Source organism: Kitasatospora sp. NPDC004723 (genome assembly GCF_040609255.1).
GTDB lineage: Bacteria > Actinomycetota > Actinomycetes > Streptomycetales > Streptomycetaceae > Kitasatospora.
This window is the reverse complement of sequence record NZ_JBEXJT010000028.1, coordinates 47,699-102,779: the sequence shown is the minus strand read 5'-3', so window position 1 is coordinate 102,779 and position 55,081 is coordinate 47,699. Positions and strand designations below refer to the sequence as shown.

The following is a 55,081-nucleotide window of genomic DNA, read 5'->3' as shown; positions in this document are numbered from 1 at the left end:
GGAGCGGGTCCGCCAGGACCCGGCCGCGGGGCGCCGGCCTGTGGCCGAAGCCGAGATGCAGCACGCCGCACGTTCCCGCCGCCGCCGGCCCACGCGCGGCCGATCTCTTCGCGGCCGGTGACGACCTGGGCGACGTAGCGGTGGTGCGGCAGGTGTTCCCCGCTCAGTGCCTTGAGCTTGGGCATGGTGCGCTCCCTTCGACGGCCGGGCTTCTCCCGGCCTGCCGGACCAGCTTCGAGCGGGTGGCCTGTGGACAGAGTCGGCCGCTCTACAGGTGCGGGCCTGGCTCAGGCAGACGGACGACCACCCCCACTACCGCGAGCTGAAGGTGCTGCTCGACGGCCACGCCGACCAACTCGCCGCAGCCATCGACGCGAAAATGCCACGCAGCTGACTGCCCACCAGCTATACGTTCCGACTCATGGCTGACGAGATCTTCACACACCCGCGGCTTGCGGCAATCTACGACCCGCTCGATCCAGATCGCAGCGACCTTCACGCCTACCTGGAACTCGCTCGACTACTCGATGCCAGGCGCGTGCTGGACATCGGCTGCGGCACCGGCGTTTTCGCACTCCTGTTGGCTGATCGCGGAATCGAGGTCGTCGGCGTCGATCCCGCCCGAGCCTCAATCGAAGTAGCCAAGACCAAGCCGGGCAGCGAGCGGGTCCGCTGGATCTGCGGTGACGCAACGGCCCTGCCTCCGCTGCAGGTCGACCTCGTCACCATGACCGCGAACGTCGCTCAGGCGATCGTCACTCCTCACACGTGGCAGCGAACGCTCAAGGGGGCTTACGAAGCCCTGCGACCCGGCGGGCATCTGGTGTTCGAAACCCGAGACCCGGCCAAGCGCGCCTGGGAGGCGTGGAACCGCACGGCCTCGCAGAGGGTCTCGGAGATCCCGGGTGTCGGCGCGGTCGAGAACTGGGTTGAACTGGTAGAGGTGAGCGGACCGCTGGTGACGTTCCGGTGGAACTACGTCTTTGCCACGGACGGGCAGCAGTTCACCTCCGAGTCGACCCTGATGTTCCGGGAGCGCCAGGACATCGAGGCGGACCTGAGCGCGCAGGGATTCGCGCTGCAGGAGGTCCGGGACGCACCCGACCGCCCAGGCAAAGAGTTCGTCTTCGTCGTTCAACGGCCCTGATGAGCCTGGACACGTTAGTTGGAACCAGTGAGGCCCGGTGAGCTGGTGGTTTCTGGTCGATGGGACAAGCTTGTTGGCACCAAATGGTCACGCTTCTTGCAACCAACCGTGAGTTGTCAGTCTTCTTGGCACCAGTTCCGAAGATCCAAGCTCCTCGGCGGTGTTGGGAGCTTTCCTTCATGCCATGAGAAGCGTGAGCGTGGGCAGCAGGGCCGTACGGGCTCCTGACGGAACGGCAGGTAGGCCGATCTGGTCGCACCTCGCCAGGTGGGATGAACTCCTCGTCCCGGTGTCGGTCGACGCGGGCCAGGCCAGTCTGCGGCTGGACGCTGACTGGCCCCTCCGTTGGTCGGTCGAGTGGAGGACCGGCGAGGAGCGGGTCTCCCGGACGGTGCGGGAACTCGGCCAGGTGCCGATGGTGAACAGCGATCCGATCCGCTGTTTCTCCTGGCGGCGAGGACAGCGCCATCGTCCGGGACTCCAGTTCATGGTCAGCACCGGCCGGCTTCATGGTGCGGAGAGCCTGGAGGAGGCCCGACTGCTGCTGGCACTGGACTTCGCCGGGGACCTGATCGACGTGGTCTCACAGCCGCTGAGGCTGCGGTTCGACAGCACGCGGGAGCGCAGGAGCCACACGCCGGACTTCCTCGCCGTGACCCGCTCGGGCACGTGCCTGATCGACGTACGTCCCGAAGGCTTGATCAAGGACAGTGACCGGGAGTCCTTCGCGGCGGCGAGGGAAGTCGCGTTGGCATGCGGCTGGCACTACGTGGTGGCAGCTCGGTGGCGAGAGCATGTCCCGGCGGCTCTCGACGCGTTCTCTTCCCAGCGGCGGCAGCTGTCTGACCCGCTTGGCGTGCGTCCTGCCCTGCTCGCCTCGGCCCGGCGGGGACTGCCGTTCGGGCAGCTGGCCGCCTCGACAGCGTGCGAGCCGGTGGCCCGGGCCCAGCTGCTGCATCTGCTCTGGCACCGGCAGCTCGGGGTGGACCTGGCCGAACCGCTGGCGGACCGCTCGGTCGTGGTCCCGGCTTCGGAGGCGGCCGAATGAGGTCTGCTGCGACGGTGCTGGACCTTTCACCCGGCGCTGGCCTGGTACTGGACGGGGCCGAATGGACCGTTGAGCGTCGAGAGCCGCACCTCGGACGCGTCCATCTGGTGGCACTCGACGGTGCCCGCCAGCAGGTGAGCCTACGGTTCCTGGCCAACCACCCGGGCTGCGAGCCGTCCTCGCGGACAGCGGCGTCCGGTGCGGATCGGGGACGCCAGCCCAAGACCCTGGAGGACCTGGGCAAGGGCAGGCGGGAGATCGCGGAGATCCGGATGGCCCACCTGCTGGAGGTGGCGACCGGATTCCGCAGCGGTGATCGGATGCGGCCGGGACCGGGGGAACCCAGGCCCGAGTACGACCCGGACAGCACGACCCTCACGAGCCGCCGACGGGCAAAGGTCGCCGAGCTGCAGGCCCTGGACCGGCAGCACGCAAAACGGCTGGGCCTGGATGCCGTCAGCTACCACACCCTGATCCGCTGGGAGACCGCACGGCGGCAGTTCGGCCTGGTCGGCTGCGCGGACGACCGCTGGCTCCGGCAGGGCGGCGGCCACCCCAGCGTGACGGAGGAGATCCGGGAGGCGATCCTCGCGGTCCGCGAGGAGACCCTGCGGGCGGCGAAGGTCTCCATGCGCACGAAGGAGCGCATGATCCACCAGTACGTCCGCGAGACGTTCGGCGCCGAGACACCGGTCCCGGGCTACCGGACCCTCTGCCGGGTCTGGAGGGAGTGGTTCGGCCCGGGTGGCGCACGGCAGCGCTATGCCCGCTCCGCTGAACTGCCCATGAAGAACGGCCATGTTGTGATCCACCGGCCCGGACAGGTGGTTGCGCTGGACACCACGGTCTTGCCGGTCATGGTCCGCGAAGGCGTCTTCGGTGACCCGGTGAAGCCGCATCTGACAATCGCCCTGGACACCTACACGCATTCGCTGGTCGCGTTCCGGCTCACGCTGGTGTCCGACACCGCGGTCGACGTCGCGATGCTGCTGCGGGACGTGATGATGCCGCTGCCGATGCGCGCCGACTGGGGCGAGGACCTGGAGTGGCCCTACCCGGGGCTGCCGGCGGCGGTCGTCTCGGAGTTCGCAGGGCACAAGGTCGCCGGCCTGCCGTTCTTCGCCCCCGAGACGGTGACGACCGACCACGGATCCGTCTACCGGAACCACCACCTGGTCGACGTCCAGCGGGCCCTGGGCTGCAACATCCTTCCCTCGCGGGTACTTCGGCCCACCGACAAGGCCGCCTGCGAGCGGGCGTTCGGCATCATCCGGCAGCTCCTGTTCGAGCTGCTGACCGGCTACACCGGGGTCGACACGGCCGACCGGGGCGCCGATCCGGCCGGCGACGCGGTGCTGACGCTGGACGAGATGGAACACTTGATCGCCACCTGGGTCGTCTCCATCTGGCAACGGCGCAAGCTCGGAGAGCATGCGCCGAGCTGGGATCCGGACGGCTCCCACAGCCCGAACTCCCTGTTCGCCGCGTCGTTCGCGCAGGCCGGATTCGCAATGGAGATCCCGTCGCCGGAGCTGTTCTACGAGCTGTTGCCGGCGCATTTCGTGGGGATCGACGCCAGGCGCGGGGTGAAGATCCGCGGACTTTGGTACGACGACGACAAGGTCCTGCACGACTACCGCGGCCAGCTGTCGGCACGCGGCGGGAAGCACAGGGGCAAATGGCTCATCCGGCGTGACCCGCGGGACCGCCGCAGCGTCTACTTCCAGGACCCGATCACCCATGCCTGGCACCCCTTGCCCTGGACCGGGCTGCCGCCTGTTGGGCAGATGCCGGCCTTCGGAGACGCCCGGGTTCGTGACCTGCTCAAGAAAGCCGACGCCTGCGGCCTGAAGCCGAAGTCGGATACCGAACTTCTGCCCGTTCTATTGGAGTTGATCGGCTCGAAGATTCCGGTCAGCCAGTGGCCGACCCAGCTGAAGAAGTCCCAGCGGACCGAGCACGCACGCGAGGTCACCCAGGCGAAGGCGGCCGCCGCCGACCGGCCCGGACATGCCGGCCCCGGAAACCGACGCCCCGCAGGAGCCGCCGCTGACAGCGGAGGCGACGGCGACCGTGTTGCAGTGGCCCCAGCGGTCCCGGCAGACCCACGACAGTCTCGATGCCGAGCGGCGCCGCCGACGCGAAGCTGCCGTCCCGGTCACGCCCAAGCCGCCGCCACCTCTGGGGTCGAGCTTCCGCGAGCGCAACGTGTTCCTTCTGCCCGAGGACGATGACGAGGAGCGCGGTGATGGACCGGCCAGCTGACAGCGACAGCCCGATCGTTCCGTTCCTGCGCGTCGGACCGCCGCCCGATCGCACCAGGTGGGAGGGCTGGCAGCAGTGGCGGGAGATCCGGGACGCGTTCATCCCGGCACCGCGGCTGTCGCCGAAGGAGTACAGCGACATGAGCCCGCGCCGGCGGGCCCTGCACGACCTGCACCGGACCGCGACGCACGTGAACATGCGGCTCCAGGAGACGCCGATGAGCCGGAGGGTCTCCGACCTGATGCGCGGGCGTCTGCAGAACAACGCGGTGAAGTTCATGCCCGGCACCCGGGACGGTCTGATGATCAACGGCGGCGGCTTCCAGGGCAAGACGGAGACGGCGTGTTCCGCGGCCGCCGCCTTCGAGGATCTGTGGCGCACTGTCCACCACCAACTCCTGCCCGACCAAGCGCCGTTGCAGGGAACACGCGATGTGTTCGTCGCGGTCGCCTACTGCCGGCTGCCGGTGAAAGCGACACCGAAGGCATTGTGCAAGACCATCCTGGACGTCTACGGCGACCCGCATCCCGGCACGCTGGACGATCTGATCCGCTCCGTCCGCGACGCGGTCCGGGACCACAACACCACGGCCCTGCTGATCGACGATGTGACGCGCCTTCGACTCCATCGCGGTGATGACCAGGACACACTGGACCTGATCCGCGAGCTGATGGACCTGAATGTCACGTTGGTGCTGATCGGCGTCGACATCCCCCACTCCGGACTGCTGCGGGGCGCCTACATCGACCCGCGCACCAAGCAGTGGGTCTTCCCGGACATCAAGCGGGGCAAGAGCCACAACGACGCGGCCTCGACGCAGACCGAGCGGCGCTTCGACATGGTCGACCTCGACCCGTTCGACTACTCCACCCCCGCCGGGATCACCGCCTTCGTCGAGCACCTCGCGGGGATCGAGGACCAGCTGCGGCTGTTCCGCTCCTTCGAGGGCAGGCTGACCACGGGCGGCATGCCCGAGTACCTGTTCCGCCGCACCCACGGCATCGTCGGACTGCTTCGACGGCTGATCGAGGATGGCTGCACGGAAGCGATCACCAGTGGCGAGGAGCGGCTGACGCCCGAACTGCTGGCCCGCACCGCCATTCGCCTGGGCAATCTCACCGAACTCGATCCGGAGGCCGGCGAGGTCCCGGAGATCCCGCCGAACGTCAAGCCTCCCCGACAGCAGGGGAAGAATGCCGGAAGAAGGCCGCGCAACACGGTCTTCGACGACCACGGCGACAGGCCGGCCGCCGATGGCTGAGCCCACCACCCACACCCGACCGCTGACGCGAAGCCTCGACCCACTACCCGGCGAGTCCCTCGGCGGCTACCTGCTAAGACTCTCCCACCGGCTCCGCCTCTCACCCATCCAGCTGGCCCGCCGGATCGGCACCGCCGCACCCTCGGCCACACGACTCGGACGCCGGCTCCTGCTCGACCTCGATGTCGACGGCTTCGCCCGCGTGACACGCCTGAGCAGTGACGAAGCCCTCTCGCTGACACTCGTTCCCTGGCAAGACCGTTACCCGCCCATCGCGCGGGCGCTTCGCCGCCCGGTCTCCGGATCCCGGGATGACTGGCTGTTCAATGATCTTCCTCGCTACTGCCCTCAGTGTCTGGCCGGCGACGGCAGCCCCATCCAGCAAGACCACGGAGGCTCATGGAAGAAGTTCTGGCACCTGCCGATCGTCTTCGTCTGCCCCGACCACCGCGTCTTCCTTCAGCACCGGTGCCCGCAACCCCACGAGCTCACGCGCTCGATCACGGACCTGATCACCCAGACCGCGGACACCACATTGCAGCCCGCCCAGTGCCGTCTCCCAGCCGTGGGCCAGTCCCGGTCACAAGGGCGGGCCGTCCTCTCCTGCGGGGTCCGGCTCGACCAGCTCGAACACAGCGGCGGGATCCGCCCCGATCCACCCATGCTGAACACCCAGCTGCGGATCCTGGACCAACTTGGCCCCGACTGCCCACCCGGGGACGCCGTCTCCTACTTCAGTGACCTGCGCGTTCTCGTCGCCCTACTCTGCGCGTCCTGACCGCTCGGGCAGGAGCTGATCCCGCCCGGCGCACGCGACGCGGTCGCCGCGCACATCCGCGCACTTGGCGCAGGCCAACGCCAGGCCCACGACCAGCCTCCACGGGACTCGACCGCAACGGCCGGAATCCTGACTGCAGCCGCCGGCCTCCGCGAAGCCCCCGATCTTCGTGACCTGCTGAACCAGCACACACAGGCAGTCAGGAACGGCCCGCCCAGCCGGATTCCCTGGACCTATGTCTTCGAGCGCCACAGCTCCACCTGCTCGGCACTCGTGCGGCAAGCCGCTGCCCCCGCTGTCCGTTCATACCGGCGCACCGGACCACGCGGAACCCGGATCCCTGACCGCACCGGCGGCTACCGTCCCGAACACATTCCCGCCTTCCTGGAAGAACGCTGGTATCAGGAGCATCTCGCACCGCTCCAGATCAACACGGAAGCGAAATCCGTACGCCGTCTCGCAGCCGTCCTCCTTGTCCAACAGGCATCTGGCAGGGCAAAGGGTGACGCCGCAGACTTCCTCGGCATCAACCCCACCGGAGGCCAGTTCGCAGCCACGAGCACGCTCCTGCGGCGGCTCCGAGACGGGCAGGATGCCTTCAACGCCGCTCTGCACAACCTGGCCGAGGAACTCGACCGCGCGACAGACCCCACCAACTACCAACGCCGACGCGAGCTATTGCGAGACTGGTCACTGCCGTCCGGGACCTGGCACGAGATCATCACCAGGCTTCCACCCGTCCCGGGCCCCGTCCGCCCCAACCTGGGCAACCGAGTACGCCAGGAAGCATCCGCGTTCGTCTGGGCCTATGTCACCTGCGGCGAGCCGCTCTTCGCGCCACGGCACATCGAAGCCGCACAGCCCCCGGACACTCGCCAAGCCTGGCGACAGCGCCGGGCGAACACCTGGTTCCAGCTCTCCCGCTCCGACGCTCTGAACCACTACACGGCCCTACGAGGACTCCTATGCCAGCACGGCGACGCCCTCATCGAGAAGATCGAATCGGGCACCAGCACGTCCATTCGCTAGGTTCTGTCCGCTCCGCCAGCGGCGCCCAGCCGCACCCGGTGACGCTGGAGGTCGACCTCGGTGACCTTCACCGTGATCAGCTCGCCTTCATCGACAAGCTGATCCGGGGTCTCGACCGGCTCGTCAGTCAGCTCTGCGAGGTGAAGGAACCCCACAACATCGGGAGCAAGCTGCACGAACACGCCAAAAGGAACGATCTTGATGACCGGCCCGGTGAGGACCCGGCCGACCTGATCCGCAAACCGAATGAGTGGATCCTCCTGCAGAGCCTTCAACGAGAGCGTCACCTGCCCGGAACGCGTCTCGGCAATGATCACCTCAGCGGTGATCCGCTGGCCGGCTTCGACTGCCTCGGAGGGGTGGTTGATCCAGCCCCACGTCAGGTCCGGCACCCGGATGAAGCCGGTGCACAGGCCGTCCGGTTCGCCATCGACGTGAACGAAGACCCCGAAATTGTGAACCTCGGAGACCGTCCCAGCGACGACCTGCCCTCGTTCAAACGCGAGGAGAAAGGACCGCAAGGCCGGAATCTCGCACGCCCTGGCGGAAAGGTGAAGTTGACCTTCGTGCCAGCGCCCGATCTCTTCGGCATTGATCTCCTGGCCAACCTCAAACAGCTCTGACGGATGCTCCATCCGACGCATCGACGCCTCATGTCGAGGAATCCGACCGATCTCGGCTTTCTCCCCTTCGGCATCTACGAGCTGCACCAGGACGTCCGCTCCGTCGAACCCGGTGACCTTCACTGCTCTCACAGTCCCCGGCCGGAGCTGGTTGATCAAGGACTGCATGCGAGGGTCAGCGGCTAGCTCGGACATGGAGGTGAGCCTAGTCGGCGCCGGCCACACTGGTTCCAACTCTCGTGACCAGGTTCCAACTAGCGTGTCACGGCTCAAGCGGGAAGCCCGTGCCGGTGCGCACAGCTCGCCAGAACGGTGACTCACTCGCCAACCGAAGCGCTCAGTCACATTTCGGCGACATCGGGCGGTTGGATGGAGCTCTACAGCTCCAGGTCCATCCAGGCGATGTCGTTCAGGCCGACGTCCAGGCACCGGGCGCGCCCGCCCTGGCGGAAGCAGTGCTCCCCCAGGGCGTCGGCCGGGATCTGCTCCCGTTCGGCCTGGTCGGCTCCGGCGTCCCGGGCGGCGTAGAGGGCCTGGGCGGCCTCGCCGGGCATCCTCTGCGTGATCGAACACCGGCGGGGGTCGTCGGTGGAGCCGGCCGCCGCGCTGAAGCCGAAGGTGCCGGCGATGTGGAGGGTGAAGCCGTTCTTCTCGGCGTCGCGGCGCACCCGCTTCTTCACCCGCGGCTGCCAGGCTGCGCGCACGGCCTGCTCGACCTTGCGGGCGTTCGCCTTGGCCATCGGGATGTCGCCCAGCAGCTCGAAAAGGGGACGTCCTTGAGGGTGTGCACCCGGCGCTGTGCGGTACGGACCGAGACGCCGGCCGCGCGGGTGAGCCGGGCGGTGTCCTCCTTGGCGACCTTCTCCCACAGGAAGCGCACGCGGGTGTTCAGGTGCACCGGGATGGGGCGGGTGCGCCCGGCGCGCTCCGGGCCCTCGTCGATCTCCCGCACGGGGCATCGGTCCTTCCTGCCGCCCCGGGTTCGGGGGCGGCATCGTGGTGGTGAGGGTGCCGTCCGGCTTGGTGAGGATGGGCCCGGGCGACGGGCCTCGCCCCGCTCCCGGCCCAGGGCCACGGCGGCCGCCACCACCTGGACGTCCGGCAGGTCGAGCACCAGCACCGCCACCACCATCTCGAGGTCCCCGGCGAACCGCTCCGCCGTGCACGCCCGGGGTGAACAGCCCGGTGCCCAAGACCTCCACTCGAACCGGGCCTGTTCCCGGGCTTGCCGGAGGTTCTCCAGGGGCATCCCGGCCGCCCGGCGGCGGACCCGGGCGCGGGCGTCGCCGAGCAGCTCGTGCTCCTGGTCGTCGTGCTCGTCCAGGGGCGCGGTCGGGGCGGTCGGGGTGCTGGGCGGGAGCGGCGTGCAGCGTTGCGCCGGGTCGGCCTCGGCCAGCGGCGGCCACCCGCCGCGTCGCCGGGCGCGAGGGGTGCTCCCCGTGCGGGAGGTCAGCGCCGGTAGCCCAGGTGTCGGCGGACCGCCGTGACGAGCGCGTGCCCGTCGGACCTGGTCCACGGCCGGCCCGGCCCGAACAGCCTCCTGATTCCGTTCGGTTCGAGCAGGGTGTCCGGCTTGGCGAACATCGACCAGACGCTGAGCTGGTACTCCAGGAAGCCGAGGGAGCCGCGGAACGCGTCGTCGGGCGATCCCGTACGCAGGGTCCCGTCGGGGACGCAGTGGATCAGGCACTCCGTGAAGTACGACGGGAGGCTCCTGGACGCGCCCGTCGAGGCCAGGTCGGCCGCGACCGCCTTGAGGGCGCGGACCGCGTACGTGTAACGGTGGCCGGTCGCGGCGTCCTTCGCCCGTCCGTTCTCCCACTGCTGCCGCGGCCAGTTGACGAGGTGCCTGCCGTCGCGGGTGAACACGACGATGCCGCGCTGCTCGGTGCCCGTCAGCACGGGCCGGTGAAGGTAGCCGAAGCACGGCACCACCCGGATGCCCGGCCGGCCGCCCGGAACACCGGGGACACGAAGAGCGGTCGAGCGGCCGGTGTCGACGACGTCGCAGGCGGAACTCAGCGCGGCACCGAGTTCGGACCGGAACTCCTGCGGCGTCCAGCGACCGCCGTACGCCCGGTGCCGACGGGCGAGGCCCTGCGCCGACATGCCGCCCACCGCGCCGTGGAAAGTCCGTTCGGCGAACTCGACCCGGACATCGATATCGACGGCGCTGCCAAGGTGCGTGCCGTTCACCCACGACCCGACGGGCTCCACCAACAACCCGAGGCCCGCAAACGCCGGATGCCGCGCCACCGCGCCGGCCACCAGACGCCTCGCGTCCTCCAGCCACTGCCCGTCCGAGGCCCTCACAGGCTCGGCCCACCGGGCGAGTTCCGCGATCCGCTGCGAGTCCGTCAGTGGCATGCCTGCTGCTCCTCTTCCTCTCAGCGTCCCGCCGCCGCGGCACCACGCGGTGCGCGCCTACCCGAAACAGCAGCCTACGACCCGCCTGGGACACCCGGGCCGCCCCGGTGGGAGCGTCGGCTGCGGAGGCGGGCCTCGGCCGTTTCGGCCAGGTGGCGCGCGTACTCGTCCGCCCTGGTCCGGTCCGCCGGGTCGCACGGCCCGGGCACGTCGGTCACCGCGGTGCCGAGGTCGGCGGCGTACTGCGTCAGACTCGCATACAGCCAGGCGGTGACCTCCCGGCCCATCGGCACCCTGCCCCGTGCCCGCCGCAGCCGGACGGCCTCCGCGGTATGGCGCGGCAGAGCGGTGGTCACGAAGGCCGCCGGCACCACGGACTCGCCAAACCCGCGCCCGTGGAACACCAACAGAAACCACTCGTCCGCTCGGGACGCGGGGTAGGCCGCCTGCCGCTACCGCTCATCCCCATGGATACGGGAGAGGTTGGTCAGGTCCGCCCACACGGCCTTCAGGCCCTTGCCCCACTCATCCAGCGGCCTGCCGTCCTCGAACAGCGGGCCGCCGGCGGGGAGCAGGCCGACGTGCTGCCAGCCCTGCGGGACGGTGACGCGTACGTTCCAGTGCGAGCAGGACATCAGCGCTTTGGATAGACATGCACAGCGTCGTGCGGATCGGCGATTGAGACGAGCGGATGCAGAACCGACGCTTCAACCGACCACGATCCGACCACCGGACTCAGCGAGACCCATAAGAACAGTCCGGCGGCCGCCGTGATGTCCCGCTCCCAGCGCCCCGGCATCGAGCGTGTGCCGCAGCCGCTTCTGCCGACTGTACGGGGACACTGCCGCCTGCCGGAACTGCACTGAGCCGTCCGCGAGGCCAAACATCGGGTGTGTCAGAGCCGTCTCGTCGTGAACAGGGTGGTCCCGCGCTCCGCGTCCACTTCCTTCCGCTCGGTCTCGGTGAACCCGACCTTGGCCAGAACACGGCGAGAAGCGGTGTTCCAGTCCCAGACCGTGGCCCACAGACGTTCGTATCCAGACGCTCTCGCCCATTCCAGAACCGCCAACGAGGCCTCGGTCGCGTATCCCTGACACCAAACCCGGCGCAGCAGCTCGAATGCCAGTTCCGGTTCCCCTGCCGCTCCTCGCCCGGTGTCCACCACCCCGCAGTAGCCGATGACGTCATGAGAGGCCTTCCGCTCGACCGCCAGCAAACCGGTCGACCACAGCTGGTTGGTGCGGATCGAATCCTCGAGCTCCGCGACCGTGGGATGTCCGTCTGCGTCGATTCGGCGGTGCGGGGGCACTCGTGGATCACGTTCGGTCCACAGCTCACGCTGGACGACAGCCTCGGCCACCCGCCAAGGCCTGAGCAGGAGGCGACTCGTCTCAAGTACAAACTCGCTGTCCGGAGTCTCTGTCATGACAGGAACCATCTCACGGGCGAACGCGCTGTCGTGCGGTGGGGTGCGGGGTCCGGTCGTGGACGCTCGATATGCGGGACAACTGGGATCAATCCCTGGGCGTCGTCCTGGACTTGTGCACGTTCACCAGCACGTGGCCGAGCACTCTCACATGTACGCCGCCGGCTGGACCCGTGGGGTCCAGCCCTCCGTGCTGCTGGCGGCGTGTCAATTCGGGGTGGGGAAGGGGGATTCCTGGGTGGCCTGATAGCGGTAGGACTCGGTGCCGGTCTGGATCAAGGCGCAGCGGAAGGTGATCCGGTCGGCGATGACCGCGCAGAGGCGGGCGTCGCCGAAGGTCTTGTCCCACTCGGTGAAGGGTGAGTTCGTGGCGACGGGCTTCGGGGACCCCGCCTGTGCCGCGGAGCGCAGCCCGGGGTGTCGGCGGTGCGGACCGGCCGGACGCGCGCGGCGCGGCGGCCCTGGCCGTCGTCCGGGTGCGCCGCCGGTCGACTCCGGGGGCGGGACACGCGGCGCGGGCCGGGAACGCGCCGAGCCCGAGGCCGGTCCGGACCCCGGGCCACCAGGCGGAGTGTTCCGCCAATGGGCCCCGGGAGCACGCTCCCGCGCCCGGCCCCGACCCGGAGCACGCTCCCGGGCGCCGTCTCGTCCTTCGCGCGGACGGATCGACGGTCCATCAGATGGTCCTCTTGGAGGGCGCCGAGAAGAGCTCCGGCGCCCTACCCGAAGGGGCTTTCCCGTGAACGAGCACGCACCGCAGTACCACCTTCCCAACCGCCCGCGCGGCGGCCGGCGCCGGGCGGCGGCCGTGACCGCGGTGACCGCCGCCGCGGTGGCAGGCGCCGTGGCAGCCGGCGCCCTGGCACCGACCGCAGCCTTCGCCGGCCCGCGTCCGGACACCGTGCAGCAGCGCCTCGACGCGCTGGTCAAGCAGGACGGGGTGCCCGCCGCCCTCGCCACCGTCAAGGGCCGCGACGGGCGCACCCGCACCTACACGGCCGGCGTCGGCAACGCGGCCACCAAGGCCAAGGTGCCGGTCGACGGGCAGATCCGGGCCGGCAGCAACACCAAGGCCTTCACCGCCGTCGTCGTCCTGCAACTGGTCGCCGAGGGCAAGGTCGACCTGGATGCGACCGTCGACACCTACCTGCCGGGCCTGGTCCGCGGCGACGGCTTCGACGGCCGCACCATCACGGTCCGCCAGCTGCTCCAGCACACCAGCGGCCTGCCCGACTACCTGGACAAGGAGGTCATACTCAACGCCCCCCGGCGCTACTACGAGCCGCGCGAACTCCTCGACGCCGCGCTCGCGCAGAAGGCCCGCTTCGCGCCCGGCGCCCAGTGGGAGTACAGCAACACCAACTACCTGCTGGCGGGCCTGATCATCCAGAAGGTCACCGGACGCCCCTTCGGCGAGGAGGTCACCACACGCGTCATCGACCGGATCGGCCTGCGCCACACCTACGTCCCCGTCCCCGGCGACATGACGATCCACGAGGCCCACCCCCAGGGCTACCAGCGCGCCGCGGACGGGTCGCTGCGCGACTACACGGAACTGGACCCGTCCTGGGGCTGGGCGGCCGGCGCGGTCGTCTCGACCAACACCGACATCACCCGGTTCTACGGCGCGCTGCTGGAGGGCCGGCTGCTGCCCGCCGCCCAGCTCGCCCAAATGCGCACCACCGTCCCCGCCGAGGCGGCCGGCACCGCCGTGCGCTACGGACTGGGCCTGGTGAGCCGCCCGCTGTCCTGCGGCGGCACCGCCTGGGGACACGGCGGGACGATCCCGGGCTACTACACCGCCGGAGGCACCACCGACGACGGCCGCGCCGTGAACATCGCCGTCACCACGATCCCGGACGGCAACACCATGGACCACATCACGCAGGCGGCCGACGAGGCGCTGTGCCGCTGACCCCCGGGCACCTGCCGCCAGGGCGCACCGCCCCGCACCTCCCCCCTCACTTCCCGGAATCGGAGTCCCCGATGAACGAACACGCCCCGCAGCGCAGGGCGCACCGCATGCGCCTCGCGCGGTACGCCACCACGGCCACGGCCGCCGCCGGCATCGTCCTGACCGCCCTCACCCCGCTCCCGGCCTCGGCCGTACCGCGCCCGGACGTCGTTCAGCAGCGCCTCGACGCGCTGGTGAAGGAGGACGGGATGCCCGCCGCCCTCGCCACCGTCAAGGGCCGCGACGGGCGAAGCCGCACGTACACCGCCGGGGTCGGTGACCTGGCCACCGGGGCCAGGGTCCCGGTCGACGGGCAGATCCGGGCCGGCAGCAACACCAAGGCCTTCACCGCGGTCGTCGTCCTGCAACTGGTCGCCGAGGGCAAGGTCGACCTGGATGCGACCGTCGACAGCTACCTGCCGGGCCTCCTGCGCGGCGAGGGAATCGATGGGCGGACCATCACGGTCCGCCAGTTGCTCCAGCACACCAGCGGCCTGCCCGACTACATGAACGCCCCCGCGCTGGCCGACTTCACCACCATCCAGTACCGGTACTTCGAGCCGCGTGAACTCCTCGACGAGGCACTGGCCCAGAAAGCGCTGTTCCCCGCCGGAACCGGCTGGGACTACAACAACACCAACTACCTGGTGGCCGGCCTGATCATCCAGAAGGTCACCGGACGCCCCTTCGGCGAGGAGGTCACCACACGCGTCATCGACCGGATCGGCCTGCACCACACCTACGTCCCGGCGGCCGGGGACATGACGATCCACGAGGCCCACCCCCACGGCTACCTGCGCACCGCCCCTGACGCGCCGCTGGTCGACTACACCGAGATGGACACCTCGATGGCCTGGGCCGCGGGCGCCGTCGTGTCCACCAACACCGACCTCAACACCTTCTACGGCGCGCTCCTGGAGGGACGTCTGATGCCCGCCGCCCAGCTCGCCCAGATGCTCACCACCGTCCCCGCCGAGTTCCTGGGCCCCGGCATCCGCTACGGCCTGGGGATCCAGAGCAGGCCACTGACCTGCGGCGGCCTCGCCTGGGGCCACGGCGGCACCTCCCCCGGCCACCGCACCCGCGGCGCCGTCACCCAGGACGGCCGCGCCGCGAACATCACCCTCACCACCGTCCCCGACGAACCCACCGCCACACACCTCACCGACGCACTCGACGCGGCCCTGTGCCGCTGACCACCCGCAGACACCGGCGGCTACCAGCCACCGGTCGCACATGAAGAAGCGTGCCCGACCGGGTACAAGTACCCGACGACAACGCTCTCCCACAGCAAACCGTCCGCCCCCGACGCGGACGCGGCGGGCCTTCCGGGCCGAACGTGAGGAGGACCAGCGGGACCCGCCGACCGTGCCCGGACCGAGGCCCACCCGCAGCCGACAGCCGCCCAACAGGCCGCCACGGCGAACCCGAGAACGCCGCACAGGAACCGGTCCGCGCTCACGAACACCACGCCGACCCGGTCCGTCAGGCACCACGAGCGCAGGGCACGGGACGCAGGACACGGGGCACGGGTGAAGCGCCAGCACATCGAGGAGGCGCGGCCGGTGACGGTCGGGGCCGGCGGCGAGGAGACCGTGGAGAGCGTCTCCGTGCCGGGCAGCCGGTGGCAGTGCCGTCACCGGGCAGCGAGCTTCCGGGACCTGACGAAAGCCGGGAGCCGGTCGCCCCTGCGGGGTGACCGGCTCCCGACTGCCACCGCTCCTCCAGGGTGCGGCCGATCCACTCGGCGATGCCACCGTGGACAGCGAACACCCCCGCCGAGCGGGCCGTCACCCGCCACCGACAGTGTCCGCGTGCCGCAACTCCGTTGCCCAGTCGAGCAATTCCCGTCGAGGCCGCAGGGCGGAAGGAGAAGGCGGACCCGCCCTGGCCGACCGGCTTCAGGTTCGCCGACCGCACCCGGGCCCGGGCCCGGCACATCGTGGTGCACGCCCTGCTGGCCGCAGGGTTGTCCCGTCATTGGTCTTCGGGCGGTTCGGTCGGGACCGGCCGCCGTGGGATCAGCTTGACGACGCGGCTTGGAGGAGGTTGTGCAGGCGGGCGATGCCGAGCATGGCAGGGCGTCCGGCGCGCTACGGCAGGTACGCGGCGACGCGGTCGGCGAACTCCTCCGGGGTGAGGATCGGGATGCCGAGCGTCTCGGCCCTCGCCCGCTTCGAGCCGGCCTTCTCCCCGGCCACCAGCAGGGTGGTGCGTGCGGACACCGAGGACGAGGCCTTGCCGCCGGCGCGCTCGATGAGTTCGTTCATCTCGTTGCGCGAGAGGGCGGCGAGCGGGCCGGTCATGCTGCCGGTGACGACGACCGCCTCGCCCGCGAGCGGCGCGCCCTCGGTCGGCTGCTGCGTGGCGGGGCCGTCCGTGTTCTCGTCGGCGGCGTCGTTCTCCCCGGCGGCCGGCACCTGGGGTTCGGTGACGGCGGTGCCGACGTCCTGGGCGGCGAGCTTGTCGAGGAGGGGCGCGAGGTCCGCGAGTTCGGCGACGATGACGCGGGCCTTCTCCGTGCCGATGCCGTCCACGGCGGCCAGCGCCTCGGCGTCGGCGGCCCGGATCGCGGCCATGGACCCGAAGTGGGCGGCGATGCGGCGGGACATGGTGCGCCCGGTGCCGCGTACGCCGAGCGCGCAGAAGACCCGGTTGAGCGGGCGGCTGCGGGCGGTCTCGATCGCGGCGAGGAGGTTGTCGGTACTGGTGGCGCCCATGCGGTCCAGGGAGAGGAGCCGGTCGCGGGTGAGGGTGAACAGGTCGCCGAGGTCGGCGACCAGGCCGGCTTCGACGAGCTGGACGGCACGGGTGCGGCCCAGGCCCTCGATGTCGAGCTGGTCGCGGCCGGCCGCGTAGATGACGGAGGCGACGGCCTGGCACCCGCGGCCGCGGGTGCAGCGCCAGCGCTGCTCGGTGGTGTCGATGGCGTCGCCGCAGCGCGGGCAGGCGTCGGGGAAGGCGATGGGCTGCTCGTCGCCGGTGCGCTGGTCGGTGAGCGGCGCCTCGACGCGCGGGATGACGTCACCGGCCCGGTAGACGAAGACCTGGTCGCCGATCCGCAGGTCGCGCCGGGTGATGTCGGCGGGGTTGTGGAGGGTGGCGTAGGTGACGGTGACGCCGTCGATGTCGACGGGCTCGAGGACGGCGCGCGGGGCGATGATGCCGGTGCGGCCCACGTTCCACTCGACGTCGAGCAGCCGGGTGACCGCGTGTTCGGCGGCGAGCTTGCGGGCCACGGCCCACCGCGGAGCGCGCGACCCGGACCCGGCGTCACGCCGGTCGGCGGCGGAGTCGGCCTTGACGACCACGCCGTCGATGCCGAACGGCAGCGCGGCGCGCGACGCGGCGATCTCCTCGACGCGCTGCTGGACCTCCTCCTGCGTGGCGCAGCGCTGCGGGTGGGCGGGGGTGGTGGCGGCGGTGTTCGCGCCGAGGGCGGCGAGCCGTTCCAGCAGGGCGCTGTGGCCGAGGTCGTCGTCCAGGCCGACGGCGCCGTAGGCGAAGAAGGTCAGCTCGACGCGGTAGGGGCGGTCCTTGGCGCGCAGCGTGCCGGCGGCACCGCTGCGGGGGTGGGCGAACGGTGTCGCGCCGTGGGCGGTGCGCATCTTGTTGGCGTGCTCGAACTGGTCGTGGGTGAGCAGGACCTCGCCGCGCAGTTCGACGTCGATGGGGTCGGTGAGCGCGGCGGGCAGGCCGAGGATGGCGTCGGCGGCGTGGCTGATGTCCTCGCCGGCCAGGCTGTCGCCGCGGGTGAGGATCCGGTGCAGGCGGCCGGCGCGGTAGCGGGCGGCGATGGCCATGCCGTCGAGCTTGGGCTCCACGCACCAGGCGGACACCTCGCGGCCCAGGGTCCGTTCCAGCCCGGCGACCCACTTGGTGAGGTCGTCGGCGGAGAAGACGTTGTCCAGGGAGAGCATCGGCACGCTGTGCGGCACGTCCCCGCCGGCCGCGCCGCCGGCGACCTTGCCGGTCGGGGAATGACCCAGTACCTGCTCGGGGTGGGCGTCCTCGAAGGCGGTGACGGCCCGCAGCAGGGCGTCGTACTCGTCGTCCCCCAGCGGGGTCGATCCGTCACCGTAGTAGGCGGCGGCGGCCTGCACCGCCCGGTCGACGGCGTCGGCGTAGTCGGCCGCGGTGGAGAGGGCGGGGGCGGTGTCGTCGGTCATGCGGGCATCATGCCGGGCAACACCGACAACGAAGCCGAACCCGGGACCAGGCCCTGGCCACGTCCCTGTCCGCGTGGCCTTTTACTATCATTTCGCATTCTTCGACGGACGCTGATGCCCGATCGGCCGCGCGTCCAGCGCCCAACACGACACCACGCGACTCCACCGCCCGGCGATGGAGTCGTGCATCGAGGAGGAACGTTCATGCACGCCCGGAGGATCGGCACAGCCGCCGCAACAGCGGTCACACTTCTGGCTGCCCGCGACCTCATCCAGAAGAGGCACGCACTGCTCCGGAACTTCCCGGTGGTCGGGCACGCCCGGTACCTGTTGGAGCGGATCGGGCCGGAGCTGCGGCAGTACATCGTGACCTCGAACGAGGAGGAGCGCCCGTTCAGTCGTGACCAGCGCACCTGGATCTACGCGTCGGCGAAGGAGGAGAACAACTACTTCGGGTTCGGAACCGAGGTCGACGTCGAGCACGTGCAGGGACACGCCTACCTGAAGCAGCGCACGTTCGCCGGCGCTCTGCCCGACACGCACGACCCGCAGGCTCCCCTCCCCTCGGCCAAGGTGCTGGGCGGGCCGCGCGGGCGCGCCAAGGCGTTCCGGCCGGCGAGCGTGGTGAACATCTCGGCGATGAGCTTCGGATCGCTCTCCGGCGCGGCCATCACGGCGCTCAACAAGGGGGCGGCGCTGGCGGGCGCGATGCACAACACGGGCGAGGGCGGCCTCTCGCCGTACCACCGCAACGGCGGCGACCTCGTCCTCCAGCTCGGTACGTCGTACTTCGGCTGCCGCAATGACGACGGCAGTTTCAACCTCGACAAGCTCAAGGACGTGGTCGCCGGCGCCCCGGTCAAGGCGATAGAGATCAAGCTCTCCCAGGGCGCCAAGCCGGGGCTGGGCGGGATGCTGCCGGGCGCGAAGGTGACCCCGGAGATCGCCCGGATCCGCGGCATCCCGGTCGGCGAGGACTGCGCGTCCCCGTCGCGGCACACCGCGTTCAGCGACGTCGACTCGATGCTCGACTTCGTCGAGTTGCTCGCCACCGAGACCGGTGTGCCGGTCGGGGTCAAGAGCGCGGTGGGCGAGATGGGCTTCTGGCAGGAGCTGGCCGCGCTGATGGCACGTGGTGACCGCGGTGTCGACTTCGTGACCATCGACGGGGGCGAGGGCGGTACCGGGGCGGCCCCGCGGATGTTCGCCGACTCGGTGTCGCTGCCGTTCCGGATGGGCTTCTCCCGGGTCTACGGCACCTTCGCCGAGCTGGGGCTGACCGACGACCTGACCTTCATCGGCTCCGGCAAGCTCGGCCTGCCCGAGAACGCCGCGGTCGCCTTCGCCCTGGGTGCTGACATGATCAACGTGGCCCGTGAGGCGATGCTGTCCATCGGCTGCATCCAGGCGCAGAAGTGCCACACCGACCGGTGTCCCACCGGCATCGCCACCCAGAACGCGTGGCTGGCCCGCGGCCTCGACCCGGCCTCGAAGGCCACCCGGGCCGCCGTCTACCTGCGCACCCTGCGCAAGGAGCTGATGAAGGTCTCGTCGGCCGTCGGTGTCGCCCACCCGGCACTCATCACGACCAACGACATCGAGATCCTCAACGGCGACTACGAGGCCCGCACCCTGGGTGGCGTCTACGGCTACAAGGACGGCTGGGGCGAGCTCGGCCCGCACCTCGCCGATGAGATCACGGCACTCCTCACCACCGAGCCGGCCTCCGTCCGGAGGCCGTCGGTCTGATCCGTCGACGGCGGCCGGCGCCGCGCCCGGGCTCCGCCGCGCGGAGTCCGGGCGCTCCGCCGGCCGATAACCCTGCGGTGCCGGTACCGACTTCGGCGCTTCGGGGTGGTCGATCCGTGCTTCACCAGCGGCCCGTCACCGCGAGCGGCCGCTCCCTCGACACCAGGGCCCGAGCGGAGCAGCCCGCCAAAACCGGCTGACATCCGGCCGGGCGGCCCGAAGCGGTGGACGGTCGACAAGGATCGCTGCCATGGCCCACACGATCGAAGCTGCCCACCCGGACGACTCCGCGCAGTTGGGGCCGTTGCTGCTGACAGCTTGGCTGCAGACATACCCCAACCCGGAGGTGGGGATCGACGAGGAGTGGATCCGCGAGCATCGCGGCTCGTCAGCCACCACGGAAGGCATTGACCAGTGGCGGGAGTTCATCGAGGCAGCGAACCAGGAACCGGACCTGCTGTTCTGTCGTGTTGTCCGTTCTGACACCGAGATCGTCGGCGTTCTCTGCGGGCGCCGCGGCGAGGTGGTCACCCTCGGACCGATGTATCTGCTGAGACATGTCCAAGGCCAGGGGTTCGGTGGTCGCATGATGACCGAGTTCCTCGCCTGGGCCGGAGCCGCACCCATTTGCCTGTGGGCCACCGACTACAACAACAGCGCAGTCCGTTTCTACCAGCGGCACGGATTCAGAATCACGGGTGAACGAGAGCTCTGGCAGGAAAGGCTGCCCAACCTACGGATGACCCGCGAGGCCGCACCCGGCATCGACCACAGCCGAGCTGCCACCCGCGCAGCCGGGGCGGGGCTGTCATCACTGGTCCCCCGCGCGCAGTTCGGTGGCGATCTGGCGCCGCCCGGCGACGAGTGCCTCGGCGACGACGCCCGCCGAGACGAGCGCGGCGAGGCCGAGCGTCTGCAGCAGGACCGGCGGGACGTCGACCGGCAGGCCGCGCGGAGTCTCCGCTCCGACCAGGATCGACAGGTCGAAGGCCGGGCCGAGCAGGGCGACGGCGCCCACGGCGACGAGGCCGCCGCCGACCGCCGCGGCCACGGTCTGCGGCAGGGTCTCGATCAGGATGAGGGCCAGACCCTGCCGGGGACGCAGGCCCATGGTGCGCAGCCGGGCGAGCAGGGCGGTGCGTTCGGGGGCGGCACGGACCAGGGTGAGCAGGGCGGCGAGCAGGGCGAGGGCGCCCGCCCCGATGACGGCCGTCCAGAACAGCCGGGCCGCGGAGTCCTGGAGCGGGTCGTCGCCCAGTTCGGCGGTGACGGCGGCGCTGGTGCACACGGTGTAGCCGTCCGGTAGGGCGTCCTGGCCGTCGGGGGTGGGCGCGGTGCGTTCGTCGCCGCTGGCGATGCGTTCGCGCACCAGGCGTCGGAGGGCGTCCTGGTCGACGGAGCCGGTGGCCAGCCAGAGATTGGGGCGGCCGAGTTCGGGGGCGAGGGCGGCGGCCGGGCCGGCCGGCAGGACGACGAACAGGCGGTCGTCGCCTTGGAGGGCGGGGGTGGCGTCGACGGTGCCGGTGGTAGCGATGGGCAGTTCGCCGCCGCTCGGCAGTCGGAGGCGGTGGGTGGCCTCGGGGCCGAGCTGCTTGGCGAGCGTGGTGGAGAGCAGGGCGGGCACCGCCGCGTCCGGTCCGCCGGTGTCGCCGGACAGCGCGACGGGGTCGAAGGTGCCGCGGCCGAGCGAGCGGGAGATCTCCGCGTACGCGGCCGGTTCGGCGACCACGGCGAAGATCCGGGTGGCGTCGTCGCCGCCGAGGACGAAGACCTCGGTGTCGGCCCAGACCGGTGTGGAGGCCCGGATGCCGGGCAGCGCGGCGGCGGCCTCGGCGAAGGCGGGTGGGACGGTGACGCCGATCGGGACGAGCACGGAGGCGTCGCCGCCGACGCTGATCCGGGCGGCGTGGACGCGGGCGGTGTCGACGGCGCCCAGCACGGTGGCGCCGAAGCCGGCGGTGGTGACGGCGAGCAGCAGGGCGAGCAGCGGCAGCACGGAGGGGCCTTTGCGTTCGCCGGTGCCGCGGGCGGCGCGGGCCAGACCGAGGAAGCCGACGGCGCCGGGCCGCCGGGCGGCGATCCGGCCGAGCGCGCCGAGCGGCAGCGGTTGGAGACGGGCGAGCAGCAGTCCCCCGGTGAGGGCGAGCAGCAGCGGCGCGACGACCAGCAGCGGGTCGGCGCCCTCTTCGGTGGTGGCGACGCCGCGCCGCCGGACCTCCGTCACAGCGGCGGCGGTCAGGGCCAGCACGGCGAGTTCGGCGACCAGGCGCCGGCGGCGGCCGCCGGGCCGGGCGCGGGACCAGAGCCGGGCGGCGCGCAGCGGGAAGGCGAGCAGGCTGAACAGGGCGACGGCGGTGGCGGCCAGTACGGCGGTGCCCCAGCGCGGGGTGGGAAGCAGCCACAGGGCGAGCGCGGTGGCGACGGCGGCGGCCGGCAGGACGGTCACCGCGCCCTCGCCGAGCAGCCGCCGCACGGCGCCGGTCCGGGACGCGCCGCGGGCCTGAAGCAGTCGCAGTTCGGCGAGCCGTCGGTCACCGGTGAGTGCGGCGGCCAGGCAGAGCACGACGGCGCCGACGCCGACGAGGCCGGCCGGGCCGATCGTGGCGAGCGACGCGGCCGCTTCCCTGCGGGCGGTGGCCTGGCGGAAGAGCACGGGCAGCGGGGAGGTCATCCGCAGGCCGGGGCGCTGGGTCTCGTTGGCCAGGGTGTTGGCGGTGGCCCCGGTGAGGTAGGAGGCGAGCGCCTGGTCGGTCTCGGCGAGGCGGTCGGCGCGCAGGCGGTCGACGCCGACGGGCAGGCGCCAGAAGTCCTGGGCGCCGAGCTGCCAGGTCCGCACCTGTTCGAGGGCGGTACCGTCGACCAGGCCGGCGGTGCGCCAGTACCTGGCGGGCAGCTTGCCCTGGCGCCGGAGGAAGTTGAGGCAGGCCCGGTCGGGGCAGGGCAGGTCGGTCCAGTAGGGGTCGTTGTGGTCGTTGACGCGGAGGATGCCGACCACCTCGGCCCGGGGTGCCTCGTCGTCGAGCGAGGACGAACCGGTCCTGAGGACGGCACCGAGGCGGATGCCCATGGTGTCCGCGGCGTCGCGGCTGATCGCGATCGGCACGGGCTCCCCCGGTACCGGGGTGCCGGGCCAGCTGCCCTCGGCGAGCGTCACGTGGTCGCGCAGTCCCTGGACGTAGAGCAGGTCCATCGTCGGGTCGGCGTCGTCGGGCCGGGTCAGGCCGGGGTCGATGAGGGCGCGCGGCTTGCGGCTGCGGGAACCGTGGACCACGTCGCCGGGAGCGACACCGAGGATGCCGGTGCGGGCGGCGAGCAGGGCGGCGTCGGCGTCCAGGCGCGCGGCATCAACGCGCGGGCCCTCGGCTCCGTCGGCCCTGCCCCGGTCGTCGATGCCCCGGTCGGAGACGGCGAAGACGCTGGTGGCCGCCGGGCCCCGGTCACGCAGGAACTCGCGCAGGCCCTGGTCGGCGGTCCGGTCGAGCAGGCGGGGGTAGGCCGTCGCCAGGAAGACGGTGCCGAACGCCAGGGCCGCGGTGAGCAGCGCGGCGAGCGGGGCCGCGCGCAGCCGGGTGCGTACCCAGGCGGCGGGGCGGTGCGCGGCCCACGGGCCGGCGTCCGCGGGCCGGGGGGCCGCGGTTTCGTCCGGGCTGGTCACTGCTGAACCCTCCTGTCTGCGGCCCCCGCGACAGGGCTCGTGGTCAGCTGCTGGTGGGAGGCGGGGTGACGGCCCGGGCCGGTCGCCTCGCGCGGGCCCCTGTGGCGGGTTGCCAGGGGTGTGCGGGTCCTCTGTTCCGGGTGGGGTGTCCGCCCGGCCGGCGTCCGAACGCGTCGTGCGTGGCGATCGGATGGACGAAGCCCGCGAGCGGGGCCTCCGGCAGGGCGGACACGGCCGGCTCGGTGCGGTGGCTGAAAGGCCCTGACGGCCGCTTCGACGGCCTGGTGGATGCTCCGGCCCGGCGGGGTGGCGGCGAGCGGCGCCCTGGGGGTGACGGCGCTCAGCGCGGTGACCGGTTCGTCGTTGCGGGAGCCGGGCCGGGTCCGCCGGCGCAGGCGCGGGCTCAGGCGGACGACGGCGGCGATCGCGAGGAACGCGCTCATGCTGATCGTGTACCGCACAGCCCACCCCGTGTCGCACGTCGGAAACTTCCGGTGAGGATGTCAGAACAAAGCCGACGGTGGGCCCGGATCGGGGAAACCGGCCGTTCACCGCCACGGGGTCGGCAAGCACGGCCGGCAGGACACCGACCACCGAGGGGTCCGCGGTGCCGGGCGCGGCGCGTGCGCGCACGACCGGTTCATCGCAGGACTGCGTCCAGAACCCCACCCGCACGGTTGCGGGCCGGGCGAGGACGCCCGGCCCGCAACCTCGGTGTGCCGCGAGGGATCAGCAGGAGACGCCTGAGCCCGTCGGCGCGCCGAGGATCTGCGTGAACGCCTCGTACCGGTTGACGCGGCTCTCCACCTGGCGCGGGTTCTTGCCGTCGCATTCCAGCGCGCCGTTGATCGAGCGGATCGACTGCCCGAAGCCGGCGCCGCTGATCATGGCGTCGTGCCCGGTGATCGGACCCGGCCCGTTCTGGGTGTTCCAGTACCACAGGGCGGTCATCATGGCGACGGCCGGATCGTTCTCCACCAGCCAGGGGTCGTTCAGCAGGTCGATGCCCAGGAAGTCGCCCACCCGCTTGTAGTTGTAGTTCCAGCTCAGCTGGATCGGGCCGCGCCCGTAGTACGCCGACTGGCCGGCCGGGCAGCCGTAGGGCTGGCCGGTGTCGCAGTAGTGCGGGTAGTTCGCCTCGTTGACCTCCTTGATGTAATACAGCCCCGCGGTCTCATGGCTGATGTTCGCGAGGAAGGCCGCGGCCTCCTGCTTGCGCATCGTGCTGTCACCGGTGTGCGCGAACGCCGGGAACGCCTTCATGGCATCCACCAGGCCCTGGTACGTGTAGGCGGGATTCCGGTTCGGGAACATCTGGTCGAACTGGGCCTCGCTCACCACGAAGCTGTTCGGGTACGGGTTGCCACCGGTTCCACAGGTATACGGCGACCAGTAGTACGTGCTCACCGTGGGGTCGTAACCGGGATTGTCGCGCTGGGCGACATAGATCCTGTCGTCGGTGTACCGGACGATGTCGTGCGCCTGGTAGTTGGCGCCCTTCGACCAGCTGGGCGCTATCGCGCATTCGTCCGCCGGGGTGGCGGCGGACGCCGTACTGGGCACGAGGGCCGCGGCGACCAGGGAGCCGGCTGCCATCAGACCGGCCAGCACTGCCTTCATACGAGCTCTGAGCACGTGGTTCCCTTTCGTACATCGCGCGCACGCCGATCAGACCCGGTGGGGGCCGGGTCGGCCGACAGGCGCCGTGGGGGACGATGTTGGCGCACACTGAATCGTTTCGCGTTCACCACGGTCAAGGCCCGCCCGGACATGTTTTGCAGGCTGCAACAACCTCCTGTTTCCATTGAGTTGACTGATCTTCAGCACTAGCTTCCGATCCGACGCCCGATCACCGGACCACCGGCGGTGGCGGTGGCGAGCTGGGCGATCCAGGTGCCGGTCCACGTGGGAAGTGGCCGGTCGCCACGCCGGGTTCGATGACGGCCGGCAGGGCGAGGCCGTAGCCGAACTGCCGGCCGGAGAAGTCTGGGTCCCGGTGACGACGGCCGAGGGCGGCGTGCACGACGCGCCCGGTGGCCTGGTGGACCGGGCGCGTCGTGCACGGGCGGCGGTGTCAGCGGCGCAGCGGGCCCTCGCAGGTGTAGTCGGCGGTGCCGGCCCCGCCGGAGGGCCAGACGTCGACCTTGCCGAACCAGCAGTTCATGTCGGCCATGTTGTTGGCGGCCGCACCGGCGCGGCCGAGGAGGAAGTGGTCGACGGTGGCGGCCATGTCCTTGCGGGTCTGGCCGGAGTCGGCGGAGTTGGTCAGGTTGGCCGTGATGCGGCCGGTGCAGGTGAAGCGCATCTTGTTGTCCCAGTCGCCGTTGTCCTTGCAGTCGGGTGTGTTCTGGGTGGCGGCGGCGAAGGCGTTGCGGATCTCGGAGGCCCAGGCGTAGTTCAGCGAACCGTTGGCCGTGTAGGTGGTGTCGGGGACGAACAGGTCGTCCGCGCGCGGGACCTCGGCGTCCAGGTAGGCGGTGTACTCGCGCTGGAGGGCCGTGTCCTTGCCGAGGCGGTCCCGCCAGGCGTCGTAGCCGGTGCGGTCGTCGGCGCGCAGCAGGCGGTACATCTCGGCGAGCTGGTCGGGGTGCTTCTCGCCGAGCAGGTTGAAGAAGGCGGCCGAGTAGGGGTAGGCGCGGAAGCCCAGTCCGTTCCAGGTCGCGTGGAGGATCTGGTCGACGCTCAGGCGCGGGGTGCCGGCCTGATCGTCCCAGCCGATCTGGCGCAGCATGTACTTGCGGGCCTTGACGCCGCCGTCGCGGGTGGCGCCGGCGAAGTACTCGGCGGTGCCCTCGTTCATGGCGAAGGTGGCGTCGCTGGGCCAGCGGGTGGTGTAGCCCTCCTCGGGGATCGCCCAGCGGGCGTTGAGGTAGTGGGTGTACTCGTGCCGGAACAGCTCCTCCAGGCTGAAGTACGACTCCTGGGTGGTGCGCTGGTAGGTGTAGAAGGTGGAGTTCTCCTCGATGAACATCCCGCCGTTCTGGACGTCGCCGATGCCGAACAGGACGTACTGCAGGGCCTGGTAGTTGGACTTGGTGTCGTACAGCTGGACGGTCAGGACGGGGTGGTTGTCACCGGCCAGGGGCTGGTCGGTGCCCAGGGTCCGGAAGAACTGGGCCTTGACCTGCTTGGTGGCGTAGTAGAGCTGGTCGGCGGTGGCCCTGTCGAGGGCGGTGCGCACGATCAGGGTGCCGTTGTCGTAGCTGTAGGTGTGGGGGAACACCAGGCGTTCCAGGTCGGTGCGGCAGACCGCGTACTGGCCGCACAGCCCGAGGTCGTTGACCGGGGCGATGAGGTTGGCCCACGGCCGGCTCATCCGGCCGAAGGTCGCCGCGGCGAGGTCCAGTTGGGCGCCGATGCGCTGCTTCAGCTCGGGCTTGAGGGCGTCGATCCGGGCGAAGCGCCCGTACTCCAGCATGGCGTCGGCGGCCGCCCACTCGCTGGCCGTGCCCTTGAGGTGGGTGTAGCCGGCGTAGGCGCGGAACGCCTCGCGGTAGTCGGTGTCGGCGGCGACGGCGGCACGGAAGAGGCCCTGCGGGTCCTCGCCGACGTTCTCGATGCCCTGGAAGTTGATCTGGAGGGCGCCCTGGACGGCCCAGTTCCAGCCCCGGTCGCCGGTCACGGGCGAGCCGGGCGCGAACGTCCTCATGACCTGCTTCACCAGCGGCAGACGGGCCAGGCGCAGTCCGGGGGCGCTGCCGGCCTGGAGCAGTTCGCCCATGGTGTCGCCGTTGGTGGTGGTGGGCTCGAACACCCGGGGGTTGGCCGTGTAGTCGCGGATCGCGCGGTCGAGGGCGGCGACGGTGGTGTCGTCGCCGAGGTCGATCTCGGTGTGGTTGAAGTCGAAGAAGACGGCGATGTGCAGGTAGTACCAGAGTTCCTGCTGGTTGAGGTTGTTCGCGCTGTCGAAGGACGGTGCGCGGGAGCTCACCTCGGCCGCGACGGCCCGCACGTGCTCGGGCGTCATCACCTTCGCGGTCCGCGGGTCCCAGTTGACCAGCAGGGGCCGCAGGCAGTCCTGGTAGGTGTGGCCGCGGTCGGTGAGGAAGCCGACGAGGGCCGCGGGGGTGAGCGAGGTGAACACCTCGGGGGTACAGGCGGCGCTCTTGGCGGAGGCGGCGGAGGTGGCGGCCGGGAGGGCGGGGTCGGCCGGGTCGCCGGACTGCAGGCCGGTGGTCGGCTGGCGCGTCGCCGTGCCCGGCCAGCCCTGCGGGCCGGTGGCGGCAGCGCCGCCCGGGGCACCCTGGTGGGCGAGGTGGTCGCCGGTCTGCGGCAGGACGGGGGCGGTGCGGGCCGCGGCCGAGGCGGCGGGCGCGGGCCCGGCGGACGCCTGAGCACTGTGCAGCAGCGGGACCGCGAGCGCGGCAACCAGCGCTGCCGAGAGCAAGGTGTTGCGCACGGTGGCTGATGAAGGCACCGAGATCTCCTCAAGGGGGGTGTGGGGGGGTGGTCTGGTGGTGCGTGTGCGGGCGCGTGCCGAGGGAGGAGAGAGAGGCGGCACGCGCCGGCGACACCGGCGCCGAGGCGTGGGGGAACTGGCGGCCGGGGCCGATGACCGCGCCGAGAGCCGACGCGGAGCCGTGGACCGTACGGGAACCGGGGGGGCGTCCTCGTACGGGAGTGGGGGTGCCCGCTGACGGGGCGTGGCGGCTGTTAGGGGGCGTAGCCCTCCATCCGGACGGACCTGCCCGGAAGCTGGATACGAGAAATCGACACGGTTCTCCTGAGGGGGGGCTGGAACCGGCGGCAGGAGGGGACCGTAGCCACCTGTGGGGAGACCCACCGATCTTGATGGGGAAACTTACATCGCAATGTGAAATTGCACTAGTCCTGTTCTTGGACCACCCGGGAGCCCGGGAGCCGGCGAACCGCCAGCCCTGCGGACGACCTGGGGCGCGGCCAGGCCCTGGATCGGCGAGCGCGATACTCAGGGCTCAACCTGTTCCGGAACGAATCAGTGAGTCACTCCAACCGCGCACCCACCGGAATTCGACCACGGCGGGATCCCCGCAGGGGGCGGGTGGGCGGCGGGCTGGTCCGCGCCCCGGGGGGTGAATGCCGGGGACGAAGGCGTGGGTCGCGCGGATGGCGGCTCCGGCTGTGGTGATGCCGTCGAGGGTGCAGCGCCACTCCTCGATATGACGCTCCCGACATGCGGCGGCCGATACCGATCCCCGATACTGACTGACACGGCCCGTGCCACCTCGGTGACGTAGAGTTCCGACGGGCTTCCGGTCGATCACCCTGGCGTCCGGCCGGGACACCGCACACCCGCACCGGTCCCGCCCATCGTCGCAGGAGGCCATCTTGCGGACCGCACGAACCTCACAGCAGATCACCCACGACGTGATCGCCTACCTCGAACCCGCGCTGCGGGAGGCGACGAGCAGGCTCAGCGAACCCGTTCTGCACATGACGGAGTACCACTTCGGCTGGGTCGACGCCGACGGACGACCGTCCACCCCGGTGGGGTTCCGTCGTCGTCCGGCACTGATGTCCCTGCTGTGTGCCGGCAGCACCGAGGAAGCGTGGGACGGCGTCCGCAATGCCGCCGTGGCGGGCACCCTGATGTCCGCGGCGGGCACCGTCCACGACGACATCATCGACCGCGAGCTGATCCGCAAGGGCCGAGCGACGCTGTGGAACGCATTCGGCGTCCCGGCCGCGATCCAGGTGGGCGTCGCCCTCCACTGCCTCGCCTTCGAGCTCCTGGCCGCCGAGGAGCCACGGGTCGCCGTCGAACTGAGCCGCCGCGCCGCCCTCGCCGTCCGGGAGTGCTGCTCGGGCCAGATCCGGGACCTGCAGTCCGAGGGCAGTTCGCGGATGAGCCTGCGGGACTCGCTCGACCTGCTGGAGCGCACCATCGCGCTGCCCACCGCCGGTGTCTGCCTGGTCGGCGCGGTGGTGCGCGGAGCCACCGACGCCGAGGTGGCGGCGGCCGAGCGGTTCGGCTACCACGCCGGGATGGCCATGGCGTTCTTCGACGACTGGGAAGGAGTCTGGAGCCGCTCGCGCGACTCTCTGGAGGACCCCCTCGCCGACCTGCGCCGGCGCAAGAGCCGGGCCTTCGTGGCCCGCGCACTCCGCTCCCGGGGCCCGGCCCGGGACCAACTGGCCGCCTTCTACGACGACTCCGGCGAGCCCCACCCCGATCAGCTCGTGCAGGTCGCCGCCCTGGTCGAAGCGTGCGGAGGCCGTACCTGGCTCGAAACGCGGATCAGGGAACACGTCCGCCTGGCGGGACGGGCGCTGCCCGATGCCGTCCGCGACCCGGCCGCCAGGGCCGAGCTCGCCGTCTTCCTCGACGCGATCACCGACGAACTGCCCTGACCGCCGCACCGTAGCCGGCCACCGGCACCGGCCGCCCTCGCCGCTCCGGCCCCGCAGGATCAGCCCGATCCACGAGGAGCACCCTCCTGCCCCCGACGAGCGGAGGACATCGTCCGGTCGCCGCGCACGGCAGCCGGCCGGACAGTCGGGGCAGGCACGGCGGGGCGCTGCGCGAGCGGGTCGGCACCCTCGCACGGCGGGGCGCTGTACGAGCGGGTCGGCACGCTCGCACGGCGCCACCGCAGTACCGCTCCCAACGTGCGCGCTACAGCAGGAAGGTGGAGCGCATCCACGCGTCGGACCCCATTTGTCCGCATGGTGGGACACGTTGGTGTCCGCAACGCGACTGTGATTCCCTGGGCCCATGATCATCCTCGTGACCCGGCGCCACGTGGACTACACGCGCGTCACGACCACGAGTTGTCCCGCCGCCCGCTGACGCGGCGCCTGGTGATCCTTCCGCAGCCGTAGCCGCGATCCGCGTACCCGCTCCGCCCGGAGCGCCCGTACGCCCCTTCCCCGCACCCGCGCCGCTCGCATCGGCGCCTGCCCGGTCTGCCGGGCTCCACACGTGTCCGAGGAGAAGTATGAGCCAGCCGACCGACGCCGTCACCGCCGACCGCACGCCTGACGGCGAGTCCGCCGGATCCACCGCCCCCGCCTGGTCCTTCGAGACCAAGCAACTGCACGCCGGTGCCGTGCCCGACCCCACCACCGGGGCCCGGGCGGTCCCGATCTACCAGACCAGCTCGTTCGTCTTCCGCGACACCCAGCACGCGGCCGACCTCTTCTCGCTCGCCGAGCCCGGGAACATCTACACCCGCATCCACAACCCCACCCAGGACGTCTTCGAGCAGCGGATCGCCGCCCTGGAAGGAGGGGTCGCCGCCGTGGCTGTCGCCTCCGGCCAGGCCGCCGAGACGCTCGCCATCCTCAACCTCGCGAGCGCAGGCGACCACATCGTCTCCAGCGCCTCCCTCTACGGCGGCACGTACAACCTCTTCCGGCACACCCTGCCCAAGTTCGGGATCGAGGTGACCTTCGTCGAGGACCCGGACGACTTCGACGCCTGGCGGGCCGCCATCCGGCCCGAGACGAAGGCCCTGTTCTCGGAGACCCTCGGCAACCCGCGTGGCAACGTCCTCGACATCCGCGCCGTCGCCGACGTCGCCCACGAGGCCGGGATCCCGCTGATCGTCGACAACACCATCCCCACCCCCTACCTGCTGCGCCCCATCGAGCACGGGGCCGACGTCGTCGTCCACTCGGCGACCAAGTTCCTCGGCGGCCACGGCACCACCCTCGGAGGTGTCGTCGTCGACGCCGGGACCTTCGAATTCGGTGCCCACGCCGAGCGCTTCCCCGACTTCAACGAGCCGGACCCCAGCTACCACGGCCTGCGTTACTGGCCCGCCCTCGGGCCCGGCGCGTACGCCGTGAAGCTGCGCGTCCAGCTGCTGCGCGACCTCGGGCCGGCCATCGCACCGCACTCCGCCTTCCTGCTGCTGCAGGGCGTGGAGACGCTGAGCCTGCGCATGGAGCGCCACTCGTCCAACGCCCAGGCGCTCGCCGAGTGGCTGGAGCAGCACGACGAGGTCGCCGCCGTCCACTACGCCGGGCTGCCCTCCAACCAGTGGTACGAGGCCGGGCGCCGCTACCTCCCGCGCGGTGCCGGGGCCGTGTTCTGCTTCGAGCTGCGCGGCGGCGCCGAGGCGGGCAAGCGGTTCGTGGACGCCGTCGAGCTCTTCAGCCACCTCGCCAACATCGGCGACGTGCGCAGCCTCATCATCCACCCGGCCTCCACCACGCACAGCCAGCTCGACGAGGAGCAGCTCGCCGCCACCGGCACCTCCCCGGGTCTGCTGCGGCTGTCGGTCGGCATCGAGAACCTGGAGGACCTCAAGGCGGACCTCGAAGCCGGCTTCCGCGCGGCGAAGGAGGCGTCCTGAACGCCGCTGACGGGACCACCCCGCAGGCGACGCCCCCTCCCGCCACCGGCGCGTGGCGGGAGGGGGACCCGCCCGGGCGCCGCCTCTGGTACGACAGCACGGCGCCCCTGCCGCTCGAGGCCGGCGGTCAACTCTCGGGCGTGCGGCTGGCGTACGAGACCTGGGGACGGCTCGCGGCCGACCGTTCCAACGCGGTCCTCGTCCTGCACGCGCTCACCGGCGACAGCCATGTCGCCGGGCCGGCCGGGCCCGGTCACCCGACCTCCGGCTGGTGGGACGCGCTGGTCGGGCCGGGCCGCGCCCTCGACACCGACCGCTGGTTCGTGGTGGCACCCAACGTCCTGGGCGGCTGCCAGGGCAGCACCGGCCCGGCCTCGCTCCGCCCCGACGGGCGGCACTGGGGCGGGTCCTTCCCGCGCCTGACCCCGCGCGACCAGGTGCTGGCCGAGGTCGGGCTCGCCGACGCGCTGGGCATCGAGCGCTGGGCACTCGTGGTCGGCGGCTCGATGGGCGGGATGCGCGCGCTGGAGTGGGCCGTCTCCCACCCGGAGCGTGTCGCCTCGCTGTTCGTGCTCGCCTCCACGGCGGTGGCGAGCGCGGACCAGATCGCCTGGACCACCGCCCAGCTCCACGCGATCCGCGCCGACCCGCACTGGAACGGCGGTGACTTTCACGACGCCGCTCCCGGACAGGGTCCGCATGCCGGTCTCGGCATCGCCCGGCGCATCGCCCACATCACCTACCGCGGTGCCGAGGAGCTCGACGTCCGCTTCGGCAACCGCGCCCAGGACGGTGAGGACCCCCGGGCCGGCGGCCGCTACCAGGTCGAGTCGTACCTGGACCACCACGCCGCCAAGCTGGTCCGGCGGTTCGACGCGGCCAGCTACGCGGTGCTGGCCGAGGCGATGAACGCCCACGACACGGGCCGGGGGCGCGGCGGCACGCGCGCCGCGCTGGCCCGGGTGACCGCCCGGACCCTCGTGGCGGGAGTCGACACCGACCGCCTCTACCCGCTCGCGCAGCAGGAGGAGATCGCCGCCTGCATCCCCTCCGCCGACCGGGCCCGGGTGATCTCCTCCCCCTACGGCCACGACGGGTTCCTCATCGAGGCGGCGCAGGTCGCGGCGCTGGTACGGGAGCTCGTGGACGACGTACGGGAACCGTCGGCCACCGTCCCCGCCGGGTGAGGACCCCGGCGCGGGCTCTCGGGGCGGCCCCGTCGTCCCCGGCGGGCCGGGCAGCAGCACGGTGAACACCGCGCCGCCGCAACCGAGGTGGTCCGTGCAGGGGTCACCGCGGGTCAGCGGCCCTCCGGCGGGGAGCGGCCGGGCAGATGCGTCCCGGCCGGGCGCCGCCGGGACGGTTTCAGCGCGGCGCACGAGCGTGGCGCGGCCGCCGGGACGGTTTCAGCGCGGCGCACGAGCGTGGCGCGGCCGCCGGACCCGGTCGGGCCGGACGACGGCGGCGGCGGCGGCCGAGTCAGCCGGTGCCTTCGACGATGCGGAAGTCCCGCTCGTAGCCGTCGGGGAGGGCCACCAGCGCCTTCTGGTACGCCTCGCTCTCGTAGGCCGCGACGGCTTGTTCAAAGCTGTCGAACTCGATCAGAACGACGCGTTGCGTGATTCCGGCTTCGTGGGCGACGACCCGACCGTCGAGGGTCAGGAGGCGCCCTCCCCCGGCGCGGACGGCCGGACCGGCGAGCGTGTTGTAGGCAGTCAGCCTCTCGAGGTCGGAAATGGCGGGGTAGACGCTGACCCAGTAGCCCTTGGGCATGGAACCTCCAGTGTTGGGATGAATGCATCCGGCGTAACGGGTTGGTCGTGGACGAGCGTCGGCGGGCTGCGTGCCGTCGCGATCAAGCTGCTTCCGGCCGTCAGGCCGTGGTGCGGCCGGGCAGCAGGCGGGCGCTCAGGAATGCGAGGACTTCGTCGCGGGCTTGCACGGTGGGGTGGCCTTCCTCGTCGACGAGGTGCGCGGTGAGCACGCTGTGGGGGGTCTGGACCACGTCTCGGAAGAACGGCGGTGGTTCGGGGTTCGCGCACTCGCCGGGGAGGACGCGGCCGTCGAAGCGGTCGCCGAGCAGTTGTGCGTAGGCGGCGAAGCGTCGGCCGGTACACCACTTGTCGGTGTCGAAGCGCAGGCCGAGTGCGGTGAGTCCGTCGCGCTCGAACCGCTCGCGGATGGCGGCCCCGTCCTCCGGCGACAGCTCCAGGGCGGCCGGGTCGTCCAGTGGCAACGAGGGCTGGCCGAGGACCGGGGCGATGACGGCCGGTTCCAGCGTCATGCTCAGCGCGAAGTTGCCGGTGAAGCACATCCCCACCGCGCCGACGCCCGGTCCGCCGCACTCGTCGTGCGCGGTCCTGGCCAGCGCGCGCAGCCACACCGCCACCGGACTCGTTCCACCGCCCGCGAACGCCCTGAACTCCTCGCTGACGCACGCCCGTCCGAGGATCGGCTCGGCGAGCTCGACGGTGGGATACGCCCCGTCGACGCCGAAGAGCGAGGGCACGTAGACGGTGAACCCCGCATCGCGCACCCACCCGGCGAAGCGCACCACGTCGGGGCTGATACCCGGCATCTCGGGCATCACGACCACCGCGGGCCCGCTCCCGGCCACATGGACGGTCTTCGCGCTCCCGGACAGCGAGAGCACGCGTTGCGCAAAGCCGTCCAGCCCGGCGCCGCCGTCGACACCCATGATCTGCGCCCCCAACTATGCGATCGACCGATCGCAATTATTGCGCCACACTACACGACCGATCAATCGCATACAATCGGCGCATGTCCCCGGACACCCCCGACTCCGCCGCGGAATCCCCCGCGCCGCGCGCCGACGGCCGCCGCGCCCGCGGCGACCGGACACGGCACGAAGTCGCCCTGCAGGCAGCCCTGTCCGCGACCGTGCACGGGCTGGACGCCATCACCGTCGGCACGCTCGCCGCCCGGACCGGGCACAGCAAGAGCGGCATCCTCACGGTGTTCGCCAACCGGGAAGCCATCCAGGTCGCCGCCGTCGCCGAGGCCCGCGCCCTGTACCTGCGGCACGTCGTCGAGCCGTCGTGGCCCGCCGCCCCGGGGCGGCCCCGGCTCTGCGCCCTGCTCGACAACTGGGTCGCCTACCTGCGCGACGGCGTCTTCCCCGGCGGGTGTTTCATCACCACGACCTCGGTCGAATACGGCCGCCGCAAAGGCCCCGTCGCCGACGCGGTCCGCGACCTCGTCCGCGAGTGGCTGCACCTGCTGGAGTCCGAACTGTCCGCCGCCGGCAGCCGCTTCCCGGCCGACGACGCCTTCCGCATCGACGCCTACCTGCGCGCTGCCAACACCCGCTACCAACTCTTCGGCGACGATACCGATTTGGACCGCGCCAGACGCCTGTCCCTGGACGTGATCAGCGCCTGACGGCGACGCTCGAAGCAGCCCGCAAACCACCGGCACCGAGACGGGGCCTGCGCCCCTCCCCTGGCCGGTGTCGGCCCGACGCACCGCAGCACGACGGGCGGACCGGCGGTCGGCTGGCCGGACGCCGCCGGTGCTGTGGCCCCGGCTGCCGTTCGGCTCCACGGTCGATCGCCCCCGGAAACGACCCACGGCGGCCACCGCACGTCCGGACCCGGCCAAGGCCTTGGTCTCGCTCCGCAGGACGAGCGCATCGGTGCGGCCCGGACGAGAGGCTCGGGGCCGAGCGCGAGGGACCACGCGGCGGACGCCCGCTGCCCGCCGCTGTCCGCCGCGTGCCCTGTCGTCGCTCCCTGAGCGGGCCGGTACCGGTGACGTCACGACGGGCTCCCGTGTCGGTGTCGGCGCGCCGGGGCGCCGGGGCGCCGGGGCGCCGCCGCGTCAGCTCGTGGCGGCCTGGAGGTCGACGATCTTCCGGTCGGCCGAGAGGCGGGTGATGGTGATGACCGGCCAGCCCGTCGATTCCCACAGTTCCAGTTCCGCTCCGGACTGGATCCTCTCGACGGTCACCAGGGGCACCCTTTCGGGCCTGTCGCGGTGCACCCACGCGTGTTCGACACCGTCGCAGACCGCCACCTCGGCCCGACCGGGACCCCACACCGAGCTGTGGAGACGGACCATGCGGGGACCGAAGGGAGAAGGGGCTGGGGCGGGCACCGGAACGGAGCAGCGGTGCGCGCACTCGCGCCCGGCCTGGCGGATCAGCGGGCGAAGCACCGGGCCCGCCGGCACGGCGTCGTGGTCGCGGGCACTCGACCCGGCGCACGAACCGACGGCCCCGACCGCCCGGGCCGGCCTGCCGCTGCTCCTCAGGCGCACCACGGCGGTCCTCCTGGTGGTCCTGCCCGGACTCCTGCTGGGCGGCCCGGTGTCGGCGCCCGACGCACACGCAGGGCCTTGTCGAGGGCGACAGGTCGGGGTGATGACCAGGTCGAGGGCGAGGTCCATGGTGTCGATGCCGAGGCCGGGGCGGCGCCGGCAGGGGCGCTCGAAGGTGATCTCGTCGGGACCGAGCATGGGTAGAGTGATCGGCCGAACCACCAGGAGGGGCGCCGATGCGGACACCGACACGGATACGGAGACGGACCGGAACATTGGGGGCCCGGGCGGGCACGGCGCTCGCGGCGCTCATCCTGCTCGGCAGCACCGGAACGGCCGCTGCGGCCGACCCGAGCGCCGCACCGGGCCCCACGGCAGCGTCCACGGCGAGCGCCGCCGCCGCGCCGACCGGTCAACTCACCGACGGGACGAGCCGGTCCGAGCGCCTGGCCGAGGAACTGCGCAAGAACCCGGTCTACGTCTCGGCCGCCCTGCCGCGCAGGCTGCCGCGCTCGCTCGCCCCGGAGATCGCCGCCGTCGCCGAGCGCACCGGCGTACCCACCTACGTGCTCGCGCTGCCGGACGGCGACGCCGCGCTGCTCGCCCTGGTGCACGACCGGCTCGGCGCGGACGGCCTCTACGTGCTGATCGCCGGCTACGGCCACATCACCGCGTCCGCGTTCGGCGTCGACGTACCGATCGACGACGCCCGCCGGATCTCCCTGTACGGCACCCCGTACGGCGCCGAGCCGCTCGCCGCGTTCAAGAACTTCGTCGACGCCGTCGCCTCCGGCAAGGACCTGGCCGCCGCCAAGGCCGAGGAACTGTACGACCGGTACCACGACAGCGACCGGCGTCGCCTGTACATCAGCTCCACCGACCGGCAGAACCAGAACCTGCTGCTCGGGCTGGCCGTGGTGGTGCTCCCCGGCCTGGTGCTGGCCCTCGGCCTGTACCTCTCCCGCCGCCGGACCCGCTCCTCCGGCCCCGGACCCGGCCCCGGCCCCGGCCCCGTCAGGACGACCGCCGTCAGCCTGACGAAGGAGCCGGCGGCGCCACGCGGTGCCCGAGGTCCGGGCGCCGTGCGGCGCCGCCGCGTCCTGCTGCCGGTGACCCTGCTGGCGACGGCCGCCACCGTGTTCGGCGTGGTGCACTTCGCGCCCACCGCCTTCCCCCAGGTCATCGACAGCCCCGACCTCAATGTCACCCAGGCCGATCTGGACGCCCGCGTCGACGAGATCGCCGCCGGGCTCACGGCCGGCCCGATCTACCAGGACCCGTCCGGTCCCGACGCGCTGAGCTCCGCCGACCTGCCCGCGATCCGGCAGCGGCTCGTCGAACTCGCCCCCAAGGGCCCGGTGCACATCGTGGTCACCCCCACCGACAGCGACGACGAGACCGGACACAACGCCGACCTGCTGCTCGCCCGGATCCACGAACGCACCGGCCGCAACGGCGTCTACCTCCTCGTCGACCCGCTGACCGGCGTGATCGACCTCGACAGCTACGGCACCGGCCTGGACACCCTGCGCCGGTTCGCACGCGTGCCGACCGAGGTCAGGTACGCGTACGGCGAAACCAACGGCCTGAACGTGGCGCCGCGGCTGGACCAGGTGCTGGACGCCGTCGCCGCCGCCGAGCCGAAGCCGGGCCACGATCCCGCGCAACGCCGCACCACGCTGCCCCCGCTGCACGACAACCGGCTGCCCGCCCTGTTCAGCAACGACTTCGGGGGCGGCATCTGGCTCGGCGTGATGCTGCTCGGCGTCCTGCTGTTGCTGTCCTGGGCGGCCCTCGCCACCGCCCGGGCCGTCAGCGGCTCCCGGCGCGCCCGCGCGGCCGGCTCCTCGCCGCAGCACGCCGAGCCCCGGCACACCACCCCGCGGCCGTCCCTGCGGCAACTCCGTACCTGGGCCGGCGAGGACGCCCGCGAACTCGCCGCGCAACTCGCCGCCGCCGACCAGCACGCACCCGGCCGCACCCGCGCCTGGGACTGCCTGGACGCCGCCGAACTCCTCGCCGACAGCAGCGGGCGGCGCCCCGACGAGTCGACCGAGGCGGGCGACCTGACCGCCGTCGTGGTGCTCGCCCAGGCCGGGCTCGCCGCTCTGCGCGGCCGGCTCCACCCCACCGTCTGCCGGCTCAACCCGCTGCACGGCGAGGCCACCGGCGGCCGGGTGCCGCCCTGGTTCGCCGAGCTCGGCCTCGGCCCCCGGTCCGCGCAGTTGTGCCCCACCTGCCGCGACGCCCTCCACGGCGGCGGCGCCGGCCCCTCGCCCGCCGACCGGGCCGCCCGTGCGGGCCGGGCCCGCGACCGGCTGCTGCACCTGCCCGGGGCGGACGACCGCACCCGGACCGCCTGGGACGAGGCCGGGCAGATCCTGCCGGCCGCCCGCGAAGGGCTCGAAGCACTCATCCTCAGGGCCAGGGAGTCCGCCAGTGTCCAGTGACCGCCCGACCGCCTGCCCGACCGTCCGCCCGACCGCCGGCCGGACCGCACACCGCCCGGCCGTCCGCCCCGCCCGCCGCCTGCTCGGAGGGCTGTTCACCGCGCTGCTGACGGCCTGCACGATGCTGCTCGGCACCGGTGCCACCGCCCACGCGGACGGCGCGGGCCCCGGACCGACCGCCACGACGATCGTCGAGGCCCTGGCCACCACCCCGGTCTACGTCGACCCGTCCTTCGCGGCTGCCGTCAACGCCTCACAACAGCGGGAACTCGCCGACCAGATCGCCGCGACCGGGCTGCCGATCAAGGTGGTGCTGGTGCCGCTGAAGAAGGGCGACGCGTTCGACGGCAGCGCCAAGTCCCTGGCCGCGGTGGTCCAGGAACGCCTCGGCCAGCCGCAGCTGATCCTGCTCACCAACGACGAGTACCTGAGCTGGCTCCAGGGCACCGAGTGGCCGAACGACACCCACCAGACCCGCGACGCGGCCATGGCCGTGGGCATGCTCAAGGAACTCAAGGACGCCGGACTGGCCGCCCGCGTCGGCCGGGCCGTCGAACTGATCCGGACCGGCCGGGGCACCGAGGTCTACAAGGCCGAGGCCGCACGGGCCGACCGCGAGTACTCGGCCCGCCCCAAGGTGAAGGAGAAGGCCGCCGACTCCTCCTCCGGGGGCTCGGGGACCCTGCTCGCGGTCGCCGCGGCGCTGGTCCTCGCCGTCGCCGGCGCCGCCTTCCTGGTGCTGCGCCGCCGCCGCTCGCCCCGGCACACCGCCTTCACCTTCCCCGACGCCGTCTTCGCCGCCGACCGGGCCGCCGACGAGGCCGGACTGCGCCGGCAGGCCGCCGCCGAGGTGCTCGCCCTCGGCGAGGCCGTGGACGGCGCCGACGGGGCCACCACGCCCGGCCTGGGCCGCGCCCTGGACGCCTACGACGCGGCCGGCCGGGTCCTGGACGCCGCCCGCGGCATCCCCGACCTGGCCGGCGTGCTCGCCCTGGCCGCCGAAGGACGCTCCGCGCTCGCAGCCGGACCGCGGCTCCCGCTGTGCTTCTTCGACCCCCGGCACGGCGCCGCCGTCGGCCGCACCACCTGGCGCCCGCTCGGCCGCCGGGAACGCGTCGACGTCGCCGTCTGCGAGGACTGCGCCCAGTCCCTGCGCGCCCGCCGCGCACCCCAGGTGCTCGCCGTCCGCGACCAGGGACGCACCGTCCCCTACTTCGAACTGCCCGCCGACCGCAGCCTCTGGGCCGCCACCGGCTACGGCTCGCTGCTCTCCGGCCCCGACGACACCCTCGCCGCCCGGGTCGGCACCGGCGAGTTCAGCCGCGCGCGGCGGCAGTCGGAGGACTGAGCCCGGAAAGTCCTCCGGCGGAGCGCCGGTTCCCGGCGGAACCGGCGCTCCGCCGTTCCGCGGTTCCTCTCCCCGGACCTCGGACCCGCCTTCCGCGGTCTCGGTGTCCGCCTCCGGCCCTTCGCCGACGGGTTCCGGGTCGACAGCGCCGTGGTGACGGAGGGCCGGCTTGGCTTCGTTGATCTCCAGGAACGGCGTTTGTCGACTGGTTCCAGTGGCATTTGATGATCAGTAGAGGCGCGGATGTCGATGCCACATGACGGCACCGCCGTGTCCCAAGACTCGGTGACGGCCGCTGGGGCCCCGGTGGCGTGAGCGATGCGACCTCGGCGAGAATGCCGAGATGGATCATCGTTTCGTCGGTATTCCGGAGCTGACTGACGTCCCGCGCGTTGCGGTTGTTGTCGACGTGATGCGGGCCTTCACCGTGGCTGCCTGGGCGTTCTCGCGTGGTGCCGAGAAGATCGTCCTGGCCTCGTCCGATGGTGAGGCACTGGCTCTGAAGGAGAGTAGTCCGGGTTGGCTGGCTCTGAAGGACGGTGCCCCGGCGGCAGGCTTCGACACGGTGAACTCACCCGGTTTGGTCAGGTCGCTTGATCTGGCCGGTCGAACGGTGGTGCAGAAGACGACGGCCGGAACCGTCGGCGCACTGGCCGTCGCGAGCGCGCCGCTGGTCTTGTGCGCGAGTTTCGTAGTGGCCGGCGCGACAGCACGGTTCCTGACGACTGATGGTTCCGGGCCGGTGACGTTCGTGGTCACCGGCGATGATGGCCAGGCCGCTGAGGACCTGGCCTGCGCTGAATACATCGGTCAGCATCTCGCCGGAGGCGATGCCGAGGTGGCCCCGTATCTTCACCGCGCGAGGACTTCTCGGGCAGCCGCTGACCTTGCCGAAGGCGTACAGCGCGGATATCAGGGTGTTCATCCCGACGATGTCGACCTGTGCCTGGAAGTGGACAGGTTCTCCTTCGCGATGGTCGCTCGCCAGGAAGATTCTCTGGCCGTGCTGCGTCCCGCTGCGGTGCCCGGCGAGTCAGTCGAGGCCCGCTGACCTGCTGCCGCTGTCGGGGTCATCCCGCTTGGCGGTTCCTCGGCTCGGGTCGGGTGCTGGCGAGGCGGTAGGAGTCGGTGCCGGTTTCGATGATGGTGCCGTTGAAGGTGAGCCGGTCGACGATGGCCGCGCAGAGGCGGGGATCGGTGAAGGTCTTGGTCCAGCCGCCGAACGACTCGTTGGAGGCGATCGCGACGCTGTTCTTCTCCCAGCTGGTGCTCGTCGTCGGCGCCTCGGTCACGTCGACCGCGGAACGGACCCTGCGCTGTTCGCTCCCGCTGGACGGGACGTCCGGGCATGGTCTTGTCGACCGCGATCGCGGTACCGCGCGCCCAAGCGGGCGACGTCCCCGGGCCGTTGCGCCCGTCCCCGAGCGAACCGTCCCGGGCGCCGCTGCGGCCGTGTCCGGCCCGGCCGCAGCCTCCGGCCGCCGGGTCTCAGGGGGCCGAACGGAGGTGCCCCGGTTGCCCTTGGCGGGGGTGGTCGCCCCGGCCTGGCGTGCGCGCCTCGGGGCGGTCACGGCGAGGGGGCGGTGGCGCGGGCGATTGCGGACGGTCGGGGGTGCGGTCGTCGAGGAGGGCTTGGCCGAGGGGGGTGAGGGTGTGGCGGACGCCGGGGCCGGTGCGTTCGGTGGTGAGCAGGCCGGCGGCGCGCAGGACGCCCGCGTGGTGGCTGGCGGTGGCGGCGGAGGTGCCGGTGCGGCGGGCGAGTTCGGCGGTGCCGGCCGGGTCGGCCGCCGCGTGCAGGGTGCGGGCGCGGGTGGTGCCGAGCAGGGCGACGAGCGCGCCGTCCGGCCCTTCCGCGGCGGCCGAGGACCAGATCGCGCGGTAGGTCGTGAGGTCCGGGGCGAGCGGGTAGTGCAGGACGAGGGGGTGGTCGAGGCCGCGGTTGTCGGTGAGGACCATCGGGTCGGGCCAGAAGAAGGTGGGGACGAGCATGACGCCGGCACCGCGCAGCCGCAGGTCGGCGTCGACGGGGCAGGGCAGCGTCAGCACCGGTGACTGCCACCGGAAGTCGGGGTGGAGGCTGTCGAGCAGTCCGTCCAGGCCGCGGTCGGCGGCGAGGGTGGCCCGCCGGGCGCGGTCGGTGTGCGCGGCGGCCAGGAGCTGCGACCAGTACGGGGCGACCGCGAAGGCGTGGTACTCGCGCAGCCGGCGGTCGACCAGTTCGCGCCACTCGCGTTCGCCCCGGTGCAGTTCGTAGACCCACCGGGGTGCTGGGGGGCGCGTCCTGCTGAGGGTGCGCAGGTCCGCGCTCCACCGTCGGCCGGGCAGTGACCACGTCTGCTCCAGGCTCTCCGGCAGGGTGTGGCTGCCGGCGTGCAGCAACGCTTCCGCGGCCTCCACCGTGCCGACCGGCGTAGCCAGGTCGAACAGCACCCGCTGTTCGGGGCGGATGCTTCTGCGGGTCCGACTGCGCCACCCCTCCAACGCCACGCCGCCTGCCTCGCGGGTCTGCACCAGCGACAGGCTCAGGAGCGACTCGGCGAGCGGGTCGGGTGCCCGCGCGATCCGGACCCTGGTCAGGTCGTCGTGGGTGAAGTGGATCCGCAGCAATTCCGCCCCTTCCACCGAACATCGGCAGGGGTGCCGCGGCGTCCCGGCCCCGTTTCCCCTCTGCGTCCCTACGACCACCGTAGGCGGGACGGCGTGGCAGGAGCGGGGCGTTGCCCGGCTCTGACCGGATCGTTCCGCGGCACGGACATTGCGTGTCCGAACCTGGAGACGGGGGGCCGCTGGGTAGCCGGAGAGCAGCCGGGCGGGCGGAGTGCGGCCAGGCGGGCGCGCGGCACCGCCGCCCGGGGCACCCGGGCGGCGGCGGGGGGCGGCGGGGGCGACCGTCGCCGCCCCGGGCCCGTCGCGGCCGACGGTGGTTCAGGGCGACAGCGTCCTGCTCGCCAGCACCCCGCCCTGCGCGTCGTACGCGGCGATCCGGATGCCCCCCAGCGGGTAGCCGCCCGGGCCGCTGGAGCCCTTGAGGGCGGGCCCCCAGAAGACCCCGCTCGCGAAACCCGGGTCGCCGGAGAGCGAGGCGACGGTGGCCCAGTGCGCCTGGCCGTCCAGCTCGATGGCCATCGCGGCCACCCGTCCGGGCCCCTGGTACACGAGGTTGTACAGGCCCTCCCGGTACTCCGGGGACGACCCGAGGTACTGCACGGTGATCTGGGTCCCGCCCGACGCCCAGGAGTACCCGCCGCACCCCTGACCGTCCTTGTACGCGACGGGATCGTGGATGCAGACCTCCTGGTCCCCCAACTGCATCCACCAGTCGTCACGGCCCATCGGCAGCCGCTGACCGACCTCCACGACCACGGGCTCCGGCGCCGGACCCACCGGCGCCGCCAGCGGCTGCGAGGCCGGCGCCACGCCACGCGTTCCGTCCCGCGCGGACAGCGCCGCTCCCGTGCCGGCGACCACCACGAGCGCAGCCGCCGCGGCCACCGCCCCCAGCGCCAGGCGCCGGCCGCGGCGCTGGCGTCGCACGTGGACCTGCACGCCGCCGCGGGGCCACTCCCCCACCGCGAGCCGGCCGGCCTCCTCCCGCAGCGCGCCGCGCACCGCGTCCTCGGTGTCCATCACCTGTCGTCTCCGTCCGTGCCCTCGATCGTCGAACCGGTCCCCACCGCGTACAGCGCCAGCGCCGGATGCCCGCGCAGCTTCGCCAGGCCCCGGCTGGCCTGGCTCTTCACGTTGCCGGCCGAGCAGCCGAGCACCTCGGCGACCTGGTGCTCGCTCATGTCCTCCCAGTAGCGCAGCACGACGACGGCACGCTGGCGCGGCGGCAGTTCCGCCAGCGCCTGGAGCAGCACCGAGCGCTCCTCGACGTCGCCGTGGCCGACGTCCTTGGTGTGCGCCCGCTCGGGGAGGACGGGCACGAGCAGCTGCCTGACCCGGCGGCGCCGGTGGCGGCTCAGGTTGTTGTTCACCAGGGCGCGGTGGACATAGGCGTCGGGCTCTTCCAGCCCACTGATCCGCGACCAGCTCCGGAACACCTTCGCCAGGGTCGCCTGCACCACGTCCTCGGCCTCGTGGTGGTCGCCCGTCAGCAGGTAGGCGGTGCGAACCAGCCGCCGCCACCGCGTGGCGGCGAACCCCTCGAAGCCGAGCTCCCGCACCCCCGGGCCGCCGCCGGCGGCCACCGGTTCGGCCCCTGGCCCCGGGTCCGAGTCCGCTTGGGCGGCCGGCCGGGACCGGCCGTCCACCGGTACGGGTATTGCACTCGTGGTCATCCCATTCCTCTCCGCGGTCCGCGCGAGGGCCCCACCGGGCCGTCGCTCCGCCCTACTCACCCCCGCGCCGCCGCAAAGGTTGCACGTCGACACCGAGTCACCGTGGCCGGGGTCGGCTGCGACCGGCTCGGTCTCCCGGGCCGGCCGAGCGCGTCACGGGGTTGTGCCGGTCAGCCGGTTCGACCGAGGCGGTGGAAGGTCCACGCACGCGAAGAGCGGCCCGGCCCCGCGGACGAGACCCCGGCGGCCACCACACCAGCATCGCCGGCCGGCGCGGAGCAGGGACAGCCACCCGGGAGGCCGGCGGGCAGAGCGAGTGGAGCGGGCCGTCACCGGCTTCCCGGTGACGGCCCGCAGGCAACAGCGGCTACTGCACGTCAGCGGGACAGAGGCCGAAGTCCCGGTACCCGTTCGGGGCGTTGTTCTCGGCGAACACGGTCACGACGCCGCGCTCGTCGTGCACGGGATCGACAACCAGCCGCCACCGGGTGGCGTTGGCCGGGTTGGTTCTGTACACCCACTGGCCGCCCTCGTTGGCGGGCCGGTAGTGTTCGGCGATCGCCCTGACACAGCGCGTGACCTGCCCGGCGTTGATGTCCGCGTTGGGGCCGGGGCCATGGCCCGCGTCGATGTGCCGCAGCCCGTATCCGGCGTTCGGGCCCGTGTGCACACCGCACCGCAGGTACACCCGGCGGGCGGCGCCGTCACCTGGGGGGAGGGCGTCGTAGATCGTCGAGACGATCCTCGCGGGGTCGTTGGCCGGGCAGGAGTTCGCCGGGACCCTTTCGGCGACCGCCTGGGCCGGTGATGTCTGCAGCACGAGCGCGCCGGCGACCAGCATCAGGGCGCCGCCGAGATTCCTGAGGGACATGCGCGTACCTCCTACCGGTACAGGGGAGTTGGCAGCCCGCGGCCATGTGGTCCGCGTGTCGTTCCGACCGCCACACGTCGAGTGTCCGCGCCCGCCCGTGGACCGCTCCTCCGGTGAGGCATTCGGGTGGTCCTGTCCGGCAGCCCTGCCAAGCCGCCGGCCGGGCTCGACATCGCCCGCTCGACTGGACACTTAGTCCAGATTAGACATACAGTCCAGCTCATGGGATCCGTCGATGAGGGCATGGATCCGCGACTGCGGACGTGAGCGCCGGTGCGGGCCGTCCTCCCGACTCGACGAGGCCGGCGTCGTCGCCGACCGGCAGGCCACGCCTGTCGTCACTGGCCCCCCGGGACCGGCGACACACCCGTCGGTCTCCTGCCCGAAGGGCCCGTCGATCGACCGGACGGGGCGATCACGGTCGCCGACCTCACGGGCGTCGGCGCCGTGGACGCGGCACTCGCCTCGGCCGTCCTGCGCGAGCCGGCCCCGCCGGCCCGGCGATCAGCATGTCCGCCGGCGCCGGCCACCACGGGCACGGGCAGCGGCCCGGCCGATGACGACCGAGTTGTTCGGAAGGAAACCGCAATGACGAGCCACGCCGCCGAGGCTTGGAACCGATCTGGTGGGAGTGGGCATGGAGTTTGAGCTGGTCGAGGTGTTCGGAACCGGGCCCCTGACCGGGGGGCCGCTCGGCGTGGTCATGCTTGACAGCACGTGTGACGAGGCGCTGATGCAGCGTCTGGCTGCCCGCCTGGCCATGCCGGAGACCGTCTTCCTGCGCAGCGGTGACGACGGGGAGGTGGATGTGCGGATCTTCACTCCCTATGTGGAGTTGGGCTTCGCGGGTCATCCGCTTGTGGGAGCGGCCGCCGTGGCGGTGCAACGGGGGCTGGCCACGGCTGGCTGGGTGGCCATGCGCACGCGCAGCGGGATCGTGCGCGCACGTGTGGGACCGGGAGCGGACAGCGCGGTCCTGGAGGAACGGTTCTGTCGGGTGGGTCCGCCCGTCGTGCCGGACCTCGTGTGCGACGCAGTGGGGCTTGCTTCGGATGCGGCCGCGGGGCCGGTGCGCCTGGCATCGGCCGGACTCGGGTTCGTCTGCCTCCCGGTGAGTGTCGCCGACCTTGAATCTGCCCAAGCCCTGCCGCTCGCGGTCGCGGCACTCGCCGAGCGAGTCCCTGGACTGGCCGGTGTTTTCGGGGTGGCAGTGTTCGTTCCGCACCTGCCTGAGGTTCGCTCTCGGGTCTTCGTTCCCGAGCCGGTGTGCGCGGAGGACCCGGCCACCGGCTCGGCCGCACTGGCAGTGGCGGGATGGCTTGCGCACCAGGGGCGGTCCGAGGAGTCCCTGGCGTTCGACATCGTCCAGGGCACGGCCGAACTCGGCTTTGCCAGAATGCAGGTGAACGTTCGCCGGCAAGCCGATCGAGGGCTGCTCGCAAGCGTAGGCGGAGGAGTGCGCACCTTGTTCCGGGGGCGGCTCATGCTGGACGAGACGACTGACCGGGCCTGAGGCCTGCCGCAGGAATCCGGAGCGCGGCGGGCGGACCGAACCGGCCGGCGGTCACATCACGGCCTCACTGCCCTCGGCCGGGGCGGCGGCTCCTGACCGGCGCGCTCGCAGCCCTCGCGGAAGGCGGCCAGTTCCTCGGCAGTCGGAGGATTCGCGCCCGGCCTGGTGCAGGTGATGGCGGACACCAGCGACGCCTCGTCCAGCAGTTCGCCGAGGACGCGGGTGTCGATGCCGCGCAGGCGGTCCGCGTTGTCCGGGCCGAGCAGCCCCCGGCGGTGCAGGGCGTCGAGCAGACCGGCCATGAAGGCGTCGCCCGCGCCCACGGTGTCCGCGACCTCGACGGGCACCGTGGGCCGGGTCACCCTCCCCTCCCGGCACAGACCCACCGAGCCGGTCCCACCCCGGGTGACCACGACCACGGCCGGACCCAGGGCCAGCCACTCGCGGGCCACGTCGACGACGTCCTGACCGGGGTGGAGCCAGGCGAGGTCCTCGTCACTGGCCTTGACCACGTCGGCCGACGCGACGAGCGACTCGATCCGGGCCCGTGCCTCGTCGGGGCGCCCCATGAGCGACGGGCGGCAGTTGGGATCGTACGAGACCGTGCAGCGGCCACGGGCGCGCTCCATGAGGCGACGGACCATGCCGGCACCCGGCTCCAGCGTCGCGGCGATCGAGCCGGTGTGCAGGCACGCGCTCCGGGCCAGCAGGCCGTCCGGCTCCGGGCCGTCGAGGTGCCACGTGATGGCGAACTCGTAGGTCGCGCCACCCGAGTCGTCCGTGCGGGCGATCGCGGTGCTGGTGGGGTGGTCGTCCATCACTCCCCCCACCAGGGCGACACCGCTGCCCGCGAGATGGGCGGCGAGCTGCGCGCCGTGGGGGTCCTGCCCGAGACGGGTGAGCAGCGCCACGGGGTGGCCCAGGCGGCCGAGGCCGACCGCAACGTTGGCCGGGCTGCCGCCCGGATGCGCGGTGGTGGCGCCCTGGACGGACCTCACCAGGTCCATGACGGCTTCGCCGACGACAGTGATCACGTTCGGTCCTCCGGGGGGTGGGGATTTCGGTCCGGCGAGGTGTCAGATCGGCTTCCGGCGCAGGGCCTCGGCCATCGAGGGTTCCACGGGGAGACGGGGGATCAGGGTGGCCTGCACGGCGTGGTAGACGTCCGGCTTGCCGGGCCAGACGGTCGCGGCGGGCGTGTTCCACGGGGTCAGCTCGTGGTGCCAGCTGCCGTGTGCGCGGTCGAGGAACGCCTCCTCGGCGTACCGCCACCACGTGCGGTACCAGTACTCGTACTCGGCCCTGCCGGTGACCCGGTGGAGGACGGCGGCGGCGGCGATCGCCTCGGCGGCGACCCAGTGCATGCGGACGCGCACGGCCGGCTCGCCCTTCCAGTCCACGGTATAGACGAACCCGGGCCGGCCGTCCACGTGCCAACCGTCGCGGACGCCGGCGGCGAACAGCGCTTCGGCGTCGTCGAGCAGCCAGGCGGGAGGGTTCGGCAGGCTCGCGTGCAGGGCTACCATCAACCGGGCCCATTCGAACCAGTGGCCGACGGTGCCCCCGTACGGGCGGAACGGGTCGTCGGGCCGGTCCTCGTTGTACTCGTACAGGGGGGTCCAGTCGGTGTCGAAGTGCTCGATCACGCGCCAGTCGGCGGCGCGGGCGTGCTCGTGGACGATGTGCCGGACGATCCGCAGGGCCCGCTCGTGCCAGATGCTCTCACCCGTGACGTCGCCGGCCGCGAGGAACGCCTCGACGGCGTGCATATTGCTGTTGGCGCCACGGTAGGACTCGCACGCGCGCCAGGGCAGGTCCCAGGACTCGACCAGGCGGCCCCGCTCCTCGTCCCAGAAACGGCGCTCGACGACGCCGAGTGCGTCCGTCAGCAGCTCCCGGCCTCCGGGGCGCCCGGCGGCGGTGGCGCCGGCGGCGGCCAGCACGACGAAGGCGTGGGCGTAGGCGGACTTGTCGGTGGTCAGCGGGCGGCCGTCGCGGTCCACACCCGTGTACCAGCCGCCGTGTTCGCGGTCGCGCAGGAGGGTCGTCAGGGAGGCGATGCCGTGGTCGACCAGTGCGGCCGCGTCCCGGTCGCCGAGCAGGTGGGCGAGGGCGAACACGTGGGTCATCCGGCAGGTGATCCACGTGTGGACGAGGCCGTCCTCCTGCGCCCTTCCCCGGTGGTCCAGCCAGCCGAAGCCCCCGTCGGGCAGCCGCGCACCGCGGGCGAACTCGAGCAGCCTCTCCTGTTCCGCGCGGAGCCAGGCGTCATCGCCCGGCCGGGGGGTGCTGGAGGTCTCGCTGGACATCGTTCTCCTCGATCGTGCTGGGTGCGAATAGACAACGTTGTCAGAGCGCGGTGGGTAGCATCACCCGCCTTCCCTCGGACTGTCAACAGCGGAAGGACGCCAGGCAGGCAGCACGCCGGGAGGTCAGCACACCGCGCGCGGCGGGGCGCTCAGCAGGGAAGTTCGCCCGATCCGCGCAGGACCAGCCGGGTGGGGATCTCCAGCCGCTGGGCCTGGGCCCGTTCGCCGCGCATGCGGCGGAAGAGGAGCTCCGCGGCCATCCGCCCCATCAGCATGGGGTCCTGGGCCACCACGGTGACCGGCACGGGGAGCATGTCGGCGAGCTCGAAGTCGTCGAAGCCGACGAGGGCGGTGCGTCCCGGGCAGGTGGCCAGGCTGCGGAGCACGGCGACCGTGGTCCGGTTGTTGCCGCACATGAGCGCGGTCACGGCATCGGGCCCGGACAGCATGCGGTCGAGGGCGAGGTGGATGCCCACAGGTTCCGGACGGCCCATCGCGAGCCACGCCTCGTCGACCCCGTGGCCGGCCTCCGCCATGGCCTGCCGGTAGCCGGCGAGGCGTTCGGCCGCAGTGAAGATTTCCGGGTCGTCGCCGAGGTAGCCGATCCGCCGGTGGCCCTGCCGGATCAGGTGTCCCACCGCTTCCGCCGCACCGCGGCGGTTGGCGGCCAGAACGGTGTCCACGGTCAGGCCGTTCATCGGCCGGTCGATGCTGACCACGGCCGTGCCCGCGGCCAGTTCGGGAGCGAGGAAGCCGTGGTCGGCCGCGGTCGGTACGACGATCAGGCCGTCCACCCGACGGGCGCAGAAGTCGAGGGTCAGCTCCCGTTCGCGGGCCGGGTCCTCGGCGGACGAGCCCGTGAACAGCAGGGACCCGTGGGAGCGCGCCACCTCCTCGACCGCCCTGCTGAGCTGCGCGTAGAAGGGGTCGGCGAGGTCTTCCAGGATCAGCCCCACGCAGCTGGTACGGCTGCCCTGGCGGAGGAGCCGGGCACCGTCGTTGCGGCGGAACCCCAACTCCCTGATCGCGGCGTGGACCCGGTCGGCGGTCTCCTCGCTGACGCCCGGCTCACCGTTGACGACGCGTGACACCGTCTTCAGTCCCACTCCCGCGGCAGCGGCCACGTCCTTCATGGTCGGCCGTGCGGGAATCTCGGAGCCCGGCCGCTCGGCCCTGTCCGGCATCACTCCAACCGCCCTTCCGGAGTCTCGTCCATCCTGTGATCCTACCGACAGCAGCAGCGTTTGGACAACGTTGTCACAACGGTCCGCGATAGCGGGCGGCCCAGTACAGCGCCCCGATCATCGGTGACGCCTGAGTAGAACGCGGCGGACCTCGGCCGCCTCCGTGACGAACTCCTCGCTCTGGTCGACCACCCACGCGCCGTCCTCCTCGACCAGGCGCAGCGCGCGGTGGTCGAAGTCCTCGGGCGTGCTGCGGGGGAAGGTGACGAACGCTCCGTAGCCGGCGGGGTGGGTGCCGGGGCCAGCGGGCACTCTGATGATGTCGTTGGCGCCGGCGGTGACGGGACCGGCCGGTGTCGAGCCGTCGGCGTAGGTGGGCGGCTTCACCGGGGTGGCGGTGGGCGGCGGGGTGGTGCGGGTGGTGACGCAGTCGGCGACGGTGCCGCCGCGCAGGAGGGCCGAGCTGAGAGTGCAGGCGGTCTGCCAGTCACCGTGGTTGGCCGCGTCCTGGTAGTTCTGGGCGACGGCGGCCAGCGCGGCCTGGGTGGCGGTGGGGATCGGGGCCGGCATGGGGATGGGCGCGAGGTTCTTCTCGGTGCCGGTCGAGGCGCAGCCGGCTGCGGCGAGCAAGGCGGCGGCGAGGGCGAGGGCCCGGGCGGTGTGTTTCGTCATCAGGTGGTCGCCTTATGCGTCTGGGCGCCGCCCTCGCCGGCGGCGCGCTGGTCTTCGCCGAACTCCTCCTCGGCGTCCGGCACGGTCTTGGGCAAAGTGTCGGGGTATTGCGGCAGTTCGAACGGTGGGACGTCGAACTACACGGTATCGCTGCCGAATTGGTGGTCGCGGCCGATCGACCGCCACCCTCCGGCGGTCGGCCTTCGCCCGATGAGCCGGCGCACCCCGTGGAGGCTCCGCACCGGACGGCCCCGATCACCTGACCGACAGCCCATGACGGTCGGCCGACCTGGCGCGTCGCGGGAGAACACCACCCGACCGGACTGTCGGTGGCACGGGCTACTGTCGCGGGACGAGGCACGACGACACGGGGGGCACACCGGTGGGAATCGACGGGAGCGGGGAACCCGGTGGCTCCTGGACGTGGCCGGCGGGGCTCACCGACGGGCCGAGCCGGACGTTACTCGCAGCCGGCGAGTTGTCGTGGTGCTACGCCTATTTGGACTTGCGAGCCACGTCGGCCGGGCCTCCGGAAGCGGCTGTCGGCCGGGGCTGGGCCGGGGCTGAGGGCGGCGAGGCGCTCTTCGTCCTGGGCGAAGCCCGGTACTCGGCGGCCGGCGAGGACATCGCCGTCCTGCTCGACGGTGCGAGCGGTGCGGTGTACCTGGCCTGCCCCGACGGGAGCGGTGCGCTCCGGCGGGACCTGCTGGCCAGCAGTCCGCGCGCCCTGATCGACCTGGCCATTGTGGTGGAGGCCGTCACGCTGGCCGCCACGGGCGCCTACGAACGGGACGAGGGCGAGAGTGTGGCGCCGTACGGGCCCGCGACCGTCGACACCGCCGTCCGGCTCGGGCTGCAGGAACTCGGCGAGGCCGACCCGGACCTCTGGCAGCGCACCGACGGGCGGCCCGCCCACTGGGAGACCGCCCTGCGGATCCGTGCGCTCGCGTGGGGCGCCGAGCCGCGGACAGCGGACGGGGCGCCGTACCTCGTCGGACCGGACCTGGTCGAGGACCTCGCGGAGCTCGCCGGCGCAGGCACCGTCCGCCGCTTCCTCCCCGGCGAACTTCCCGACCGGCTTGTCCACGCCCCGACCCGGCAGCTGCTCACCGAGGTCGGGCTGCCGGTCTGCGCCCGCGGAGCCCTGACGGTGGCCGCCGAAGGACCGCTGGTCACCATGGCGCAGTCCTTCCCCGACGTCTACGCGGACGACGGGGAGGAGTCGACCGCCCGCCCGTACCAGGGCGAGTACCTCGCGCTCGGCGGCTGGACGTACGACCTCGAAGCCGCCCTCGACGGCGCCACCGGGCGCATCGAGCTGCCGGACTGGCACGACGAGGACCAGCCCGCCCCCTACCTGCACCGGGACCTGGCCACGCTGCTCCACGTCCTGTGGACCTTCGAGCGGCTGCGCCTCGAACGCCGCCGCTCGACCGGCCTCGGGGCGTCGCCGTGGGCCGTCTTCCGGCCCCGTGACCTCGTCGACGGTGTCGCGCAGTCCGTCCTGCACGCCCTCGACCCTCAGGCATGGGCCACCGAGGACCAGTTCTGGCCGACGCGCGCGGACGACTGCCACATGGGAGAGCTGATCGAATAGCGGCCACGGCCGTCCGGCACGGAGCACGCTGGACGGCCCCACACCCTCGCGGCACGAGGCAGTACCCCGTGGATCAGACGGTCGCCGGGAGGGGCCGGAGAACGGGGAACCTGCGCGGCCGACGTCAGCCGACGGCTCTCACACCAGGGCTGACAGCAACAGCAAGGGCAACATCAATGGGCGTCTACGTGGCGGTCAGAGGGTGGCTGGAGTGCGATCCTCCATCTGCTTCCCCGTCAGGTCCCGGCGCAGCAGTGCCGCCTGGCGTCGGGCCACCGGGTGCCGCAGAAGGCGCCACACCGTGGAGGCGGGCAGACCGTCCTGGGCTGCCGGCGCGCCGAGTTCCAGGTCCAGGTCCATGGAGCACAGAGTAGACCGGTGATGGTCTGCACGTAGCCGGCCCGGCTGCCCGGGCAGAGTCCGGTGACCGGGCCGTGGTGGTGTACCCACGGGGGTGCGGGTCTGCCGGTGTGCTGCTGTGCCGGTTCGGCGCTCGGCCGGAGGCCGCGTCAGGCCATTCCGCTCCTCCTTCCTCCGGGGCCGACGGAATCGAGAGACTTGCGGAAGTCGAATCCAATCATTTCGTCCGGGCCGAAGACCCCCGCTAGCCTTTTTGCCATGTGCGCACCCTAATCATGCGCCCGGACTTCAGCTGTGCCCCCATCAAACGGGCGCCGCGGAAGTCGGGTTCAGCCGGCGACCATTCTCTGCCGAGCCCCGGTGCGTTCTCCAGCGCGACTGACATCTCCATGCCCAGGGGGGGAAAATGAAACACGTTCGAATACGCCACCGGATCAGCATCCCGGCATTCGCGGTCATGACCGTCGCGGGGTCCGCCGTACTGGTACCGCCGGGAGAGGCGGTGGCCGTGTCCGGGCCCACCGATCATGTCGTCTTCTGGAACAAGGTCCTGCTCGACGCGTACCGGCAGACTCGCAATACCGGTCCCGGGCCTCTGGCGCACGCGGGAGCCGTGATGCACACGGCGATCTGGGACGCGGTGGACTCCGTCACGCCCGCCGCCGATCGCCGGTTCCGTCCGTACCTGACCGTGGTGCCGGCTCCTGGTACCGCCTCGGTCGAGGCCGCGATCGACCAGGCCGCGCACGACACCCTGACCGGGCTCTTCCCCGGCTTCAACCCCGGCCACGACTTCGCCGCCGACTTCGACCAGGCCCTCGCCACGGCACGCGCCACCATCCCGGCCTCCGTCACCGTCACGGCCCGCAACCAGGGAGCCGCTGTCGGAAGCGAGGTGGCCCGGGTCGCGGTCGGGAACCGGCCCAGCACCACACCCGCCTGGGACCCGTCCTACACCCTGGACAACGTGCCCGGCGCCTGGCGGCCCACGGACTCGGGGCAGTCGGCCCCGGTCAACCCGAACTGGGGCCGGCTCGCCCCGTTCGCCATGGCCTCCGGCGCGCAGTTCCGTCCCCAGCCTCCCGCCCAGGCCACCTCCTACGCGGCGCTGCTGGCCGACCCCGCCTACGCCTCGCAGGTCAACGAGGTCAAGTCCCTGGGCTCGGCCACTTCCACCACCCGCACCGCCGATCAGACCCAACAGGCGTTCTTCTGGGCCAACGACGTCGACGGCACCTACAAGCCGCCCGGCCAGCTGTTCGACATCACCCAGACGGTCGCCCAGCAGAAGGGGCTGACCCAGACGGAGAACGCCAGGCTGTTCGCGCTGGTCGCGGTGGCGCTGGCCGACGCCTCGATCGTCGCCTGGGACGCCAAGTACGCGAGCAGCATCGACCTGTGGCGCCCACAGAGCGCGATCCGGCTCGCGGACCCCAGCACCAGCCCGGCCATCACCCCGGACCCGGCCTGGCAGCCCCTGTCCGTCAACCGGGCGGGCCAGCGCTTCAGCCCGCCCTTCCCCGCCTACATCTCCGGACACGCCACCTTCGGCGCGGCCTGGGCCGGGGTGATGCGCGGCATCTTCGGTGACCAAGTCACCTTCACCGCCACCACCGACGACCCTCAAGCGGTGGGGGCCACCCGCACCTTCACCACCTTCACCGCCGCAGCCCTGGAGGACGCCCTGAGCCGTATCTACCTCGGCGTGCACTACCGCTGGGACGCCGACGCCGGAGTGGCGGCGGGCAACTCCCTGGGCGCCTACGTCCGCGGCAACGTTCTCACCCCGGCACCCGCCTACGTTCCCGGCGCCGGATGGACCTTCGCGGGAATCGCCGACTACGACGGCGACGGATACGCCGACACCATCGCCCGGGACGACGCGAGCGGCAGCCTCTACCTCTTCCCCGGGGCCGGAGACGGATACAGCAGCCGGGCGCGCGTCGAGATCGGAACCGGCTGGAACAACGTCACGTTCGCCGGCGTCGCGGACTACACCGGCGACGGAAAGCCCGATGTCATCTCCCGCAACAACGGCAACGGCAACCTCTACGTCCACCCCGGGACCGGTGGGACGGGCCGCCTGGCCGCAGGCGTCGAGATCGGTTTCGGCTGGCAGGACTTCACGTTCGCGGGAGTCGCCGACTACACGGGTGATGGGAAGCCCGATGTCGTCACCCGCAACAACGGCAATGGCAACCTCTACGTCTACCCCGGAGCCGGCGGCACCGGCCAGGTCAACCCCGCCACACAAATCGGCGCCGGCTGGCAGGACTTCACCTTCGCCGGTGTCGCCGACTACACCGGCGACGGAAAACCCGATGTCGTCACCCGCAACAACGGCAACGGCAACCTCTACGTCTACCCCGGGACCGGCGGCACCGGCCAGGTCAACCCCGCCACACAAATCGGCGCCGGCTGGCAGGACTTCACCTTCGCCGGTGTCGCCGACTACACCGGCGACGGAAA

General features: G+C 72.1%; 43 protein-coding genes and 2 pseudogenes. 20 read left to right on the top strand and 25 right to left on the bottom strand.

Annotated elements, in window-relative coordinates:
- A partial coding sequence (locus ABZW10_RS24770; protein WP_355369557.1) for a hypothetical protein occupies nucleotides 1–185 on the bottom strand: 185 nt, incomplete at its 3' end.
- Between the two features lie 236 nt (nucleotides 186–421).
- Between ABZW10_RS24770 and ABZW10_RS24765 the strand changes: the two genes are divergently transcribed.
- The 6 genes from ABZW10_RS24765 to ABZW10_RS24740 all read left to right on the top strand — a co-directional run bounded on the left by ABZW10_RS24765 (nucleotide 422) and on the right by ABZW10_RS24740 (nucleotide 7,528).
- Complete coding sequence (locus ABZW10_RS24765; RefSeq protein ID WP_355369555.1) at nucleotides 422–1,147, top strand: class I SAM-dependent methyltransferase; 726 nt, start codon at nucleotides 422–424, stop codon at nucleotides 1,145–1,147.
- 289 nt (nucleotides 1,148–1,436) lie between these two features.
- On the top strand, nucleotides 1,437–2,195 hold the full coding sequence (locus tag ABZW10_RS24760) for a TnsA-like heteromeric transposase endonuclease subunit (RefSeq protein WP_355369553.1): 759 nt from the start codon (nucleotides 1,437–1,439) through the stop codon (nucleotides 2,193–2,195).
- A gap of 14 nt (nucleotides 2,196–2,209) precedes the next feature.
- The gene (locus ABZW10_RS24755; protein WP_355369551.1) at nucleotides 2,210–4,429 is read left to right on the top strand and encodes a transposase; all 2,220 of its coding nucleotides are present in this window, start codon (nucleotides 2,210–2,212) and stop codon (nucleotides 4,427–4,429) included.
- The gene (locus ABZW10_RS24750) at nucleotides 4,315–5,721 is read left to right on the top strand and encodes an AAA family ATPase (protein WP_355369549.1); all 1,407 of its coding nucleotides are present in this window, start codon (nucleotides 4,315–4,317) and stop codon (nucleotides 5,719–5,721) included. Before ABZW10_RS24755 ends, ABZW10_RS24750 begins: the two co-directional genes overlap by 115 nt.
- Nucleotides 5,714–6,499, top strand: a complete 786-nt coding sequence (locus ABZW10_RS24745; protein WP_355369547.1) for a TniQ family protein — start codon at nucleotides 5,714–5,716, stop codon at nucleotides 6,497–6,499. The genes ABZW10_RS24750 and ABZW10_RS24745 overlap by 8 nt, the downstream gene beginning before the upstream one ends.
- 273 nt (nucleotides 6,500–6,772) lie before the next feature.
- The gene (locus ABZW10_RS24740; RefSeq protein ID WP_355369545.1) at nucleotides 6,773–7,528 is read left to right on the top strand and encodes a hypothetical protein; all 756 of its coding nucleotides are present in this window, start codon (nucleotides 6,773–6,775) and stop codon (nucleotides 7,526–7,528) included.
- Here the strand turns inward: ABZW10_RS24740 and ABZW10_RS24735 are convergent.
- The 7 genes from ABZW10_RS24735 to ABZW10_RS24705 form a co-directional block, all read right to left on the bottom strand.
- Complete coding sequence (locus tag ABZW10_RS24735) at nucleotides 7,525–8,319, bottom strand: S1 RNA-binding domain-containing protein (protein ID WP_355369567.1); 795 nt, start codon at nucleotides 8,317–8,319, stop codon at nucleotides 7,525–7,527. The two genes, ABZW10_RS24740 and ABZW10_RS24735, sit on opposite strands and share 4 nt — an antisense overlap.
- 209 nt (nucleotides 8,320–8,528) lie before the next feature.
- Nucleotides 8,529–8,891 (bottom strand): hypothetical protein, encoded by a 363-nt coding sequence (locus ABZW10_RS24730; RefSeq protein ID WP_355369543.1) that lies wholly within the window; start codon nucleotides 8,889–8,891, stop codon nucleotides 8,529–8,531.
- Between the two features lie 709 nt (nucleotides 8,892–9,600).
- A complete protein-coding gene (locus tag ABZW10_RS24725) occupies nucleotides 9,601–10,518 on the bottom strand; it encodes a hypothetical protein (protein WP_355369541.1) in 918 nt (305 codons plus the stop codon).
- A gap of 74 nt (nucleotides 10,519–10,592) precedes the next feature.
- Nucleotides 10,593–10,874 carry a hypothetical protein gene (locus ABZW10_RS24720; protein WP_355369539.1) on the bottom strand — a complete coding sequence of 94 codons (282 nt, stop codon included), beginning with the start codon at nucleotides 10,872–10,874 and terminating at the stop codon, nucleotides 10,593–10,595.
- 96 nt (nucleotides 10,875–10,970) lie between these two features.
- Nucleotides 10,971–11,153 (bottom strand): hypothetical protein, encoded by a 183-nt coding sequence (locus ABZW10_RS24715; protein ID WP_355369537.1) that lies wholly within the window; start codon nucleotides 11,151–11,153, stop codon nucleotides 10,971–10,973.
- Between the two features lie 260 nt (nucleotides 11,154–11,413).
- Nucleotides 11,414–11,944 carry a GNAT family N-acetyltransferase gene (locus tag ABZW10_RS24710; protein WP_355369535.1) on the bottom strand — a complete coding sequence of 177 codons (531 nt, stop codon included), beginning with the start codon at nucleotides 11,942–11,944 and terminating at the stop codon, nucleotides 11,414–11,416.
- Nucleotides 11,945–12,151: 207 nt separating this feature from the next.
- The gene (locus tag ABZW10_RS24705) at nucleotides 12,152–12,844 is read right to left on the bottom strand and encodes an ATP-binding protein (protein ID WP_355369533.1); all 693 of its coding nucleotides are present in this window, start codon (nucleotides 12,842–12,844) and stop codon (nucleotides 12,152–12,154) included.
- Here ABZW10_RS24705 and ABZW10_RS24700 point away from each other — a divergent pair.
- On the top strand, nucleotides 12,777–13,859 hold the full coding sequence (locus ABZW10_RS24700) for a serine hydrolase domain-containing protein (RefSeq protein WP_355369531.1): 1,083 nt from the start codon (nucleotides 12,777–12,779) through the stop codon (nucleotides 13,857–13,859). The genes ABZW10_RS24705 and ABZW10_RS24700 overlap by 68 nt on opposite strands.
- Nucleotides 13,860–13,930: 71 nt before the next feature.
- Nucleotides 13,931–15,094, top strand: coding sequence for a serine hydrolase domain-containing protein (locus ABZW10_RS24695; protein ID WP_355369529.1), 1,164 nt, complete (start codon nucleotides 13,931–13,933; stop codon nucleotides 15,092–15,094).
- A gap of 897 nt (nucleotides 15,095–15,991) precedes the next feature.
- Here the strand turns inward: ABZW10_RS24695 and ligA are convergent.
- Nucleotides 15,992–18,067 (bottom strand): NAD-dependent DNA ligase LigA, encoded by a 2,076-nt coding sequence (gene ligA / locus ABZW10_RS24690; protein WP_355369527.1) that lies wholly within the window; start codon nucleotides 18,065–18,067, stop codon nucleotides 15,992–15,994.
- A gap of 204 nt (nucleotides 18,068–18,271) precedes the next feature.
- Here ligA and ABZW10_RS24685 point away from each other — a divergent pair, with 204 nt between their 5' ends.
- Complete coding sequence (locus tag ABZW10_RS24685; RefSeq protein ID WP_355369525.1) at nucleotides 18,272–19,816, top strand: FMN-binding glutamate synthase family protein; 1,545 nt, start codon at nucleotides 18,272–18,274, stop codon at nucleotides 19,814–19,816.
- A 250-nt stretch (nucleotides 19,817–20,066) separates the two neighbouring features.
- Nucleotides 20,067–20,510: pseudogene (locus ABZW10_RS24680) on the top strand (GNAT family N-acetyltransferase); the annotation flags it as partial.
- Nucleotides 20,511–20,627: 117 nt separating this feature from the next.
- On the opposite strand, the gene ABZW10_RS24675 reads toward ABZW10_RS24680, so the two are convergent.
- The 3 genes from ABZW10_RS24675 to ABZW10_RS24665 form a co-directional block, all read right to left on the bottom strand.
- Nucleotides 20,628–23,471, bottom strand: coding sequence for a hypothetical protein (locus tag ABZW10_RS24675; RefSeq protein ID WP_355369523.1), 2,844 nt, complete (start codon nucleotides 23,469–23,471; stop codon nucleotides 20,628–20,630).
- Between the two features lie 729 nt (nucleotides 23,472–24,200).
- On the bottom strand, nucleotides 24,201–25,091 hold the full coding sequence (locus tag ABZW10_RS24670) for a chitinase (RefSeq protein ID WP_355369521.1): 891 nt from the start codon (nucleotides 25,089–25,091) through the stop codon (nucleotides 24,201–24,203).
- A 454-nt stretch (nucleotides 25,092–25,545) separates the two neighbouring features.
- Entirely contained in the window at nucleotides 25,546–27,888 is a 2,343-nt protein-coding gene (locus ABZW10_RS24665) for a collagenase (RefSeq protein ID WP_355369519.1), read from the bottom strand.
- An 890-nt stretch (nucleotides 27,889–28,778) separates the two neighbouring features.
- Here ABZW10_RS24665 and ABZW10_RS24660 point away from each other — a divergent pair.
- The 3 genes from ABZW10_RS24660 (at nucleotide 28,779) to ABZW10_RS24650 (ending at nucleotide 32,937) form a co-directional block, all read left to right on the top strand.
- Complete coding sequence (locus ABZW10_RS24660) at nucleotides 28,779–29,801, top strand: polyprenyl synthetase family protein (protein ID WP_355369517.1); 1,023 nt, start codon at nucleotides 28,779–28,781, stop codon at nucleotides 29,799–29,801.
- 587 nt (nucleotides 29,802–30,388) lie between these two features.
- A complete protein-coding gene (locus tag ABZW10_RS24655) occupies nucleotides 30,389–31,750 on the top strand; it encodes a bifunctional o-acetylhomoserine/o-acetylserine sulfhydrylase (protein WP_355369515.1) in 1,362 nt (453 codons plus the stop codon).
- Complete coding sequence (locus ABZW10_RS24650; protein WP_355369565.1) at nucleotides 31,747–32,937, top strand: homoserine O-acetyltransferase; 1,191 nt, start codon at nucleotides 31,747–31,749, stop codon at nucleotides 32,935–32,937. The genes ABZW10_RS24655 and ABZW10_RS24650 overlap by 4 nt, the downstream gene beginning before the upstream one ends.
- Before the next feature lie 292 nt (nucleotides 32,938–33,229).
- Here the strand turns inward: ABZW10_RS24650 and ABZW10_RS24645 are convergent, their stop codons facing one another.
- Both ABZW10_RS24645 and ABZW10_RS24640 read right to left on the bottom strand, forming a co-directional pair.
- Complete coding sequence (locus tag ABZW10_RS24645; RefSeq protein WP_355369513.1) at nucleotides 33,230–33,523, bottom strand: DUF1330 domain-containing protein; 294 nt, start codon at nucleotides 33,521–33,523, stop codon at nucleotides 33,230–33,232.
- Nucleotides 33,524–33,623: 100 nt separating this feature from the next.
- Nucleotides 33,624–34,448, bottom strand: a complete 825-nt coding sequence (locus ABZW10_RS24640; protein WP_355369511.1) for a dienelactone hydrolase family protein — start codon at nucleotides 34,446–34,448, stop codon at nucleotides 33,624–33,626.
- An 83-nt stretch (nucleotides 34,449–34,531) separates the two neighbouring features.
- Between ABZW10_RS24640 and ABZW10_RS24635 the strand changes: the two genes are divergently transcribed.
- A complete protein-coding gene (locus tag ABZW10_RS24635; protein ID WP_355369509.1) occupies nucleotides 34,532–35,152 on the top strand; it encodes a hypothetical protein in 621 nt (206 codons plus the stop codon).
- Between the two features lie 438 nt (nucleotides 35,153–35,590).
- Here ABZW10_RS24635 and ABZW10_RS24630 read toward each other — a convergent pair whose 3' ends face one another.
- Complete coding sequence (locus ABZW10_RS24630; RefSeq protein ID WP_355369507.1) at nucleotides 35,591–35,719, bottom strand: hypothetical protein; 129 nt, start codon at nucleotides 35,717–35,719, stop codon at nucleotides 35,591–35,593.
- A gap of 584 nt (nucleotides 35,720–36,303) precedes the next feature.
- Between ABZW10_RS24630 and ABZW10_RS24625 the strand changes: the two genes are divergently transcribed.
- The 3 genes from ABZW10_RS24625 to ABZW10_RS24615 all read left to right on the top strand — a co-directional run bounded on the left by ABZW10_RS24625 (nucleotide 36,304) and on the right by ABZW10_RS24615 (nucleotide 40,877).
- Complete coding sequence (locus ABZW10_RS24625) at nucleotides 36,304–38,478, top strand: hypothetical protein (protein ID WP_355369505.1); 2,175 nt, start codon at nucleotides 36,304–36,306, stop codon at nucleotides 38,476–38,478.
- Nucleotides 38,468–39,826 (top strand): hypothetical protein, encoded by a 1,359-nt coding sequence (locus ABZW10_RS24620; RefSeq protein ID WP_355369503.1) that lies wholly within the window; start codon nucleotides 38,468–38,470, stop codon nucleotides 39,824–39,826. The genes ABZW10_RS24625 and ABZW10_RS24620 overlap by 11 nt, the downstream gene beginning before the upstream one ends.
- Before the next feature lie 343 nt (nucleotides 39,827–40,169).
- Nucleotides 40,170–40,877, top strand: a complete 708-nt coding sequence (locus ABZW10_RS24615) for a 2-phosphosulfolactate phosphatase (RefSeq protein WP_355369501.1) — start codon at nucleotides 40,170–40,172, stop codon at nucleotides 40,875–40,877.
- A gap of 19 nt (nucleotides 40,878–40,896) precedes the next feature.
- On the opposite strand, the pseudogene ABZW10_RS24610 reads toward ABZW10_RS24615, so the two are convergent.
- The 5 genes and pseudogenes from ABZW10_RS24610 to ABZW10_RS24590 all read right to left on the bottom strand — a co-directional run.
- Nucleotides 40,897–41,085, bottom strand: a pseudogene (locus tag ABZW10_RS24610) (ATP-binding protein); the annotation flags it as partial.
- A gap of 229 nt (nucleotides 41,086–41,314) precedes the next feature.
- Nucleotides 41,315–42,433 (bottom strand): winged helix-turn-helix domain-containing protein, encoded by a 1,119-nt coding sequence (locus tag ABZW10_RS24605; protein ID WP_355369499.1) that lies wholly within the window; start codon nucleotides 42,431–42,433, stop codon nucleotides 41,315–41,317.
- A gap of 318 nt (nucleotides 42,434–42,751) precedes the next feature.
- Nucleotides 42,752–43,456 carry a hypothetical protein gene (locus tag ABZW10_RS24600; protein ID WP_355369497.1) on the bottom strand — a complete coding sequence of 235 codons (705 nt, stop codon included), beginning with the start codon at nucleotides 43,454–43,456 and terminating at the stop codon, nucleotides 42,752–42,754.
- Nucleotides 43,453–44,106, bottom strand: a complete 654-nt coding sequence (locus ABZW10_RS24595; RefSeq protein WP_355369495.1) for a SigE family RNA polymerase sigma factor — start codon at nucleotides 44,104–44,106, stop codon at nucleotides 43,453–43,455. Before ABZW10_RS24595 ends, ABZW10_RS24600 begins: the two co-directional genes overlap by 4 nt.
- Before the next feature lie 367 nt (nucleotides 44,107–44,473).
- The gene (locus ABZW10_RS24590; RefSeq protein ID WP_355369493.1) at nucleotides 44,474–44,977 is read right to left on the bottom strand and encodes a hypothetical protein; all 504 of its coding nucleotides are present in this window, start codon (nucleotides 44,975–44,977) and stop codon (nucleotides 44,474–44,476) included.
- A 637-nt stretch (nucleotides 44,978–45,614) separates the two neighbouring features.
- On the opposite strand from ABZW10_RS24590, the gene ABZW10_RS24585 reads away from it, so the two are divergent.
- Nucleotides 45,615–46,490 (top strand): PhzF family phenazine biosynthesis isomerase, encoded by an 876-nt coding sequence (locus ABZW10_RS24585; RefSeq protein WP_355369491.1) that lies wholly within the window; start codon nucleotides 45,615–45,617, stop codon nucleotides 46,488–46,490.
- A 56-nt stretch (nucleotides 46,491–46,546) separates the two neighbouring features.
- Here ABZW10_RS24585 and ABZW10_RS24580 read toward each other — a convergent pair whose 3' ends face one another.
- From ABZW10_RS24580 to ABZW10_RS24565, 4 genes are all read right to left on the bottom strand, one after another.
- Nucleotides 46,547–47,524, bottom strand: a complete 978-nt coding sequence (locus ABZW10_RS24580) for a carbohydrate kinase (RefSeq protein ID WP_355369489.1) — start codon at nucleotides 47,522–47,524, stop codon at nucleotides 46,547–46,549.
- Between the two features lie 42 nt (nucleotides 47,525–47,566).
- Nucleotides 47,567–48,799 carry an AGE family epimerase/isomerase gene (locus tag ABZW10_RS24575; protein WP_355369487.1) on the bottom strand — a complete coding sequence of 411 codons (1,233 nt, stop codon included), beginning with the start codon at nucleotides 48,797–48,799 and terminating at the stop codon, nucleotides 47,567–47,569.
- Between the two features lie 149 nt (nucleotides 48,800–48,948).
- Nucleotides 48,949–49,932 (bottom strand): LacI family DNA-binding transcriptional regulator, encoded by a 984-nt coding sequence (locus ABZW10_RS24570; protein ID WP_355369563.1) that lies wholly within the window; start codon nucleotides 49,930–49,932, stop codon nucleotides 48,949–48,951.
- Nucleotides 49,933–50,100: 168 nt separating this feature from the next.
- Nucleotides 50,101–50,655, bottom strand: a complete 555-nt coding sequence (locus ABZW10_RS24565) for a hypothetical protein (protein ID WP_355369485.1) — start codon at nucleotides 50,653–50,655, stop codon at nucleotides 50,101–50,103.
- A gap of 505 nt (nucleotides 50,656–51,160) precedes the next feature.
- Between ABZW10_RS24565 and ABZW10_RS24560 the strand changes: the two genes are divergently transcribed.
- Nucleotides 51,161–52,252, top strand: coding sequence for an SUKH-4 family immunity protein (locus ABZW10_RS24560; protein WP_355369483.1), 1,092 nt, complete (start codon nucleotides 51,161–51,163; stop codon nucleotides 52,250–52,252).
- Between the two features lie 195 nt (nucleotides 52,253–52,447).
- Here the strand turns inward: ABZW10_RS24560 and ABZW10_RS24555 are convergent, their stop codons facing one another.
- Entirely contained in the window at nucleotides 52,448–52,612 is a 165-nt protein-coding gene (locus ABZW10_RS24555) for a hypothetical protein (RefSeq protein WP_355369481.1), read from the bottom strand.
- Between the two features lie 616 nt (nucleotides 52,613–53,228).
- Here ABZW10_RS24555 and ABZW10_RS24550 point away from each other — a divergent pair.
- The coding region (locus tag ABZW10_RS24550; RefSeq protein WP_355369479.1) for an FG-GAP-like repeat-containing protein at nucleotides 53,229–55,081 on the top strand (1,853 nt) is incomplete at its 3' end.

Excerpts from the sequence above, each read along its gene's own strand:
- ABZW10_RS24640 (WP_355369511.1), bottom strand. The coding sequence starts at position 34,448 with ATGGGTGTCGACGGCGGCGCCGGGCTGGACGGCTTTGCGCAACGCGTG.
- ABZW10_RS24715 (WP_355369537.1), bottom strand. The coding sequence starts at position 11,153 with ATGTCCTGCTCGCACTGGAACGTACGCGTCACCGTCCCGCAGGGCTGG.
- ABZW10_RS24735 (WP_355369567.1), bottom strand. The coding sequence starts at position 8,319 with ATGCAGTCCTTGATCAACCAGCTCCGGCCGGGGACTGTGAGAGCAGTG.
- ABZW10_RS24750 (WP_355369549.1), top strand. The coding sequence starts at position 4,315 with ATGCCGAGCGGCGCCGCCGACGCGAAGCTGCCGTCCCGGTCACGCCCA.
- ABZW10_RS24575 (WP_355369487.1), bottom strand. The coding sequence starts at position 48,799 with ATGTCCAGCGAGACCTCCAGCACCCCCCGGCCGGGCGATGACGCCTGG.
- ABZW10_RS24655 (WP_355369515.1), top strand. The coding sequence starts at position 30,389 with ATGAGCCAGCCGACCGACGCCGTCACCGCCGACCGCACGCCTGACGGC.
- ABZW10_RS24670 (WP_355369521.1), bottom strand. The coding sequence starts at position 25,091 with ATGAAGGCAGTGCTGGCCGGTCTGATGGCAGCCGGCTCCCTGGTCGCC.
- ABZW10_RS24565 (WP_355369485.1), bottom strand. The coding sequence starts at position 50,655 with ATGACGAAACACACCGCCCGGGCCCTCGCCCTCGCCGCCGCCTTGCTC.
- ABZW10_RS24585 (WP_355369491.1), top strand. The coding sequence starts at position 45,615 with ATGGAGTTTGAGCTGGTCGAGGTGTTCGGAACCGGGCCCCTGACCGGG.
- ligA (WP_355369527.1), bottom strand. The coding sequence starts at position 18,067 with ATGACCGACGACACCGCCCCCGCCCTCTCCACCGCGGCCGACTACGCC.
- ABZW10_RS24745 (WP_355369547.1), top strand. The coding sequence starts at position 5,714 with ATGGCTGAGCCCACCACCCACACCCGACCGCTGACGCGAAGCCTCGAC.
- ABZW10_RS24555 (WP_355369481.1), bottom strand. The coding sequence starts at position 52,612 with ATGGACCTGGACCTGGAACTCGGCGCGCCGGCAGCCCAGGACGGTCTG.
- ABZW10_RS24695 (WP_355369529.1), top strand. The coding sequence starts at position 13,931 with ATGAACGAACACGCCCCGCAGCGCAGGGCGCACCGCATGCGCCTCGCG.
- ABZW10_RS24685 (WP_355369525.1), top strand. The coding sequence starts at position 18,272 with ATGCACGCCCGGAGGATCGGCACAGCCGCCGCAACAGCGGTCACACTT.
- ABZW10_RS24570 (WP_355369563.1), bottom strand. The coding sequence starts at position 49,932 with ATGAAGGACGTGGCCGCTGCCGCGGGAGTGGGACTGAAGACGGTGTCA.
- ABZW10_RS24730 (WP_355369543.1), bottom strand. The coding sequence starts at position 8,891 with ATGGCCAAGGCGAACGCCCGCAAGGTCGAGCAGGCCGTGCGCGCAGCC.
- ABZW10_RS24590 (WP_355369493.1), bottom strand. The coding sequence starts at position 44,977 with ATGTCCCTCAGGAATCTCGGCGGCGCCCTGATGCTGGTCGCCGGCGCG.
- ABZW10_RS24615 (WP_355369501.1), top strand. The coding sequence starts at position 40,170 with ATGGATCATCGTTTCGTCGGTATTCCGGAGCTGACTGACGTCCCGCGC.
- ABZW10_RS24725 (WP_355369541.1), bottom strand. The coding sequence starts at position 10,518 with ATGCCACTGACGGACTCGCAGCGGATCGCGGAACTCGCCCGGTGGGCC.
- ABZW10_RS24595 (WP_355369495.1), bottom strand. The coding sequence starts at position 44,106 with ATGACCACGAGTGCAATACCCGTACCGGTGGACGGCCGGTCCCGGCCG.
- ABZW10_RS24765 (WP_355369555.1), top strand. The coding sequence starts at position 422 with ATGGCTGACGAGATCTTCACACACCCGCGGCTTGCGGCAATCTACGAC.
- ABZW10_RS24645 (WP_355369513.1), bottom strand. The coding sequence starts at position 33,523 with ATGCCCAAGGGCTACTGGGTCAGCGTCTACCCCGCCATTTCCGACCTC.
- ABZW10_RS24710 (WP_355369535.1), bottom strand. The coding sequence starts at position 11,944 with ATGACAGAGACTCCGGACAGCGAGTTTGTACTTGAGACGAGTCGCCTC.
- ABZW10_RS24635 (WP_355369509.1), top strand. The coding sequence starts at position 34,532 with ATGTCCCCGGACACCCCCGACTCCGCCGCGGAATCCCCCGCGCCGCGC.